Annotated in this window: 31 protein-coding genes; 2 read left to right on the forward strand and 29 right to left on the reverse strand. The window is 36.7% G+C overall.

What is annotated here, in order from left to right; translation table 11 throughout:
* Positions 1–102: 102 nt before the first annotated feature.
* The 6 genes from K7G79_RS12280 to K7G79_RS14815 all read right to left on the reverse strand — a co-directional run bounded on the left by K7G79_RS12280 (position 103) and on the right by K7G79_RS14815 (position 13,976).
* On the reverse strand, positions 103–3,060 hold the full coding sequence (locus K7G79_RS12280; protein WP_223551885.1) for a glycoside hydrolase domain-containing protein: 2,958 nt from the start codon (positions 3,058–3,060) through the stop codon (positions 103–105).
* 52 nt (positions 3,061–3,112) lie between these two features.
* Positions 3,113–4,705, reverse strand: coding sequence for a cellulase family glycosylhydrolase (locus K7G79_RS12285; RefSeq protein ID WP_223551886.1), 1,593 nt, complete (start codon positions 4,703–4,705; stop codon positions 3,113–3,115).
* 59 nt (positions 4,706–4,764) lie between these two features.
* Positions 4,765–7,311, reverse strand: a complete 2,547-nt coding sequence (locus tag K7G79_RS12290) for an alpha-N-acetylglucosaminidase (RefSeq protein WP_223551887.1) — start codon at positions 7,309–7,311, stop codon at positions 4,765–4,767.
* Positions 7,312–7,747: 436 nt separating this feature from the next.
* On the reverse strand, positions 7,748–9,277 hold the full coding sequence (locus K7G79_RS12295) for a RagB/SusD family nutrient uptake outer membrane protein (protein WP_223551888.1): 1,530 nt from the start codon (positions 9,275–9,277) through the stop codon (positions 7,748–7,750).
* Positions 9,278–9,290: 13 nt separating this feature from the next.
* Positions 9,291–12,650 carry a TonB-dependent receptor gene (locus K7G79_RS12300; RefSeq protein ID WP_223551889.1) on the reverse strand — a complete coding sequence of 1,120 codons (3,360 nt, stop codon included), beginning with the start codon at positions 12,648–12,650 and terminating at the stop codon, positions 9,291–9,293.
* Positions 12,651–12,824: 174 nt separating this feature from the next.
* Positions 12,825–13,976 (reverse strand): FecR domain-containing protein, encoded by a 1,152-nt coding sequence (locus K7G79_RS14815; protein WP_223551890.1) that lies wholly within the window; start codon positions 13,974–13,976, stop codon positions 12,825–12,827.
* 123 nt (positions 13,977–14,099) lie between these two features.
* Here K7G79_RS14815 and K7G79_RS12310 point away from each other — a divergent pair, with 123 nt between their 5' ends.
* Positions 14,100–14,684, forward strand: coding sequence for an RNA polymerase sigma factor (locus K7G79_RS12310; protein WP_223551891.1), 585 nt, complete (start codon positions 14,100–14,102; stop codon positions 14,682–14,684).
* Between the two features lie 68 nt (positions 14,685–14,752).
* On the opposite strand, the gene K7G79_RS12315 is transcribed toward K7G79_RS12310, so the two are convergent.
* The 8 genes from K7G79_RS12315 to K7G79_RS12350 all read right to left on the reverse strand — a co-directional run bounded on the left by K7G79_RS12315 (position 14,753) and on the right by K7G79_RS12350 (position 23,072).
* Positions 14,753–15,841 (reverse strand): acyltransferase family protein, encoded by a 1,089-nt coding sequence (locus tag K7G79_RS12315; protein ID WP_223551892.1) that lies wholly within the window; start codon positions 15,839–15,841, stop codon positions 14,753–14,755.
* Between the two features lie 73 nt (positions 15,842–15,914).
* Positions 15,915–17,324: a Gfo/Idh/MocA family protein gene (locus K7G79_RS12320; RefSeq protein ID WP_223551893.1), complete on the reverse strand. Its 1,410-nt coding sequence runs from the start codon at positions 17,322–17,324 to the stop codon at positions 15,915–15,917.
* Positions 17,325–17,350: 26 nt separating this feature from the next.
* Entirely contained in the window at positions 17,351–18,682 is a 1,332-nt protein-coding gene (locus K7G79_RS12325) for a sugar porter family MFS transporter (protein WP_223551894.1), read from the reverse strand.
* A 106-nt stretch (positions 18,683–18,788) separates the two neighbouring features.
* Positions 18,789–19,547, reverse strand: a complete 759-nt coding sequence (locus K7G79_RS12330) for a creatininase family protein (protein WP_223551895.1) — start codon at positions 19,545–19,547, stop codon at positions 18,789–18,791.
* Positions 19,548–19,559: 12 nt separating this feature from the next.
* Positions 19,560–20,435, reverse strand: coding sequence for a Rid family hydrolase (locus tag K7G79_RS12335; protein WP_223551896.1), 876 nt, complete (start codon positions 20,433–20,435; stop codon positions 19,560–19,562).
* Complete coding sequence (locus K7G79_RS12340) at positions 20,432–21,565, reverse strand: mandelate racemase/muconate lactonizing enzyme family protein (protein ID WP_223551897.1); 1,134 nt, start codon at positions 21,563–21,565, stop codon at positions 20,432–20,434. Before K7G79_RS12340 ends, K7G79_RS12335 begins: the two co-directional genes overlap by 4 nt.
* Before the next feature lie 6 nt (positions 21,566–21,571).
* Positions 21,572–22,360, reverse strand: coding sequence for an SDR family NAD(P)-dependent oxidoreductase (locus K7G79_RS12345; protein WP_223551898.1), 789 nt, complete (start codon positions 22,358–22,360; stop codon positions 21,572–21,574).
* 10 nt (positions 22,361–22,370) lie between these two features.
* Positions 22,371–23,072, reverse strand: coding sequence for an RraA family protein (locus K7G79_RS12350; protein WP_223551899.1), 702 nt, complete (start codon positions 23,070–23,072; stop codon positions 22,371–22,373).
* 122 nt (positions 23,073–23,194) lie between these two features.
* On the opposite strand from K7G79_RS12350, the gene K7G79_RS12355 reads away from it, so the two are divergent.
* Positions 23,195–24,067, forward strand: a complete 873-nt coding sequence (locus tag K7G79_RS12355) for an AraC family transcriptional regulator (protein ID WP_223551900.1) — start codon at positions 23,195–23,197, stop codon at positions 24,065–24,067.
* Between the two features lie 100 nt (positions 24,068–24,167).
* On the opposite strand, the gene K7G79_RS12360 is transcribed toward K7G79_RS12355, so the two are convergent.
* From K7G79_RS12360 to K7G79_RS12430, 15 genes are all read right to left on the reverse strand, one after another.
* A complete protein-coding gene (locus K7G79_RS12360) occupies positions 24,168–25,241 on the reverse strand; it encodes a mannonate dehydratase (protein ID WP_223551901.1) in 1,074 nt (357 codons plus the stop codon).
* A gap of 23 nt (positions 25,242–25,264) precedes the next feature.
* Positions 25,265–26,329, reverse strand: a complete 1,065-nt coding sequence (locus tag K7G79_RS12365) for a lactonase family protein (protein ID WP_223551903.1) — start codon at positions 26,327–26,329, stop codon at positions 25,265–25,267.
* A gap of 1 nt (position 26,330) precedes the next feature.
* Positions 26,331–27,131, reverse strand: a complete 801-nt coding sequence (locus tag K7G79_RS12370) for an SDR family NAD(P)-dependent oxidoreductase (protein WP_223551904.1) — start codon at positions 27,129–27,131, stop codon at positions 26,331–26,333.
* Entirely contained in the window at positions 27,131–27,541 is a 411-nt protein-coding gene (locus K7G79_RS12375; RefSeq protein ID WP_223551905.1) for a hypothetical protein, read from the reverse strand. Before K7G79_RS12375 ends, K7G79_RS12370 begins: the two co-directional genes overlap by 1 nt.
* 1 nt (position 27,542) lies before the next feature.
* The gene (locus K7G79_RS12380) at positions 27,543–28,886 is read right to left on the reverse strand and encodes a sugar porter family MFS transporter (RefSeq protein ID WP_223551906.1); all 1,344 of its coding nucleotides are present in this window, start codon (positions 28,884–28,886) and stop codon (positions 27,543–27,545) included.
* Positions 28,887–28,897: 11 nt separating this feature from the next.
* The gene (locus K7G79_RS12385; protein WP_223551907.1) at positions 28,898–32,509 is read right to left on the reverse strand and encodes a glycoside hydrolase family 38 C-terminal domain-containing protein; all 3,612 of its coding nucleotides are present in this window, start codon (positions 32,507–32,509) and stop codon (positions 28,898–28,900) included.
* 59 nt (positions 32,510–32,568) lie between these two features.
* The gene (locus K7G79_RS12390) at positions 32,569–33,585 is read right to left on the reverse strand and encodes a LacI family DNA-binding transcriptional regulator (RefSeq protein ID WP_223551908.1); all 1,017 of its coding nucleotides are present in this window, start codon (positions 33,583–33,585) and stop codon (positions 32,569–32,571) included.
* A gap of 393 nt (positions 33,586–33,978) precedes the next feature.
* A complete protein-coding gene (locus K7G79_RS12395) occupies positions 33,979–35,964 on the reverse strand; it encodes an alpha-L-fucosidase (RefSeq protein ID WP_370634224.1) in 1,986 nt (661 codons plus the stop codon).
* 123 nt (positions 35,965–36,087) lie between these two features.
* The gene (gene fucP, locus K7G79_RS12400; RefSeq protein ID WP_223551909.1) at positions 36,088–37,341 is read right to left on the reverse strand and encodes an L-fucose:H+ symporter permease; all 1,254 of its coding nucleotides are present in this window, start codon (positions 37,339–37,341) and stop codon (positions 36,088–36,090) included.
* A gap of 15 nt (positions 37,342–37,356) precedes the next feature.
* Positions 37,357–38,604, reverse strand: a complete 1,248-nt coding sequence (locus tag K7G79_RS12405) for a UxaA family hydrolase (RefSeq protein WP_223551910.1) — start codon at positions 38,602–38,604, stop codon at positions 37,357–37,359.
* Positions 38,570–38,860: a UxaA family hydrolase gene (locus tag K7G79_RS12410; RefSeq protein WP_223551912.1), complete on the reverse strand. Its 291-nt coding sequence runs from the start codon at positions 38,858–38,860 to the stop codon at positions 38,570–38,572. The genes K7G79_RS12405 and K7G79_RS12410 overlap by 35 nt, the downstream gene beginning before the upstream one ends.
* On the reverse strand, positions 38,847–39,503 hold the full coding sequence (locus tag K7G79_RS12415) for an RraA family protein (protein ID WP_223551913.1): 657 nt from the start codon (positions 39,501–39,503) through the stop codon (positions 38,847–38,849). The genes K7G79_RS12410 and K7G79_RS12415 overlap by 14 nt, the downstream gene beginning before the upstream one ends.
* A 10-nt stretch (positions 39,504–39,513) precedes the next feature.
* The gene (locus K7G79_RS12420) at positions 39,514–41,157 is read right to left on the reverse strand and encodes a beta-N-acetylhexosaminidase (RefSeq protein ID WP_223551914.1); all 1,644 of its coding nucleotides are present in this window, start codon (positions 41,155–41,157) and stop codon (positions 39,514–39,516) included.
* Positions 41,158–41,185: 28 nt separating this feature from the next.
* Positions 41,186–43,651, reverse strand: coding sequence for a DUF6259 domain-containing protein (locus K7G79_RS12425; RefSeq protein WP_223551915.1), 2,466 nt, complete (start codon positions 43,649–43,651; stop codon positions 41,186–41,188).
* 10 nt (positions 43,652–43,661) lie between these two features.
* Positions 43,662–45,953 (reverse strand): glycoside hydrolase family 95 protein, encoded by a 2,292-nt coding sequence (locus K7G79_RS12430; protein WP_223551916.1) that lies wholly within the window; start codon positions 45,951–45,953, stop codon positions 43,662–43,664.
* Positions 45,954–46,560 lie beyond the last annotated feature (607 nt).

Consider the following 46,560-nt stretch of genomic DNA (forward strand, 5'->3'; position numbering starts at 1 on the left):
GATAATTCCAGCAAACAATTAATTATGCCCCTATAAACAAAGGGACACAGAAACTTTATTGCCCGTTTTCAAAAACTTTTGGACGGCAGTGTTATTTTATCATTATTCAACAACTAGCAACCAGCCTTTGGTAGGATCTATTGTAAGATCGTCATCTACAGAAAACAGCTGTTCTGGTTGAAAATTTTCAATTTTAGGAGCTTTCATTTTTACTTTGTTCATATCTATACCTACAGCCTCCCAATCGAAATTTAATTTTACATTTACCGTTTCTTTTGCCCAACTTGCCACAGCTATTAACATTTTACCTTCTTTTACATAGGCTGTGGCCTTTACCGCTGGATTGCTAGTGCTTACCACAGGTTGTTTCTCCCAATAGCCAATCATTTTAGAATCGGCAATACCAAATGCATCCCAAACTTTCCAAATCTGTCTGGGATCGCAAGTAACCCCATCAGTAAACCAAGGATAACGAACAGTCATACCATACACCATGCCACGCCATGGGTTTCCTCCAGCGTGTAGCATATCTCCCATATGACCAAATGGAATCCCAGAAACCTCTACCAGCCAATTTTCGGCAGGCATCTCATCGTATCTAAAACTCTCCCCAAACCAGAGTTTATCAAGGTACGGAAAGAACTCTGTATATTGTGTTGCTGGTCCTTTTGAAAACCCTGTATTGGAATGTAAATCCATCATACACCCTGGCTTTGTTCTATCCAAAATTTTACGCATACGTTTTAATATACGTCTATCGTAAGAGACATCATCCAGATACAATCCGTCAATATCTATATGTTTAACCAACCAAGCCAATCCTTCTAAATAGTAATTATACCAACGTGAATCACCAGGTGCATTGACAATAGAGGCATCAATACCATTTTCAAGTGGTGAATACCACTGCCAACGGTAATCGTCCACTAAATGTTCTTGTAACCACGGATAACCCCCACCTTTTCCTGTTCCTAAAATTTCATTACCCAAACTACGTAATGCCCATATCTCGGTAGTGTAATTGGTAAGTTCCCTGATGGTGTAATAAATTTTCACCTTTAGGTCCTTAGCATGCATTTGGTCTACAAAGCTTTTCATTTCCTTTGTTGCTACAAAAGGATAATTAATATAAGGGTTATACTTGCTGGCATGATGCAGGTTTACAATCTTAACACCATCCGTAATTTCATCATCTTTGGGCATAGGGTCCAATCCGTTATGGTAGTATCTATTGTCGAATTGTGCTTTAGAATCTATCTGTCTCACAGGAGTAATCAAAAATGCTACCTCGAAAACAAGACTTTCTCCTTTTTTAAATTGTCGTTGTCCAGAATAGATCGTTGCGGTTGTTTCATTAGTACCTTTCTCTATTGAAAAACCTCCTTTACCCCCATTATGCCAACTTTCTGGAGGCTCAGGCTTATAAAGATTAAGTAATGGTCCGTGATAACTACCACCTCTTAACTCTACATGTAGTCCACCATATGTGTTCCCAACCCAAAAACTATCGTGAGGCCCTTTCCATTTAGCTTCATGATTTTCTGGAATCTTTGTTCCCGGTAAACCCATACCCATCATATATTCTGCTATGCTGGACTGAAAGGGTATTTCTAATTTAAAATTGTCCAGTTGGCCATCCTGTTTTGCTACAAGTTTTATTTTATAGTTCAAATGACCGTCAAACTCGATAGTATTTGTAGTTTGAATCTCAAAATTTTCCGATTGGGCCGAAACCGATCTTTCAAAAATACCAGAATTTAGATTTGTTTTATGAACACTTGAAGTCACTACAGTTTCTCCTTCTAAAACATATTGTATAGAATTATTTAAAATCTCAGTATCCCAAACATTTATAGCAGATGGTAAACCTTGCTCATTTAATGCAACCCGTTTACCATATAGGTCAAGTTTGTTTTCCTCGATTAATGTAATTGGCTTGTAGGGTTTTGTTGGTTCAGTATCCAATCCAATGGTTGAATTCAACCAACGTAAACGTGAATGCCTCCATGGTTCATTATCACCTCTATCTGCAATAGTGTCTTCTGAAACATGTAAAATAATTTCAATAGTTTTATCGGGTTGATTATCGGTCTTAATAGTAACGTATCCTTTATATGTTCCCGATTGGGTAGTTGCTAAGATATCAGTACCAATCCATAAAGGTTGTATTTTACCTTTATTAACGTTAACCTGTTTTGTAAATGGTGTTCCGTATGGATCCACACCATGGGTATTAAAACAGGTAAAAGCACTGGCCGGAATAACACTATTATTTGAGGATTTTAAATCGTGAAATTCCAATGATACATTTTCCAAATCTGTTTTAGCCGCATAAATGCCAATTTGAAAAGCGTAGTATTCGTTTTTTAGAGCCTTACCTTCAAATTGATGAGTTATACCGTCTTTAATCCACTTTAAAGGCAAATAATCGCGCATTTTAATGGGATACTTTCTGTCTTCTGCTATGGCAATATAGTCAGATGTCGTACTGTTTGTCAACTGCTCCTCTTCGGCTTGAGTGGCAATAACTTCCATAGGATAAAATGAATCGAAATCAGTTCTGGCTTGAATTTCAGTACAAATTGCCTTTGGTAGTTTTTTCAATTTTTTGGACTGCTCCAATTTGTTTGTATCGATCCAATGCTTACTTGGTGCATCTTCATTTTTAAGATATCCATAACGATAGAACCCCCATTCATTATCTGGTTTAAAGGGCAAATAATAAAAATAATAGCTTCCTTTTTCAACAGGACCAAAAACTAACTTGCAGGTTTCATTGTTTACAATTAACCTATGTATGTTTGATATGGTATCTCCTGTTTTTGCATTGACAATCAAAAGCCTTCGATCTGCAGGGTTTTTATCATGACGCCTCCAGTTAAAGTCAAGTTTTACGGCATCGGCGTTTTTAGGAACCTCAACAATGGCCCTATGATTACCAAAGTCAGCTTCCCAAGGGGTTTCTGCAACATTATATTTAAGTTCAGTTTGTGCTATTGTCTGTTGTGCAGTACACATTACCATAGAAAGGGCAATTAGCCGTGACATTAATTCTTTCATATTCTCTTCTTTTATTTTTTTGTTCTATTAGGTAAGTTTTTACCTTTTATAATCATTTGATTAAAGTAAATGTGAGTTTTCGTTCCAATTTTTTTCCACTCGCTGGAATAACCAAATGACCTGCTTTTGAATGTTCCATTTCCTCTATAGAAACCCCTTCAATTTCAGGGGTCAATTGCAGGGTATCTTTATTTAGCTTACTTATATCAGATACATAAATTCGTGTTGGCGCTGTAATTGCTTCATCTTCGTGCCAAGTGCAGTTAAAGGTTCCAGACTCATAATCAAAACTATAATTTTCCAAAACCCCCGAAGTTTCAACAGGGTATGGCTTCTTTAATACATCCAGAAAAGAAGCTTCCAGCAAAAATTCGCCATAAGCCCAAAAGGCATCACTAAAACCATGTTTATTAAACTGGTTGAGCAAAAAATGTGCTGTTGGAATCAAATCTGGTGATTTTCCATGTAATGCCCCCCACTCACCTATTAAAACCGGAACATCCAACCGTTGTCCTGTTTGAGCAATACGTTCAAAAATTAATTCTACACGATCATTGCTTCCTAAGGTAAGCGCATCGGTATCGACCACTAAATCGTAACCATGCGCGGCATAAGCCACTAAAGGGTCTTTTTGTCCATTTTCATCAACAATTTCTCCAAGTGCACCTACCAATCCCATGTTGGTGAAATAGCTGTGCTCGGTAAAAATAATATGGTGTTTATTAACCTTACGGATTTCATCTCTCGCTTTTTGGTAAAATGCAGTCAACGTTCCTCTTTCAAAAACTGAATTAACCTCATAGATAACGTCCAACCATTTTTTATAGGTTTCTTTATCGGATAACGACCCTAAAACCTCCATTTTATTAGTATTCCACAAATGCATCACTTCTTCCAATGAAGGTGGGGCTTCTCCTGTTTGTTCAGCCAACAATTTTGCATAGGACTCTAAAAGCAATGGTGTAATTTTATTGGCCTCTGACCCCATAAACGGTTCGTTCATCACATCAAAACCAATTACTCTTGTGTTGTCCTTGTAGCGTTCTGCCAAATACTTCCATAGGTTTAAATAATGATCTTGGATGCCTACACCATCAGGTGCAGGTGTATTAGCCCAAAAATTATCAAATGCTGTTTGTACGGCGGGGCTAATCAAATAAGCCTCACTCCAAACATCGCCTGTAAGATGTGGCTGATCATTGGTTATTGTAGCCCAAGAGGGCGCACCATCACTAAAATCAACACTAAACAAATCTTGGTGCATATCCAGAAAAACATACAAATCATTGTCGGTTGCCCATTGTATCATGTCATCTATCCCCTTAAGATACTCTTGGTTATAGACTCCTGGTTCTGGCTCTAAACCATCCCATATAATACCCAATCTAATAACATTAAACCCCCATTCTTTAAACATTTTAAATTCTTCGGGAGTAATATGTCCTAAATAGTTGGTTTTGGGGTCTTTGTTACACACGCTAATGCCATGTAGGGTTAAAGTCCTGCCTAAAGAATCAACGAAGTTTTGCCCTTTAATTGAAACGTGCTTATTATGTTGATTCATCACCAATGTATCCTTGGGCTTACACATTTGAAAAAATAATGTGGTGATAAATAACAAACTAAACAATTGTACTCTTGTCATTTGTATAGATTTATCCTTTTATGTGAATTTAATTATTCGTATGGTTTTCAAAATATGTTTTAATCTTTAAGTATTAAAACCACTTTTCCTCTTGCACTCTCTTTTTCATCTATGTTTGACATATAAACCTTTATGGATGCCCCATTGTTTGCCCTTACTTCTTTAGACAGGTTAAATGGGTATAATGCATAGGGTGTTCTTTTACCAATAATACTAACCTTTTCAGTATTACCAACAATTATACCATCTGCAAGCAATTGTACTTTTTCGATACTTACATTCGTTTTCCCTCCTTCATAAACAAACTTAACACCTTTTAATTTTGATATATCGTCTCTTTTTATTGGTAATTCTATGATCTTATTTTTCGATGACCAATCTCCAGCAATTATATCATCTGACTTTGAAATTTCAGGAATTGGTTTTTCTATGGCTTCTTTCACTAAAGCCTTAGCCGATTCTAAAGGATTTGAAAAAGGGGTTATTTTGCTAACACCCTTTTTTAATACCCAGGCATCTTCAAACGCTCTGTTATCATAGGGTTCGTTCTTTTTTAAACTTTCTAATTTTCCAGCCATTCTTTCTCGGTAGTAATCTCGAGTTAAGCCACCCCACATTCTAGCAGCGTAATCATTTACTCCAGATCTTATTTTGGGTGCTCCCCATACTGTTAGAATGCGCCTGGCATCGACTTCATACTTATCCTGCTGTTCTGGATTCGTACTTGATGCACGAGCAAAATCAATCCATCTCTGTAAATTTAAGGTAGGATGATTTTCCAATAATTTATCTGCATCAGAAAGTAATTGCAATGCCCATTCACCTGCTTTATCCCGCGTTTCAAAATCCAAGTTTTGATGTGCATTATAGGTGTACCCAAACCAATCCTCGGCTTTATGGCATAAAACCGTTGCTGCAAATTCAAGAGCATCTGCTTTATAAAGTTCAGAATCTTTTAATTGATCTGCACAGGAAAGAAATTTAGTGATGGCTTCAAAAATACGGGGGTCTTTATTTATTGTGCCTTTAAACCAAGAACCACTATTTCCTTGAAAACCAAAACGCGGATGATCGGTCATGGTCCCATAACTGGTTTGTCTTAATAGTTGCCATGCTTCAGCCATTGCTGGCGGACATGCACCATATCGCGCTTTTGAATAATTTATATACCAGGCATCTAAATCAATAGCTTCATGTTCCCAGGCCATATCAGAGACCAGTTCAAAAGTTACATCATTATTTTCAATACCCTCAGGCGCGAATCCAAAACCAGCATTATTCTTTTTATATGGAGAGTTTAAAAGCTCAATGGGGTTTGTTGCATAATAATCATGTACACCGGTATGTCCTGTCTTTCCACCACTATTAAGCATAAAACCATAAATCCAAGGTTTGTTGTTATAGCCTTCGAAAACCTCATAATTATATCCATTTTTATAAGCTATCCCATTGTATTCGTATGCATAATCAAGAATCATCATTTTATCATCTGGAATTCTACTGAATAGGGCATTGGTTGTTGTCTTGTTCCAAATATGCCTTTGATAAGTAAACATCCAGCCTTGTACCACCCACACAGCTTCAGGATTTCCAGATTTTAAAGATTCATATATAGCACTTCCATAATCAGCTAAAAGTTCTGTAACCGGTTGGTCTGTTTTAGGAAGATCCAATTCGTTAAAACTATCCGCTAAATAATATTTACACTCACCAAATTCTTTTTCCCATTCTTCAATAAATAACTTTCCTATCTTCTTAAACAATGGTGTTCTTGGACTTAATAAAAAGGCGTGATATTGTTCTGGAAGACCACCCCAACTCACTTCCAAAAGTTCATTTTCTGGACTAATTCTCGTAATGTCTTTAGGCACAAAACCAGCAAAAGCTGGAACAATAGGGTTCATACCTAAAGCTTTCATTCTGGCCAATATTTTATGCTGTAGTTTAATTTGCCCTTCATGCCATTCGCTTGTTAACAACTCGCCATCAAGATCATTGATATTTCCCATACGTTGCCATGGCAATAAAGATGGCGCCGTATAAAACTTATTAATTTCCTCTTCTGTTAAGCCTAACTTTTTCCAAACCCTAGTCGCAATAGCTTCATTCGCTACCAAAGCTAAAGGAAAGTTCATCCCATGAAGTGCCATCCAATCAATTTCCTGTTCCCATCTTTTCCAATCCCAATACGGTGTTGAATATCCAAATGCACATACATTTAGGTAATAGCGATTCTCATAAGGTGTTGTAACAGTTTTTTGATATTGAGGGAGTTTTTCTGGAATATTGATATGAGAACCAGACCAAGTTACCATTGAATTTGTAGCATTCCTTAAATAATCATAAGCGCCTCTTGTAAGTGCTATACTTGAGTTTCCTGTAATAAGTACTTTATTGCTCTTTACTTCTATTTTATAAGCATCGGTGGAATCATTTTCTTCTAGCCTAAAGCTAAATCGTGATGCATTTTTCTCCCCTAAAGTTCTAATTAAAACCTCGTGGGCTGTTATTTCTTCAAATAATTGGGCATTTATTGGTTTATTACATGCTGTTAACAAGATTAATAAAGCCCCTACTTTAGCTATACTTTTTTTTAATGATTTCATCTTTAACACTTCTTATGAAAATAACATGTTTTCATACGTTTAAATTTTATTAATTATCTGATAATAAAATAATTATATAATTAAGAACGCATGCAACCACTCGTTGCACTCGTTCTCTCATTAAAATATTTAAACATCACCTTTGGTAAAATAATCTTTAAATGTTTTAATGTTTGTTTCATATATGAATAATATATTTACAAATAAACAAAAATACAATAATTATTGGCTTAGACTAGTAATAAATTATATATATAAAATTGTTTATTTAGAGTTAGTTATATCTACTAAATCTTTAGAGATTGTGATATAAACCTTAACTTAATCCACAACACTAAAAATATTAAATAAAAAAGCCCCGTAATCAAAAAAACTAAATCAAACTAACTCTTTTGATACGAGGCTTTACAATTTATTTAATCAACAATACCTAAATCTAATAACCAGAATTTTGTGTTAAATTTGGATTATTAATCAATTCAAAGTCAGGTATTGGCCAAGTATAGTCCCTAGGTGCTGTAAACACACGGTTCTCTAAAGGCACTACGCCCACAGCTGGTTGGTTCATAGTTGATTCTAACCATCTCCATCTGTGGTAATCGTAATAAAGGATACCTTCAGCAGCCAATTCAATGATTCTTTCTCGTCTTATAATGTCCCTAAAGCTATCTTTTGTAAGACCAGCAAAGGCTATTGGTGGTACAGCAATATCTGCTCCGCCAACACCAGCGCCTAATCCACCTCTAGTTCTCAAATCATTTATCATGTCCAATAATTCTTGAGATGGGCCATTAACCTCATTCATAGCTTCAACATAATTAAGCATCACTTCGCCTAACCTAAACACAATCCAATCGTTATGGCTTCTTTGTTCTGCAGTTTCATCTGGATTAATCCATTTTCTGAAATTTAACCAAGTGCCATTATTAACAAACATGGATCCTTCATAATCTACATCTTCTTCCCAATTGAATATGGACTGGTTTAATCTTGGATCTCTATTATCGAAAGGATTATTTTCATCATAAACTAAACTTGTTGAAATATCCTCACCGTTAATGTCTGGGTATCTATCAACTAAAGCTCTTGTTGGTGTAAAAATAGACCATGAGGCATGAAAACTAATAGGGCCTAGCCATTGTCCCAAGGAATGATGCCTTCCTGGTAGATCGGCATTCACCCTTGCCAAAATAATCTCAGAATTGCCTTCTCCTTCTGGTCTAAACAGCTCGGTATAATTATCATGCAGGCCAAAACCACCACCCATAATTTGATTGGCTAAGCTTGCACTTTCGGTAAGCATACTATTGTCTGCTGCCAAAGTACCTTCATATAACAAAATTCGTGACTTTAAGGCCATAGCCGCCCATCTACTAACCCTTCCATATTCTGGTGTATATCCTGACAACTCTGTTATGGTCTGATCCAATTCAGACAACACAAAACTTAATACCGTAGCCCTAGAGCTTGGTTCTACCTGACCTTCATCAACGCCCAATACACGATCTACTAATGGTACATTGCCAAATTGGTATAACAGCTTGTAATGTGCCCAAGCCCTAAAGAAACGAACCTGTCCTTTATACTTTGCCACTGCTGATTCTGATAATTCAGCTTTGTCTACATTATCCAAAAACCAGTTGGCATCCCTAATAGTCGCATATTGTCCAGTCCATAAACTATTTACTAGACTAGCACCAGGGCCAATACCCCCTGTAGAAATCTGAATAGAAGCTCCACTTTGGCTGAACATAATTTCAGTCAAGGCATCCCATTCAATCTGTCCCACATTATCTAAAGAAAAATAAAGGGCATTAGCTGCCTGACTAACTTCTTCTTCACTGGTCCAGAATGCATCTTCTGACAATGCTGTCACGGGAAGCTTGGTAATATCTTCTTCTGAACAACTTAGAAACATGCCAAGAGCAAAAATTACTAAGTATATTGTTTTTATATATCTTTTCATAATAATTATCTTTTTAGAAATTAATGTTTACACCCAATGCCACCGTCTTTAATGGAGGAACTATCAAACCATTAGCTTCTGGATCGAACCCAGTCCTAAAATCAGTAATAGTAAATAAATTAGTTCCTGTTAAATACAGTCTCGCTTTATTGATGTATTTGTTTTCACTAATTGGGAGCGTATACCCTATTTGTAAGTTCTTCAATCTTAAATAAGATGATTTAAAGGTCCAATAACTGGATGTTGTATAAAAGTTTTGGAAATAGGTTTGTTGTGCAAACAACAATAATCTTGGATAATTTCCATCTGGGTTACTAGTACTCCATGCATCATTAGCCTCTTGAGGAATCCATCCATAGTTTCCAAACAGGTCATTAAACCTATGTTCTTTAGACTTTGCAGTCCCTTGGAAAAATGCTTGAAAATCGAAATTTTTCCATTCGGCATTTAAGTTAATACCATAGGTGATTTTAGGTAAGGTCTCTGCAATGGCCACATTATCCTCAAAATTTAAAACACCATCACCATTTTGGTCCACATATCTAATATCTCCCAAAGTTGTATTAGGGCTTATTCCTGACGTTATTTCAGAGGTATATTCTGTTAGGTCAGCTTGTGTTTTAATAATACCTTCAGATTCATAACCATAAACAGTACCCAAGGCATCCCCTACACGGTAAGAGGTACTAAACTCTGAAAACGCATCGGTCAATTCTGTTATCTTATTGGTATTATACGTTCCATTAATTGAGATACCATATTTAAAATCTTCAGATATACTATTCTCATGATTTAAAACCAATTCAAATCCCTTGTTTTCAACACTACCGGCATTAATAGGCGGTCCACTCCTTCCTGTACCTACAGTTCCCGGTACAGGACTACCTAATAGAATATCTTTAGTATCTTTAATGTAATAATCCAATGATCCTGAAATAAAGCCATTATTTAATGAAAAATCAACCCCAAAGTTCGTTGTATTGGTAGTTTCCCATTTTAGGTCTCTAAAAGGCACGCCTCCTTCAGCAGCTGTCGACACAACCATATCTCCCATACCAAAAATATAAGTACCAAAAGAAATATTAGAAAAATAACTTCCAGACACCCTGTTATTACCTGTTGTACCATAAGAAGCTCTAAATTTAAGACGGTCTATAGCTGAAGAGTTAAAAAAGTCCTCTTTACTAATTACCCAGCCTAATGAAGCCGATGGGAAAAATCCGTATCTGTTTTCAGGCGCAAAAATAGAAGAGCCATCATAACGACCAACTAACTCCACAAAGTACTTCTCATCGTAGTTATAATTGATTCTACCAACCGCAGATTGCAATGCATTCTCACCAGTATTACTACTTAAACCAGTGATATCATCGTTATCTCCTGAGTTAGGTGCACTAAATTCGGTTAACAAATTATCAAATTGGAAATTTCTACGTCCAGCACTGATAAACGAATCCTTATTAAATTGTACATCCCAACCTGCCAAAACACCTATATTGTGTTTATCAATAGTCTTGTCGTAACTTAAAAAAGTTTGTGCATTGTACTGGTTATTATCACGCCATGTTTGTCCCATACTATTTACATCTGAAAACCATGGTGGTCCACCAGTAGTAGAACGCTTATAAATACTTGAAACCGACTTACTAGAACCTGAAATTAAAGAGTAACGTCCAATTAACTTAAGACCTTCTATAATCTCCCAGGTTAAATTGGTATTCGCTGTAAACGATTTGCTTTTCGTATTGGACGTACCAGCTTCCAATTCCCACATCACGTTCCAGAAGCCTCTACCATAAGCACCAGCCTGGTTAAAAAACTCGAATTCGCCATCGGCATTACGTACCGGTAAAAATGGCGCCGTAGAGTTCATATGCAAATAAATATTATCCAATCCAGCATTAACATTAGGTGCCGTATTATTGTTAAGTGTATAATTTAAGTTAACATCTAACTCAATATTATCCCTTAATTTGGTCTTTAAATTAGACCTTAAGGTATATTGTTTTCTGTCTATGCCCGATTTAACAATACCATCGGCATTTCTATAACCTAAAGACACATAATATGATGAGTTTTCATTACCACCATTTGCACTTAAAAAATAACGTTGGGTTACTTCTGTTTTTAAGAACTCTTTTTTCCAATCTGTATCTGGGTAAGCCGGATCGTTACCAGACTCAAACTTTGCTATATCTTCAGCTGTGAATAAGGGTTGACCACCTGAATTCACAGAGGCTTCGTTCATAATATTGGCCGATTGAATTGAATTGGCCGCCTTTTGGGTTGTGGTTAAATCTCCAAAACTTACAAAGCTTTCAAAATTAAAACTGGCTTTTTTGTTCTTTCCAGATTTAGTGGTCACGATAATTACACCCGCTGCCGCTCTAGATCCATAAATAGCAGAAGCTGCACCATCCTTTAAAACAGAAATCGCCTCAATATCATTAGGATCGATGGTAAACAAATCCTGAGGAACACCATCTACGATAAATAAAGGTGAATTATTACCAATGGTTGTAGCACCCCTTACCAATACAGATAAGCCTTGGTTATACCCACCATCTCTAATATACAAACCAGGTGCACGTCCTTGTAAGGCAGCTGTTATGTTTGGAGTAGTAATGTTACCTAATTCTTCAACATCAACAGGTGTAACAGCTGAAGTTACACTGGTAATTTTTTGGGTACCATAACCCACCAATATGATTTCATCAAGAGCACTAGCTTCCTCAACCAGTTGTATGCTGATATCCGTTTGATCTCCAACAGCAATTTCCTGTGTGGCAAAACCTACATAAGAAATAACCAATACGGCATCGCTAGAAGCGACATCAATGGAGAACTTTCCATCAAAATCGGTTTGTGTTCCGTTGGTTGTCCCTTTTTCTAAAATGGTAGCACCAGGTAGCGGTTGACCGTTGGCATCTTGAATGGTACCACTAACTTGAATTTGCTGAAGCTCTACCATAGAATTAGCTCCATTGACATCCTCAATTACAGCCTGAGATTCATTTCTTTTTATAATAACTTGCTGCTCTAAGTAAACAATGTTTACATTGAAGTCTTTAAATAAATTGTCTAATATTTTAGACAATTTTTCTTTTTTTGCATTTATACTAACAATTTTTTCTGTTTCAAAAACATTCTTTTCATACAGAAATTTGTAGTCAGTTTTTTGCTCAATTTCGTTTAACGCTGTCTTTATTGTTACTTCATTCAATGTTAAAGATACTTTAGTGTTTTGGCTGTAAGTATCTGTAGCATGAATCTGAAACAAAGAAAAAACAAGTAATAGTGTAGTTAGTTTCATCTTTAAACTAAGATTAGGGGTAGCCTTAGGCATACCTATCCTTTTAATGATTTTTTTCATACTTTTGTTGTTTGGTTTTAATAAAATTGTACATTTTTAAAATCACACCATGGACTGGGGAATGTTGCAGCATTTTCCAGTTTTTTTTATCATTAAATTCAATAAAAAAGGTAATTAGTAGTGATTTAATTCTGGTCGTAGAGTGTTAGTTTATGTCATACGCTAAAGTTTAATTTAATGGTTAATTAATATTTGTTTATTATTTATAGTGTAAGTAAAGGTCGCTGCCTCACTTAAGCTTCTCATCACCTGATGGATATCTTCAATATCAAACCTTGCTGTGAATTCTCGACTTTCTAAAGCTGTGTAGGCATTAGAAAAAGTGACATCATATTGTCTTTCCAGCTTTTTTAAAATATCATTAAATGGAACTTCATCCAATATAAGCCTCCCCTCACGCCAAGCCACATGTTGTTCGATATCTGTTTTACTAACAGTAATTTGTTTGTTTGTTTTGCTCCAACTCCCTAGTTGTTCAGGCTTTAAAACCTGAGGTTCATTACCATCATTTTCTTGAGTATCAAAAATACTCACAGAACCTTCAACCAATACCGTATTTATATGTTTATCCTCCGGATATGAAGAAATATTGAACTGGGTTCCCAAAACACGAATATCAAGCTCATCGGCATTAACAATAAAAGGATGTTTTTTATCTTTTACCACATCAAAATAAGCCTCTCCATTTATAAAAACCTTTCTGTCTAAACCGTTAATAAACTTCACCGGATATTTTAAAGACGTACCAGCATTTAAATGCACATTTGTACCATCGGAAAGCACTAAATTAAACCGTTTTCCAAATGGCACCGTTAATGTATTGTACACCAATTTATCTACACTAACACTATTGTCATAAGATAGTTGTTTCCCCGTTTGCAAGCCCATCACCTGGCCGTTTGCCCCTAAAATTTCAGTAGTTTGGTTTTCGTCTATAATTTTTACAGTACCATCTTCTAACTGTAAGGTAATCTTTTTCTCAGGCTTTAGGGTATCCATTTGTGGTTTATCTCCGTCCAATTGCATAAAATAACCCACCGCAATAAACAAAACAGCGACAGCGGCATATTTAAAGCCTTTAACAAACCTATTCCTACGCATTCTATTTTTTTCCGTTCTTATTTCATCAAGAACTTTTCTAGTGACTTCTTTGGCATCTGGATCGTTAATGCTAAACATAATGGCGTAATGGTCTTTTAAATAATCTTTAAACAACAATTTGTTGTTTGGGTTCTCAATCCACTTTATAAGTTTATCCAAATCTTTGGATGTCGCTGACTTTGAAACATATTTAACAATATACTTTTCTATTTTTTCAGGAATCACTGCAATCTTTTTATTTAATACTTATTACAAAGCCATTTTACAATACCCTAGGTTTTTGGTGTGTTTTTTAAATTATTTATAATTTTGTGCTACATTTACGAATAAATTAATGTTACCGTTAGTATGTTTAAAGATAACGCTTTTTTAATTGATAATCTTAAAAAAGGAAACGAAAAAGCATATACTTATTTAATAAATACTTACTATAAAAAATTATTTGTTTACGCCTTAAGCCTTACCCATGACTATGCTATGTCTCAAGACATCGTTCAAAATGTGTTTTTAAGAACCTGGGAATTTCGTTCTAATTTAAAAAGTGATTTTCCTATTAAGAACTTTTTATACAAATCTATTTATAACGAATTTGTTAATCAATACCATAGAAACCAATCTATTTCTGTTTTGGAAAAAGTATTTGTTGAAGCTTTGAGCGAAGTGGAAAATGAGGACTACCAAGAATTATTAGCTGAAAAAACAGCCTTGATCTCACGGGAAATTGAAAACTTACCCAAAAAGTGCAAACGTACTTTTTTATTGAGCAAACAAGAAGGCCTTACCAATATAGAAATAGCCGACTATTTAAATATATCGGTTAAAACCGTAGAGTATCACATAGCCAAAGCCTACAGCATCATAAGGGAAGGCATTGGAAAAAAGGCCCGTAAAGTGTTGTTTTTGCTTTTTGAAAATAGTTTAAAAACTCGATAAGCCTTAATTTTCTAATCGATGGTTTTACTCCTTTAATAATTCTTTAAATCTATTGTATAGCGTTTTGCTTAGACTTTAAAAAATATTTTTTGGCGGTATAAAAAATATAACAGGCCCAATTGGAGCATAATTACACCAATAATTAATACCACCGAACCATAACTTCCCGACACCTGCATTAATCCATGTAACAAAAACTCGGAAGTAAACCTAAAGTCAACCATACGATATGCCAGGTATATAAAAATAGGATTGAGTCCTATTAATACCAAAGGGAACGCCCATCTTGACTTTTTCTTCACATCTATGATGAAATAAAAGAATGCTAAAAATACAAGTGATAATCCAATGGTTAATACATTAAAGGAGCTGGACCATATTTCCTTATTTATAGGGTAAACTTTATGCCATAGTAGTGCCACTAGTATGAGCAGCACTCCTGAAACCAGCATAATGCCAACATTCTTAACAGATGCCCCTTTTGTCTTTTTAAGAACTCCCCCCATAATAGCTCCTGATATGGTAATAACTGCTGCAGACACCATTAAAAGTAAGCCTTGTGGGTCGTAATGCTCCCGAAACATGGTTCCTGGTAATAATAACCTGTCTATATAACCCGAAAAATTACCTTCTGGAGTCAATACGCCTGCCCCAATACCAGGTACGGGAATCAAGACCATTAGCCCCCAAAAACCCAATAAAATTCCTATGCTCCATAACCACTGCCCTTTAGTGCCAGTATATAAATATATTGATACCGCTATTAGGTAAGCCACCCCTATCTGGCCTAAAACACTGGCATATCTCAAATTTGGAAAATCGAAAGATAGTTTATTGTTATATAATACTCCTAGAAGTATTAAAACGACGGCTCTTTTTAAGGCTTTTTTCCACAGAACTTTTCGGCCAACACCCTGTTCTAAGTTACGACCTATAGAATAAGGTATCGCGACACCTGAAATGAACATAAACATAGGAAATATGAGATCCAAAAAATGAAAACCATTCCATTCTACATGGATCAATTGTTGTGACATCCACTGAATTATAGGCAGGCTTGTAGCTGCTGATAAAGCATGTATTAAGGCATCGCCCCCTATAATCCAAAACATGGTAAAGCCTCTAATGGCATCTAAAGATACTAATCGGGATTTCATTTAATTTTTAATTATCAAATTGAGTTCTTTTATTGATAGTATCAGATTTTCAGTTCATATAATATGTAAAAAATTACACATTTAAATTCACATCAAAAACCTTTCCGCCTTTAAGGCGACTTTTTTCGGCTTGAAACCCTATTAAATGGCTTTCCATTGAGGCTTCTATAGTAGATGTTAACTGTGTGGGGTCTTGTAATTTTACGGCCCTCACAAAGTCCCTAGCCAAACGCATATCACCACCACCATGGCCATGACCGGCATAGATACCGTCATTAATATCTTTAGCGGTCCAATGCTTTTGTTCCCTGGTTCTAAAATCAAAGACAGTCATACTATCCATATCACCAACAATATCACCCATAGTCCCCATAATGCGTGTACGTCTGCCACCATAACTGGTAAGGCCTTCCATAGAGAACGAAGCCGTGATATCGTCTTCAAACTGCATATTGACTACCTGATGGTCTACTACATCATTATCGCAATGGTACACACAACGTCCATAAGGCCCTGTCTTAAGGTTTTCCATAATGGAGTCTGTATCATGTTTTTCAAGTTTTAGGTGATGTAAGAATATTTTTCGTTCGGCATAAATCTTTATGGCCGAAAAAGGGCATTCCCGCTCCACGGCACAACCATCGGTACAACGCTTAGTACTGCCTTGGGGTGCACTTTGAGACCTAAACAACTTTAAAGACCCAAATGAAGATACTTTTTTACAGGGTTTCCCTACCAACCAGCGTATAATATCCGTGTCATGACAGGATTTTGAAAGTATCATAGGGGTTGACTTTTTTGAGTTCCCCCAATTGCCTCGCACAAACGAATGCGACATGTGGATATGTTCAACAGGTTCGAAGTGTTGCACACTAACCACCTCCCCTATTTTACCAGAATCGATAATTTCCTTCATCTTAACAAAATAAGGCGCGTAGCGAAGCACATGGCAAATCGCCACAATTTTTCCATATTTACGTTGTTGCTTTAATATATCGTAACATTCATCCCATGTTTGTGCAATTGCCTTTTCCAACAAAACATCATAGCCCATTTCAATGGCTTTCATCGCAGGACCATAATGCAGGGCATCGGGTGTAGTTATAATAACAGCATCTGCAAACTTAGGCCGTTCAAAAACATGTTCCCAGGTTATAAATTGATTGCTTTCAGAAATATTGTGGGACTTGGAAAAGTTATCCCTTCTGTATTTAATGGGTTCTGCTACACCTATTATGTTCAACTCTTTTGGGTTGTCTAGTGCATACCCTGCATATAAATTACCACGCCCACCTGCGCCAAGCACTATCGCGGTAATGGGTTGTTCAAAATTTATAGGTTGCACTTTTTTATCTTCAATATATTGTGTATCAACCAAATCTTTGGAACTCGCATTCACCATACCAATTCCTCCAACGGTAACTGCTGCCGATCCTAATCCTATACGTTTTAATGCTTCCCGTCTACTGAAATTACTTTTCATCTTATTATATTATTTAAAATTAGTATCTACTTATTCTCAAACTCAATTTCTTCCAAGGTTTTGTTTGTGGTCTCAAATAAAAATGTTCTAAAGAAAAAGAACCCTAAAAGCGTCATTATGGAAAAAAACGCAAAACTATATCCAATGCCTTTACCATCGCTAAATGCGCCCACAACTATTGGGAATAGAAAAGTAATGGACCCATTTACTATCCAATTGGAAAAAGACCCTAAGGCCATCCCTCTAGATCGTATGTTATTTGGAAATATCTCTGCCAATAATACAAATACCACAGCCCCCATAGATGAGGCAAAAAATGCCACATAGCAAATTAAGATACCCAATAATAACCAGCCTTCAGTATTAGCGGTATAGAACGCCCATGAAAAAACACCCAAAGAAATGGCCATTCCAATGGTGCCAACATACAATAGCTTTTTTCTTCCTATTTTATCAATTAAACTCATAGCCAATATGGTAAAAATTAAATTCGTGGCTCCTAAAATAACGGTTTGTCCTATTGCGGAATCCGTTGAAAAACCGGCGGCCCTAAATATATCGGTAGCATAGTAAAAAACAATGGCCACTCCAGTAAACTGACTGAATAATCCAATACAAATCCCTATGAGTGTAAACTTTAAGTTGGGCTTCTTAAACAGCTTTTCTTGCTTACCTTCCTGCTCCAACTTAATAGATGTTTCAATTTCTAAAATAATACTTTGTATATCGGCATTCGGATTTACATCTTTAATCGTCTCTCTGGCCGCTTCCTGATGTCCTGTTTGCATTAACCAACGTGGACTCTTTCGAACCTTATAAAGCAAAATCAAAAATGCCAATGCTGGTATCGCTTCTGAAATAAACATGTAACGCCAGTTATTTTTTCCAGTATCAATGAGTAAGTAATCCACAAAAAAGGCAACCAATATCCCTACAACCAAAGCCAGTTGAAAAGTAATAATTAGCCTTCCCCGATGTGTCGCTGGCGCTATTTCTGAAATGTAAATGGGCGACAGTACAGAGGCTGCCCCAACGGCCAAACCTCCAACAAACCTAAACAGAATAAAACTATTGATTTCTGGTGCCAGTCCCGTACCAACAGCTGAAACCAAAAACAACAAAGCAGAAAGCTTAAGCATTTCCCGTCTTCCATATATATCGCCCGGTTTACCTATACCTATGGCACCAATGATACACCCCAACAAAGCAGAGCTTACGGCCCAACCGGTCATGACATCATTCAATTGGAAATGCGATTTAAAAAAAGGTAATGCACCATTAATTACTGCCGTGTCAAAACCGTAAAGCAGCCCGCCTATGGCAGCTACCAGGGTATATAATATTAGTTTTCCTTTCATCTGTTTATGTTTATTGTTTTATAGAGGTTAAATGTAACTTTCCAAAACTATTTTTACGGTGTATCTAAATTTTAGTTATGAATGTTTAATGTATCTTTCATTAATCTTATTTAATATTTAAAAGGTCATTAATGATATTTTTTAAATCATCAACAACCAATTTCGAAATTTGTTTTCCTTTTTCTAAAGTTCCGTATTCTGGATCTCCAAAAACACCATTAGTAGTCATTTCCTTAGTTGATCTGTAGTAAGATGCCTTGGGTCCCCGCAACATATCACCCTCACTCCAAGAAAAGGTATCGGTATGTTTCCCTTTTTCAATTTTATCCAGATGTACTAAGTGTGGGGCAATATTTAACATTAATGACGTTTCAAACTCCCCGGCATGCCCAACACCGCCTTTACCACTTTCATTTAAAGCAAATAACGCCTCGGATGCTAGTTTCCACCACGTCACCATAATGATATTTACCATGGGATTTTCATAGCCCAACTTTTCTACCAATACTTGACCAACAGCCTGATTCCCACCATGGCTATTTAAAAGGATAATATTTTTAAATCCATGCTGTATCACCGATTTAACTATATCCTCAACCTGCCTTATGAATGTGTCATGACTAATGGTAAGTGTTCCGGAAAAATCCATATGATGTGAAGAACATCCTATACTAATAGAAGGCAGCACTAGTACCTTATCGGGGATAGCCTTATGCAGCTCATTAGCAAAATGTTCTCCTATAAGTCTATCGGTTGCGAGTGGCAAATGCTTTCCATGTTGTTCTGTTGCTGCCATGGTAAGAACAACTGGGGTGTTTTTGGCTACCTTACTTAATTCTACTGTTGTTAATTGATCCCAAATCATGATTCCTTATTTTTATTTTTTAGCGGCCCACATTTCGATTTCAACCACCAGATTCATCAACAATCCTGTTTGTACTGCTGTACGAACAGGTTTTGGATCTTTAAAATAATTTTTATAAACAGCATTAAATCTTGGCCAATCGGCTAAATCTTTTATAAACACATTTACTTTGAATACATCGTTAAGGGTACATCCGGCAGAGGCCAACTGAATACTGCAATTATCCATCATATAGACCGTTTGTTCCTCTATGGTATCCCCTATAACATTTCCTTGTTTATCTATGGCAGCTTGCCCGGAAATAACAACCAGTTTACTCGGATTCACTTCTAAAACCGGAGAATAAGGCCCTGCGGTAACATGCTGACTTGCATTTGCTGGCATCTGTTTTGCTGCTTGTAGATTAGCTTTGGAATTGACACTGAAAAATGGCAAATAGCCTGTAAATCCAACCATTTTCCATTGGCCGTTTATTTTTCTGCACCTGTATAATGTCTGCCAATTGGTTTCTACATAACTCCCATCCGCTTTTTTTATGTCTCCTACAAACTTTTTGTGCAACAATGCGGCATCACCTATAATTTCTATGTCTTGTAATATGGTTACTCTATGCAGTGCTTCGGTTACATCTTCACCCCATGAGGTTTCATGGAACTCCTTAGCCTGTTGCAGCCATGAGATCTTATAACTTTCTAAATTTGGAAAGCTTAATTTCCATTGGTCAATACTTTGGGATTTTCCCCCGTCAATTCCCATAAAACCTTCTTCATGAAAATCATCTTCTACCATTTTCCAGTCTTGGTTTACAAAAGCCTCGATGTCTCTTTTGACCACCATGTCCCAAATGTCTTCTTTGTTTTTATCTATACCAGTAAATGGGTTGTTCATAATGTATATGCTTTTTGTTTTGTTTGGTAATGTTTAACAGCGTCCATATCTACCTCTATACCTAAGCCTAATCCTTGTGGTAAATGAGCATAGGGCGCCTCAATCTTTAAAGGTGACTTTAACAAGTCGTGTTCACGTATTAATCGGCCAAAAATATCGCTTGGCCAGTTGCAGGATGCCGCAGCAGCTGCAGAATGTATGTACATGGCTTCTAAAATGCCAAGGTCTATTTCGGAACCATGCCAACAGTTTAATTCTGCCGCCGACGCTATATGGTCCAGTCTCTGGAAATCTGCCAATCCGCAATTAAAGTTAAACCCATCTACTGCACTTAGTTGAATCGCCTGAATACTATCTTTAATTCTTTGTCCGTGTATGATGTAGGGTAATGACACATGAAGTACTATGGGTACAGATGAATAGTTCCTTAATTGATGATACTCATTTAATTGCCAACGAGGAAGTGGATCTTCGAGACATAAAATATTACCTATTTCCTGTAAGCCGTCAATGCGTTTTTTAGCCTCAAAAGCATGTAACCAACGCTCGTTAGGATCTAAAATAACCTGCATTTCTGGCACGGTTTCAGCAATTGTTCTGCACCACCCTATAACGTCATCCTCTAAATCGCTTTTAAACTTCATACAGGTATAACCCATATTATGAAACTTTAAAGCTAAATCAGCAATATCTTCTTGACTGCGATGGCTGGACCACGCCCCCACTTTAACTTTATCCTTTAAAGGGCCTCCTAGCAAATCTACTACCCGTACGCCTTTCAGTTTGGCATAAGCATCCCAAATGGCACACTCAAAACCGTCGTATTCCCTAGAAAAGGCAAAAGGTAATTTCTGTAATGTTAATTTTTCAATATCCTGTCCAAGCAATAATTCGGATATAGCATCTACAGTTGTCCAATTATGGCTTCTGTACAACTCTCCCCATCCAATGATACCATTTTTTAGTTCAAGTTGTACTATTAGTTTGGAAACCTCATCAAATTGAACGCTCCAACCTGCTTTGGCTCCCAAGGGCAATTTATGCAATCCTTTATTGAAACCCTTACTTTCAATAGCTCCGGGGTGAGCAGGCACTATAACCTCAAAGCAAGTAATTCTATTAATTGTCATTTGTTTTTATTTTTCAATAAATGAATTGTTATACAACATAGAGGTTGTTCCATTATCAACATAAATTACCTGACCGGTAATGGCCCTGCTAAAATCTGAGGCTAAAAAGCCAACCACATTTCCACAATCTTCAGCCTGTATTTCAAACGGTAAACTTTGATAGTCTTTGGTATGATTTTCCACCCAAAGTTCGGGATCATCAGCAAAAGTTTTAATTAACTCAAAATTCTGTTCTGCATGCACATAACCAGGTGCTACTGCATTTACCCTAATATTGTGTTTCCCAAGTTCTACTGCCATGCCCATGGTTAACCCTTCTACTGCACTTTTTGCACTGGCATAAACGGCGTACTTAGAAATGGTTGCCGAAGCATGTACCGACGAGATATTAATAATACTACCCGCTGTATTGTTTTCAATAAGTTGATTCGCAAATAATTTTGAAAGTTTCCATACAGCTCGTACATCAATATTGTATAGATTATCAAACTCCTGATCGGTTACTTTATGTGCTTCTTTACTTAGTCCAATACCAGCATTATTTACTAAACCATGTATTACTCCTACTTGTTTGGCTATGGTTGAAAACATGGCTTCCACTTGGTCATCATTGGTTATATCGGCAGCTACTGCTATAGCATTGGGCAAGGTATTAGCGACAGCTTGCGCTTTTTCTAACGTTCTGGCATTTATAATAACCCGGGCACCCATTTTTGATAATGCAATTGCAACCCCATTACCCACTCCAAAACCAGCGGCCCCGGTAACTAAAATATTTTTATTAAATAGATCCATTGTTAAATAATTACATAATTCCAAATTTTTCAAAGGCATCCACAGTACTCATCCCTTCCTCCAAAGCTTTTTGTACTAATTTCTCACCTCTCGCTTTTTCAATGGCTCCAGTAAATGCTTCTTTTTCTATTTCTTGAGGAATAATTAACACACCATCCCTATCGCCATAAACAATATCACCAGGGTTTATACGAACACCGTTAAATTCAATAGGCACCCTGTAATCGATAACCTTTCCTCTTGGTCCTTGGTCTTGGGCATAGGTTCCCAATGAGAATGTCGGAAAATTTAGTTTTTCTATTTCATTGGTATCTCTTGAATAACCATCAACTACAGCTCCTGCGGCTTTTAGTTTTAAAGCTCTTGTACTCATTAAACCTCCCCATAAGGCATATCGTGGTGAAGCTCCTGCACATATATAGACTTCATTTTCTTTTAAACTGTCAAGTGCTTCAAACATAATCCCAAAGGGTTTCTTCATCAAAGGATTATTTGTTTGTCTTGAAGACTCTTCAAAAGTATCGGCTTCCAGCACGGTCATTGCTCTTCCTATGGTAACCATATCCTTTCTTAAAGGCTTTATGTTTGGTGAGAGAAATTGATGTAAATACCCCATCTTATCCAATACATCACCCACTAGGGCAACGAACAACTCTTCTTTTGCAATTTTGAAAAGCTCTTGGTCGTTTTCCCATTTTATTACTGTATTCATAAGTATATTAAATTAAATAAACTCTTTAAACCTAATTTCTTTATCTTAAGTTATAGAATACCAAAGAAAACCAAAAATTGAAAAAATATTATTAATTTTAGTACGATAATACTATTTCAAATATGCAGGAACTTGATAAGACCTCGACCGATGAACGTCAAATTATTGATTTTGAAGCCTTAGGGTTTGAATGTATAAAAGTTTTGGGAACTTATAATTACAGGCAAATGAACAAAAGCCTAGAAATGCACACCCATGACAATATGATTGAAATATGCTTTTTGGAGAAAGGCTCACAATATTATCATATTCAGGGAGAGGATTATAGAATCAATGGTGGGGACCTTTTACTCACCTTTCCCGGGGAAGAACATGGCACCAAAAGTTTTCCTGAGGAACGCGGCCGTTTGTTTTGGTTGATTATTGAAGTTCCCCATAAAAACCAGAGGCTTTTAAATTTATCGAAAAAGGATACTAAATTATTTGTAGAAAATTTTTTAAGCTTAAAATCGAACAGGAAATTTAAAGGTTCTGACCGGTTAAAGCATGATCTTAATGCTATTTACAAAATTTGTGAGCATCCAATTAGTGGCTTGGACAAAATTAAAATATCAAATTTACTGCTACATTTTCTATTGAACGTCTTAGAGTTTGGGAACAAACATTCCAATCAAATTATAAGTAGGGAAATAGCCGATATTTGTACTTATATTAACAACAATCTTAGAGAGACACTTCCCTTGGAACAGTTGGCCCAATTGTGCAACCTGTCGTTATCGCATTTTAAATACAAGTTTAAAAAGGACATGGGATATTCTCCTTCTGATTATATTTTAAGGCAAAAAATTGAAAAAGCTAAGGAGCTTTTAATGGATACGTCGAATAGTATTCAGGATGTGGCCTATAATTTAGCCTTTAGTTCGTCTTCATACTTCGCCACAGTTTTTAAACGTTATACCGGTATATCGCCAACTCAATATTCAGGTATAAACTAACTTTTAAATATTCCTTAATATTTAAATATTATAGTTTTTTGATGAGATATAATCTAAAAATAATCATTTCTGTTGGTATCAACTTATTGTTATGGCTTATTTACTCACTATTAACACTGTTTAAAGCCGCTTTCATATAGCCCATAGCATAGGCCATACCTGCATACCAAGGCCCTTCGCAAGTCATTTGTGGTGTATGGTCGGGTATCAACACCCCTGAAAAATTGTTCTTCTTTAATATCCTAAGGATTCTTAACATATCGATATCGCCCTCATCTACAAACACTTCTTTGTAATGCGGCACTTTACCAATAACATTTCTAAAGTGGACGTAGGCTATCTTATCTTGTTTGCTGTAGAACCCCGTAGCCTCGTGCACGTCACCTTCGGTCATTTCTGCTATGGAGCCCAGGCAAAACTCCAATTGATTGCTGGTACTGGGTTTCATGTCGATTAATTTTTGATACATGTCTGGCTGATATACCAATCTGGGCGTGTTTCTTATATAAGGCATTGGTGGATCATCGGGATGTGCGGCCATGACCACTCCTGCTGCTTCAGCAACGGGAATGATTTGGTCTAAAAAGTATTGCAAGCGCTTCCATAGCTCATCATGATCAATACTGGGCAGTGTTCCCTTTGGAGCATGTCTATCATAAACCATGTTCCATACCATGCCATTTGGTATTGGCGTTTTATCTGGCTCACCTTCCATACCTACAGATTGGGCATTCCCTCTAGCATATGGGCCAATGGTTCTACTTGAAACTCCCGCTAGAGAAAAGTTATATCCAAAAACAGGTATCCCTGCTTTGCCCACAATACGTATCTGTTCTTTTACCAGTTCCATTTGCTTTTCCTTTTTCGGGCCATCCAAAAGAATATCGTGCCATATGGAAGGATCAAAATTTTCAATGGCCTCCAATTCCAAACCATGTGCATTGATCTCTTTTTTTAATTTCAGTAACATTTCCAAAGACCATAATTTACCATCTCCTGCATTACCCCAGCCACCGCTTTCCCCTATGGGCTGATTGGCTTGGGTTTTGTTGTTTTTTTCGTGGCCAAAATAGTCTACCAAGTGGATTACCAAGTGGGTTGCACCACATTGCTTAGCGAATTTATAATGCGCGTCGTTGAGCATATGGCGATATAGTCCAAAACCTAATTTCATTCGTGTTTTTCTTTAAAATTTCATTAATTTAAAAATGCTACGCATACTGGTGTTTTCATGGCTTTGGTTGCAAATTTTTGGGTAAGCGTACCATCTTTTTCTATTAAGTAAACTATGGTATCATGTGAGTCTTGATGGCATGCAATAAGCCATTTCCCGTTGGGGGTTATGTTAAATTCCCTAAGTTCCTTTCCTCCAGTAACTGTATGGTCTATGAGTTGTAATTGTTCCCCTTCAACTTTAAAAATGGTAATGGCATCCCACTTTCTGTTAGCTACATACAGGTACTTGTTATTGTGGTGCATTCTTATGGCCGATGCACTTGGGATGTCTTGGTAATGGTCTGGAAGTGAATTCATCGTGCCCACCTGTTGGAGTACACCATCGCATGCTTTTAGGATGGAAACTTCTCCTGTTAGTTCGTTGACCGCATAAGCGAATTCCCCATTTTTGCTAAAGACCATATGTCTTGGTCCACCTCCTTTTTTAACTGCTATATCAAGCTCGGTTTTGGGCTTTAAGTAGTCATTCTCAAAAACATAACCGTTGATGATATCTGTTCCCAAATCACAGGCATAAATTTCTTGTGTTTTGGGCCGAATGGCAACTTGGTGCACATGTGGTCCTTCTTGACGTTCTTTATTGACACTGGATCCCGAATGCTTATGATTTGTCACACAATCTGAGAGGCAACCCCTTTTATCCAACGTAAATTGAAGTAGGTTACCGGTTTCGTAACAGGATACTAAAATATGGTTTTCTATTTTTTCTATATGGCAGGGAAATCCACCTTTTATTGGCAACTCATTACACAATTCCAATGAAAAATCGTTCTTAATCCTATAGGCTTTTACTTTGGGAGCTTCTTTTGATATGACTTCGGTATTACAATACAAAAACTTGTTATGTTTGTCCACAACTAAATAACTGGGGTTGACCGTAGATTCTACATGCAACAGTTTAAGCTCTCCTGTTTCATTGTTCAATTCAACAGTATAAATACCCTCACCCTTACCTACGATTTCCGGTGAAATTGTTTTTGTATAGCTGCCTATGTAGAACACTATTAAATCCATTTGCGTATGCATTTTATTCTGTTTTTCGGGTTAGTCTTGGGTCATACTGAATGGTGGATTGCATATAGCCACCGTCTATATATATTTCGGTGCCAGTTATATAACTTGCTAGGTCTGAACACAAAAAGGCTACTGTTGGCGAAACATCCTTAACGGTTCCAATTCTTCCCTGTGGAATCCAATTATTAAATTTCTCTACACCAAAATTGGCAATTTCCTTACGGTTCATCTCGGTTTCAATGGCCCCAGGAGCAACAGATAATACTCTAATATTTTGCTCTGCCAGTTCTAAAGCCAGGCTTTTGGTAAACATCTTTAACCCGCTTTTGGCAACACAATAATGGGTGAATCCTTTTCGGGGAACAGTGTCGTGTATGGAGGTAATATTAATAATAACACCTCCACCTTTTTTCTCCATCCGCCTACCGGCCTGTTGTGCACACAGAAAAGCGCCTTTTAAATTGACATCGTTTACCCTGTCCCATTCTTCTTCATCTAAATCCAGTATATGGTGGCAGGTCTCTGTACCAGCATTGTTTATTAAAATATCTATACTTCCCAGGTGCTCGTCCATAAATTGGAACATCTCTTGGACCTCTTTAGCATTTGCAACGTCTGCTTTACCACTAAAGACTTTTACCTGATATTGGTCTTTAATTTGTAAAGCCAATTGCTCGGCTTTCTCCTTATTGTTGTTGTAGTTTATAAAGATATCTGCTCCGCATGAGGCCAATTCTCTACAGATTTCAGCTCCTATTCCTTGTGAACCTCCTGTAATTAAGGCTTTTTTTCCTTTTAAATTTATAACACTCATTATAATTCCTTTAGTTTATCTATTTCATATCTCAAATCGGATATCTGTTTTTTAGTCAAATAAAAATATTCAACATCATTTAAATGGGTATTTGACTTTTCAACAATCAACACCTTACTTCCTTTTTCCATGGCAATATTATGCCATAACCCTTTTGGTATGTTATAAGTTACTTGAGGAAGCATTATATGAGCTGAAAAACTTAATTTATCATCTTTATTTAATACAATAAGTGTTGCTTTGCCTTCCAACAAGATAAATACTTCATCGGTTTGTTGATGCACTTCTACTTTATCAATTTTATCAATATGCTGGGTAGCTATATAATTGAGCTGTGCTACTTGCCACCCATCATCAACCAGAAATGGGGTAAATCCTTTTTCACAAATGTTATACGATTCCAAACCCATTTTATTCTATATCTGTCTTAAATAATTCTTTTTCAATTTGCTCTAAGGACTTTCCCTTGGTTTCTATAAGATACTTTTTATAAAAGAAATAACTTATTAAAGTAGCAACGGTGTAAAATGCAAAAATATACCCAGCTCCAGTACTACCAGAAAACGCACCTACAATTATTGGGAATAAAAACGAGGTTAACCCATTAAAAAACCAATGCGAAAAAGTTCCTATCGCCACGCCCCTAGATCTAATGTTATTGGGAAACATTTCGGAAAACAAAACCCATATAACGGCACCTTGTGAAGCTGCAAAAAAGGCCACAAATCCTATGAGGCATACCACCAGAACAACACTCATTTCAGCTTTTAAAAAGAAAAAAGTAAAAATTCCCAAGAACAAGGTCATCCCTATGGAACCTATAAGTAAAAGTCTTTTTCTTCCTATCCTGTCAATGAGCTGCATGGCAATAAGGGTAAAAATCAAATTGGTTAGGCCTATTAATACGGTCTGACCAATAGCAGACTCTGTTGAAAAACCAGCCATCCTAAATATATCGGTGGCATAATACATAACAATGTTTATACCCGTAAACTGATTAAACATACCTACAAGAATTCCAATAACGACCAACTTAAAGTAAGGTTTTCTCCAAAGGGTTTTACTTGCATCAATAGCATCTGCCTTAATAGACTCCTTTATTTCATTATAGGTTATTTGTACATCCCCTTCATTGCCCACACTTTTCAATACAAGTAAGGCTTCATCATGTCTCTCCTTTGCAATTAACCAGCGTGGGCTTCTTGATACAAAGAACAGCAGAATTAAAAAAAGTAATGCTGGAATACTTTCTGAGGCAAACATCCATCGCCAGTTGTTCTTACCTATATCCAACAGTAAATAATCTGCAAAAAAAGCAACCAAAATACCTAGGACTATCGATAATTGAAAGGTTATAGTCAATCTTCCCCTATATTTTGGCGGTGCTATTTCGGTAATATACATAGGAGACAGCACAGAGGCACCTCCAATGGCAATGCCCCCAAGCAATCTATAAATTACAAAGGCGTTTAGATTATTGGCCAATCCAGAACCCAATGCAGAAACCAAAAAGAACAGGGCCATGATACGAAGCATATTTCGCCTTCCAAACTGATCCCCCAGTTTCCCAATAAAAAAGGCTCCTAAAATACAGCCTATTAATGCCGAACTGACTGCCCATCCTTGCATAGAGGGGGTTAATTGAAAGTATTCGGTGAAAAATGGTAATGCACCATTAATTACTGCAGTATCATACCCAAATAACAATCCGCCCAATGCGGCTACAAACGTGTAAAAAAAGATTTTTATCTTCATATTTTGTTGATTTATTGATTTTTAGCTTCAAAACTAAACGTTTCAATACCATATTTTGGAACTTCAAACCCAGATACCGGTACGGGATGTTCTTCAATAATATTAGTATGTTTATAGTTTCCAATATTAAAAAACGATTTTAATCCTACTGATGTTTCTTCTCCTTGCGCATCGTACATTCTAATGACAAGTTCGTCTATATCTTCTGCTTTTTTAATGGTTGTGACAATAACATTATCCGCATCGATGTTAAAGAAACTTAGGTGTTCTGGGAGTGTGGCATGAACCGATTTATCTGGATTGATTACAATACGTATGGGGTCGTTATATTGTTTGGCAATGCGCTCTCCGGTATTTTCTCCTGCTTTGTTGGAGGTTAATATGTTCTGGAAGGTATGGTTTCCTTCTTGTGAATATTCATTTCCTTCCCAGTGGCAAGAGGTTCTACTGGCCAGCAAAACGTGTTGTAGCAGTATATCAGGGTTGTTTTCGGTTGTTGGGTCTATCCAATCTATTGCTGCTACAGAAGAACTTAATGTTACGGTCATTTCATCATCCGAAGCCGAGAACCAATCCATTATGGCTCTTGGATGCACATCTTTACAGAGCGCTGTATAACGATCGCCCGCCGTATGGATTTCATCTTTTCCTACTTTAACAGTCCCAAAAGGAACTTCATGGGCCACCTGGGCCTTATCAATTGCTACGGGAAAGGCTGTTCTAAACTCTCTATACAGTACGCCTTCCCAGTTTAACAACTTGGTTTTAAAACGTATTCTTTTTAAGGTATGGTAAACGGTTACTTCTTGTTGCACCTTAGCATACAAAATAGGTTGTTCCAGCTTGTATGTAGTATACACATCTCCATCTTCAATAATGCCCCATTGTGGGTTGTGGGCACTTACTTTATCAAAATCCTGCATAAAAGGTTGCTGGATATCTCCAAATTCACCTGCTCCATTTCCGTTGGAATACAACGTAAATACCTCACCGCCCTTTAATCCATCTGTTCTTAAAAGGTTTCGGTTTAACTCTTTATCATAAATTTGGGAAATGCCTCCAGATCCAAAGGTAATTTTATAGGTATTGTTTTCGTATACCGATTTAAAATCTTGGTTCTGTTTTGCTTTCAGCGGTTGTTGCAACGGTTCCACATAATAGGTTTTATAGCCTATGGATGGGATATCTTTAGCTATAAAAGTGACATCGGCACTTTTAAGGCTTTTGTCATCATAATACTCGATATTGGATAACTGAGAGGGGACGATTTCCTTATTAGCCGTCATGATATTCAGCCCTTTGGCTTTTCCTTTCTGAAAGTTCAAATTCACCTTTACGGGATCGGTACGCTGCCATGACAGGCTATTGAACAATACTATGGGCATCCCTAACTTTTCTTTGGTCTTTATGCGCCCTGCAATAAAATCGATCCCTGTATTTAATAGTTGTGTGCCCAGTTCCTCAGATTTTACCAATTGTGCCTTAAATAAGTTATCGGTTATATCGCCATCATGTCCGCCCCAACCATGATCTGGATATATTTTAGCTTGCCATGCCTCATCGAGTGTCTTAAATGGGTAGGGTACTTTTTGGGGATCCATGGTATTGGCTATAGCTAGAAACTTTTCCGCGGCCGGTAGAATTTTGGAGGCTTTCCTGCTCGCAGAAATGGCTTCGTGGTGTGCAGGGCCATGAATGTAGACCCACACATTGGGACGTTCTCCTTTAATGGTGTTGATATCCGTTGCATTTGCTTTGGATAAGGGCATGAATTCATCGGAGGTCATTAAATCCATTTTCGGAAAATAAACCGACTTTTCTTTTCTATTTTCGTCTTTTATGCTTTCGGTGCTATTCCATGCGTCAATAAAATCGGTATAATCTATGGCCGGAATCATGTCGTAACTGGACAATAATGGGGTAATGGTTTTGGTTTTCAGGTAATATTGGCTCCAATAGGCCACTTGCTCTGCGCCATATTTAATCTTATTGCTCAGATCTTTTGAGAGTTGTACGTAATCATCGCCATAATGCCCTGGAGAATACGTGAATACTGAACTCCCATCGGGGCTCTCCCAATTAAACAGCCCTTTGGCATGTCGGCTAATAACCATATAATCGACACCAGCTTTCTTTAATATTTGTGGGAATTGTAACGTTTTACCAGGCACATCAACATTCCAATATACCTTTGAATCATAACCCCCAAAAGTCTTTTTTACCCAACGTTTACCCAAATAAAATTGACGCACTAAGTCTTCTGCATCGTACATATCCTCATAGGGACAATTATAGGATGCACCTACCGATAAAAGCTTTTTATTTAACAAGGCCGTTATCTTATCTTTTGAATCTGGATGCCTTGAAATGTACTCTCTAAGCATTAAGCCATCTTCTATATCAAACCCATAATCACCTCTAACAAAAGCATCCCTTATAACAGGTGTTAGCAATAGGGTGTCCCTAAGGATAATACAGACTTCAGGTCTATCCATCCAAGCTATGTCCTGATGACTGGAGTTCATTAGGGATACAGTCCCATTCTCATACTTTTGATCAAAAAAATTGGAATAGGACGCGAACATTGATGGCTTATAAAGCTTGACTATACTGAGATTGAAATTTTCGGTATTTTGAATGTTATAGTGGTAAAAATATTTGCCCACAACATCCGATAATACAAATGGTTCCTTTTTACCCTTTAATGCTATTGTAAAACTCTCATTACCATAGAACAACTTAAAGTTTTCTTTAGGCCCTTTAATATTTATGGTAGCTTTTGCCAGACCACCTTGTTCCTTGAATGCTATTTTGTCACTTTCTCTACCATCACAATCCACAGAGACCAATTTATCTACAAAATGTGCTGGTGCGTCAATATGGAAAACACCATTATTTTCTTTAATACTAAAAGCCACTTCATTTAGAGCAGATATTTTTAGTTGTTCAACCACATCTTTCACTTTAAAAATCATAAACCAGGACCGACTTCCCTTTCTGTGACCATTAATTTTAATCCGTGTTTCCTTTCCCCTACCTACCAATGTTGTTGGCACAGTCAATCTAAATGCACCAACCCCATCGTTATTTGCATCTCTCTTCATTAAAATATATTCTGGTCCTACATTTAAGGGATTGCTTAATATCTTAAGGGTACCGTCTTCATTGGCAATAAATGTTACAGCTAACTCATCGTTTATAAATAGGTCGAAAGGCTCTCTAATGTTCAAATCGATGTTAGAGTAAAAGAGATATGAGACTGTATCACTATGGTAATCTTCCGGTATTTTATTTGTCATTATTTCAAAGAATAACTTCCCATCTGAAGCTCTCGATATTAAAGCTTTGGTCACATCTTCCCGAATCGACTGATAGGTATAATCCCTACCATAAACCTTTTCTTTGTAACCTTCTATATCATTTTTAGTGGTAGCATAGAGTTTAAATCTTTCGTTGATTTCTTGTATGTGATTATGACCCCCGCCACCATGGAATAGTTCTATTTTTACCGGGACATCCAAAATGCTAGGTGTTTTTTCAATTGCACTAGACAAAGCACAAACAAGTTGTAGCATCAAAAACCCTATTGATTTAAAATAAAATCGTAATCTTAATATTGACATAGTTTATCCATTTTTATATTTATAGTTTCCAAAATACAGTTTAACACTAATTAAAATAATTAATTCGATCCACAAGATTTTCTTATAATCATTTCTGTTTCCAGAACATTTACTTTTTGTTCCATGATCAATTTGTTTTCAATACTATTTATCAAAACCTCAGCAGCTTGTTTCGCCATTTGCTTAACCGGTTGGATTATTGACGTAATTGGAGGGTCTAGTAAATCAAAAGCACTCATTTCATCAAAACTTACAACAGCTATATCTTTAGGAATATTGATTTTTTTCTTTTTTAACTCTCTTAGTCCCAAAGCAGTAAGATAATGTGTTGAAAAAATAAGGGCATCTACTTTGTTTGTGCCATTTATCAAATCATGAATAGCTCCCTCCATTTCTTGATTGTATCTAATTTGATCCAATTCCTTAACCATACTAAACTCCATATTATTTTGTTTTAAGGTGTCCTGATATCCCTTCTTTCTAAGTCTCAGGACTTCTAATTTAGAGTCCAGTGTAACGAAGCCAATTTTATGTCTTCCCAATTCAATCAAATGTCTAGTTGCCTTTTTTACTCCCCCAAAATTATCAGAAATAATACTATATGTATCAATTTCAGGATAATGCCGGTCTATTAAAACGAAGGGAAAATTATTTTTTTTTAACAGTTCAATGTCATTATGATTTTGTTGGGTCGATGCTATAATTAGGCCATCAACTTGCCTATTTAACATAGTGCGTATAAGCTTACCTTCATCTTTAGGATTTTCGTTCGAACTACTAAACACCACTGTATAGCCCATTTCCTTTGTTCTCTCTTCTATTTGCTGCGCAATAACTGCATAATGTGAATCAGCAATATTAGGAACAATTAAACCGAGCGTCTCTGTTTTACCCCTACTTAAACCTCGAGCTAAATGGTTCGGACTATAATTGTTTCTTTTAGCGTATTCAAAAATCTTTTTTTGGGTAATTGTACTGATCTTTGCCTCATCTCCCTTATTGTTCAAGACAAGGGAAACGGTTGTTTTCGACAGCCCTAAGTGTTTTGCAATATCTTTTAAAAAAATTGTTTTCAAAATAATTACCTAAACCGGTTTAGTTATTTGGTAACACAAGTTACAATAAATTTATGTTTAAAATATAAAAAATGTTGCAATATCAAATACAGCTAAAATGTTTCTAACAATTACTATCTAACGCTTTAAGCGAAACAAATTACCAATTATTGATTTTTAAGTCTTAGAATTTACAATGTATAAAGGTTTTGGGAACCTATAACTACAGACTAATGAACAAAAGTTTGGAAATGTAAATTCATGGCAGCATGATTGAAAATATGTCTTTTGAAAAAGCTTACAATATTAGCCCATTAAAGACTATACAATAAATGGCAGGAATAATTTACAAACCTTTGTTGAAAAAGGCATACATATACACCATAGAATATCTACTCAAAACAGTGGAAAAAATTAATCAACCATTACCCCTAACTCAGCTAATATTGCATAATTAGCATCAAAGACCTTAACAGCTTTAAACTTAATAAACTTCGCTTTTATAATAGTATCTAGACTCACAACTTGTTCTATAGGGTTGTTTATTATATTTGAGAACTCTCCAGCTTTTGCCAATTTCCATTTTTCACCATCTAAACTCGTATAAAACTCATAATGTGTTATGATACCATTCTTCATTTCGGTTTGGCGCGGTAAAACACTAAAACCTTTTAAATTTAAAATCTTTCCAAAGTCAATTACTATATCCTTATTTTTATCTTGTTCAAGGGATTGCCAAAACGTTTGTTTATTATCATCAATAAGTTTAGTGGCTTCTCTATTTTTTTCTGAAGAACTAGCCTCCATAATTTTCCATAAGTTTTTACTATGAGTAAAGGTTGAAGTCGCTATTTCGCTACTTTCCCCTTTATAAAAAACCTTAGATTTTATAGTCCCACCTTTTTCAAAAGGTATTTCATTCTCATAAATAGCCGATTGTTCAGTTGGGTCACTACCATCCAATGTAAATCTAATGAGTCCGTTACTTGTTATTTTAATATTTCCAGAAGCTGTTCTATGTATTATTGGAGGCGCTAATTGTACGGGTTCTAAATGCACCGATATTTCTGTTAATGTTGGGCAAACAGGAGCTTCAGTAATTCTAATCCTTATTTTATTGGTGATTTGCAGCCCACCTTTCCATAGCCTTCTGTTACCAATAGATTCTCCTTTAGCAAATTCTTTCCAAGAATTATCCTCCCATTTATCTATAGCCCACCCCCAAATACGCTGACCTAATGGAATGTATTCGCGTAAATTAATCACGTTGAATTCTGTTTCCTTAGGAAATTCTACTATGAGATTCGATACCGTAATATCATCATCTGTAGTCCAATATGTTTGTTGATTTTTATCCAACAGATTATCTGTACTATATCGCGATGAATTTCCACGAACATTACTTGCTTGAATAGAAGCTCCTTGAGCTAAATCCTTTGAAAAAGTAGCATCAATTATTTCTTTAAACTTAGTCAATGAAACTATGTCATTTTCATGTATCAAGCCTCTTCTATCTGGTGGTAAATTCAATATTAAATTAGTACCATGGCCTATACTTTCATAATATAATTTCACCAATCGTTCTGGAGATTTCACCTTATCATCTTCATGTTTATGGTAAAACCATCCTGGGCGAATTGAAGTATTAGTCTCAGCAGGTATCCAAAAGTCACCCTCCCTATGTCCATTCAATGCTTCTAAATACATGGTTTCCCCTATTCCAGGTTTATTTCCATTTCTTCCATGGGGTGTATAGCGATGCCAGCATGGATCTCCTGAATATCCAGCTTCGGTACCAACCCATCTTACCCCTGGTCCTAAATCAGAAAAGATAACTGCGTTAGGCTGCAATTCATGAACGAGTTTAAAGGTGTTCTCCCAATCGTAATACGATAATCTATCTATTTTACGTTCCTCGTTAGCTCCTCCATAATATCCAGAACCTCCATTAGCCCCATCAAACCACACTTCAAAAACATCACCGTAGTTTGTTAGTAATTCTGTTAATTGCGCTCTAAATATTTTTATATACTCTTGAGTTCCATAGGTTGCTGTATTCCTATCCCAGGGTGATAAATACATTCCTACTTTTAGCCCATGTTTTCTACACGCATCAACAATTTCCTTAACAATATCTCCTTTCCCATCCTTGTATGGTGACTTTGTAATATTATGTTCAGTTGTTTTGGTAGGCCACAGGCAAAATCCATCATGATGCTTTGCTGTTAAAATCAACCCTTTCATACCTGCATTTTTACTCGAAAGCACTATTTGCTCTGCATCGAACGCCGTAGGATTAAATAATTCGGGAGATTCATCCCCAAAGCCCCATTCCTTATCTGTGAAAGTATTAATGGTTAAATGTATAAATGCATAAAACTCAATATCGTGCCATGCAATTGGCTTTCAGTTGGTAGTGGTCCAAAAGGTACTGGAGGTTCAACTATTTCTGTTTTGCAACTAAGTAGTATTATTAGCCCTATTGTAACTAATCCTTTTATTTTCATTGTTTTTACTAATATTTTAGTTTACATTTTTCCTTAAAAGAATTAATCCGTAAAATAGAATAAAGGAGAAAGATATTAATGGAACAAAATAAGAATAACTAATGCTTTGCAACCCATCCGAAACCAATCCCTGAAGAGGTGTTAGAACAGCTCCTCCTACTATGGCCATAACCAAACCAGAACTTGCTATTTTGGTATCATCCTTCAGACCATTGATAGCTAAACCAAAAATGGTTGGATACATTAACGACATACATGCAGAAATTAAGACCAATGAATATACACCTATAGTGCCCTTTATAAAAATAACACTTGCTGTGGCTATCATCGCCACAAAAGCTAGTATCACCAACAATTTTTTTGGTTGTATAAATTGCATCAGCCAAGTGCATATAAATCTTGAAAACATAAATAATACAATGGACGCTAAATAATAGTTAGAAGCGTCTTGCTCGTTTAAATTAAACTCTTGCATAACATACCTAATGGTAAAAGACCATACTCCAATTTGTGCTCCGCAATAAAAAAATTGAGCAACAATACCCATCAGGTAATTTTTATTTTTTAATAATCTTTTTACTTTAGGAAGTACATTAAAATCCTGAGCGTCATCTGATGCAACTGGCATCTTTACAAAGTAAATAATTACCCATAAAGTAACTAAAAGCAATGCTACAATAACGTAAGGTCCCATAACCGCATTTAATTCTTCAAGTTGTATGGCCTCCAAATCAACCTTGTTCATTTGCTCACGTTCAGCTGCAGTAGCCATATTCAAGTGAGACAGAATAAATAGTTTCCCTATAATTATTCCTAATATAGACCCAATAGGATTAAAGGATTGGGCCAAATTTAAACGCCTTGTAGCTGTTTCTTCCGGTCCCATGGCAATAATATACGGATTGGCAGTAGTTTCTAAAATAGCCAATCCGCCTGCCAAAACAAACAATGCTATCAGAAAATGGGCATATTGCATGCTTATACTTGCTGGATAAAACAACATGGCCCCTCCAATAAACAACCCTAAACCCAATAAAACACCAGACTTATAAGTAAATCTTTTTATATATAACGCTGCTGGGATGGCCAAACAAAAGTAAGACCCGTAGAATGCCGTTTGTATCCAAGAGGTTTGAAAATCGGTCATACTCATAATCCGCTTAAATGCAGCCAAAAGTGTATCGGTCATGTTATTGAACAAGCCCCATACCAAGAATAAGCTCGTGATTAAAATGAAAGGGAGTCTAGAAAATTTTCTGGTTGTATGCATATTATAAGGTTATATTTAGCCTACTAGGCAATTAGGTCCAATGGGTTCAAATGTTTTATAGGTGATTACTGATTCTTGATGACCCAATCGTTCAGAAGCAGTTGGTATGCCTGAAGCAGTTTGTAAAACTTTGCTGTAAATTTCCTGAGCAACTTCCTCTAACGTAGCATTAGAAGAAATAACTTTCCCTGCATTAATATCCATATCATCAGACATGCGCTCATAGGTGTCTGGGTTACCGCATATTTTTACTACTGGAGAAATAGCAGACCCTACAACAGAGCCTCGCCCAGTTGTAAATAGAATGATATGACACCCCGAAGCAATGAGTTCGGTAATTTCTGAATTATCATTTATGTTCGGAAAACCAAATCTAGGTTCACCATCAGGAACAATATCCATCAAAAAAAGCCCAGGCTTATTTGGCAAGTCACCAGGTTTTATCAATCCAGAAATTAAAGCACTTCCACATTTGGCATAGGCACCCAACGACTTTTCTTCAATGGTAGTGAGCCCGCCATCGGCATTTCCAGGAGCAAAACTGCCATAGCCCATAATGGTATAATACCTTGCAGCTTTATCCAGTGCTTTTTGTAATTCTTTTGCCAATAAAGGGGTTTCGGCACGCTTTACAATATCTTCAAAACAGCCAATCATTTCACCTGTTTCCTCAAAAATAACCGTACTGTTATTTTTTACCAACTTATCAAAAGTTAAGCCTACCGATGGATTAGCGGCAATACCACTGGTTGCATCCGATCCTCCACAAATTGTTCCTATTATTAAGTCTTCAACCGATAGGTTTACCTGTTTTGTTTCTTTTAAGGATATAACCGTTTCCTTAATCCATTCCTGTCCTTTTGCAATGGTTTTAGAGGTACCTCCATTATTTTGAATAACTAATGTTTCAACGGGTCTTCCAGATTCATCAATTGCCTCAGAAAGTTTATTTCTATTAAAACTTTCACAGCCTAAGGACACCAATAACACACCGCCCACATTTGGGTGCGTACAGAGTTGTTTCATTACTTTTGCGGCATAGGCATTTGGGTAACATCCACCAAATCCAATCACCTGAACATGATCATCCCTAAAAGGTCTTGCTATTTCTGATGCTACATGGTGCGCGCACTCTACCAAATACGCTACCAATATAACGTTTCGTATGCCCTTTCTCCCATCCTTCCGTTGGTATCCTTTTAATTCCATTTCTTTACTGTTATTATCATCAACTTTCCCTGGTATGCGTATCGATAAAATCACTTTTCATATTATGAAGGTGCACATGTTCTCCCATCTTAATATCTTGGGTCGCACTTCCAATAGACATGTTGAACTTTATTATTTTTTCACCTTCATTAATGTCCTTTGCAGCTATTTTATGCCCTAAGGCAATTGCTCCTTCAACTTTATAATCCGTTCCAGCAAAAGTAAAAACATCGTCTACGTCTAAATCTACTGTAAGTACCAATACATTGTCGTTATTGGAAAGCTTTATAAACTGATTAGAATTTCCCATATTTCAAATAGGCTTCTTGTGGGTCTACACCTTCCATAATTGCTTTTCTAACCAAACTTTCTGTTCTTAGGACTTCCTCGGTTTTAAGTACAACTTCTTCCACTATGTCTTGTGGTATCACTACTACACCATCCCGATCTGCCATTACATAGTCCCCTGTTTGTATTTGCACTTCTCCTATTTTAATAGGCTCACCATAACCATAGGCTTTCCATCTGCCTACCACATCAACAGGGGTATAATATTTGCAGAACACCTTAAATCCTATGTTTTTTATGAATGCGGAATCCCTACAGCCACCATCTACAATATAACCGCGCACACCCCTAAGTTGCAGCGTTTCGGATGACAACTCCCCCATGTGCGATAATGTATCGTCATTAGGCTGACAAATTACCACGCTACCTGTAGGTGCTTTAGATAGTAACCCGGTCCAATTCAATAGTGTTTCATGCGGATCGAAAGTCGCATCATATTGTCCACTTACGGTATATATGGGACCTGCCAGTTTTTTATCTACATCCAACGGACGAATCGTATTTGGTAAGGTTTGGTTAGGGTAGCCTATGGCTCTTAATACATCGTAAACTGCACCAGAGTAGCATTTTTCCAGCCTGTTTGACAAATCATCATTTATGTTCATATATCGCTTTTTAAAAATTATTTAAATAAAATTCATCGTTTGCCAACTCTTTTGGCTCTCTAAAATTAATGTCTTTTCTTTCCAAGATCTGTAGATTCCTTTTAAGCCTAGATTTAAAATCATTCCAGTCTCTATTATCCATTTGGGTCCAGCCCGCTTCAGATAAGGCCATGGCCCGTGGAAAGGTCATATAAAACGCCCTATTGATATCTTTTACATATTCGCCCCAAATAGTGGCTTCAACCCCAATGATGTGGGCCTGCTTTTCCTGTGGCAAACCGTACCCTGGATCGAGTTTGTATACCTGCTCCAATGGCAAATACGCCATCCAATCGCAGGTTTCCTCTCCCTTGGCCTGCGGGTAATCAAAATAGGCATGTTCTCCAGGCGAGCAAATAAGTTTATACCCCATTTCCCTAGATTTTTCAATAGTTTTTGGGGTTAAACCACCGCGCCAAGTATACATGGTACTGGTCTCTGGATAAAATGGCACATCCAACTCATACCAAATTTGTGGGGTCTTGCCATGTTTGGCTAGCGTATCACTTATTCGTTCAAAAAAATAACTCATAAGATGTTGAGGACTTTCTAAGTTATTATCCTTAATCCTCTTTTGACATTTGGGACAAGTTTTCCAATGATCCAATGGTGCCTCATCTCCACCAATATGGAACTTCTCTGCAGTAAAAATAGGTGCCAATTCTCTATAGACGTTGCCATAAAATTCAAACACTTTGTCGTTACCCGCACAAAGCAGGTTTTTAGACACCCCTGGTGTAGTTCGTACTTCAAAATCATCGGGAAAACAAGTGAGTTCCGGATAAGCTACAAGCATGGCTTGGCTATGCCCCGGAACATCCAGTTCTGGAATGACCTCTATAAAGCGTTCTTTGGCATAGGCTACAATATCTTTTAGCTCGTCCTGCGTATAATACCCACCATGTGGCACACCATCGCCATCGGTCTCTTTTCTTACTGTGGCCAACTCCATAAGTTTGGGATATTTTTTAATTTCTACTCGCCAGCCTTGATCGTCTGAAAGGTGCAGGTGCAGGGTATTAAATTTATACATAGCAATGGCGTCAATATATTTTTTTACATCCTTAGCTGGTAGAAAATGTCTTGCAGGATCAAGCATCATTCCCCTATAAGGGAGTCTCGGTTTATCATCAATCTCCAGACAAGTAATTTTTATAGTATCCTTTTCGTTTTCTAGGGGTATAAGTTGCCTAAACGTTTGTATAGCATAAAATAAACCTTTAACCGTGGTAGCTAAAAATAAAACCTTCTTTGTATTTATTTCTATTTTATATGACTCATCTGTTGTCAGGGATTCATTATCTTCTAATGGACTTATTATTATCCCTTTTTGAGGAATCTTATCATAAGATTCTAATGGTAATTTCAAACCTGTTTGGTTAAAAATCACTTCATTAACTACATCTGCTTGTTTTTTTAATTCTTGATTAGATTCAGGATAATAAATAACGGTGCTCTCATCCATTACAAACTTTTCTGCGTAAGTTTTAATAGCATTTGGTTGAGGAATTAAATTAAGCTTAACATCGTTAGTGGTAAGTGAGGTCTCCTTTTCTACACAAGCAAACAAAATACAACCCGCAACAACCAAAAGGATTTTTTTAAAAAATTTCATATTATTTTTCATTTATATATAATCATTGTTACTTTACAACTTCAAACCATCTTTTCACTTTCATACAATCACCTAAAACACTATAGTGATAATTTCCTTTTGGAATTGTATCACCTTTATGGATAATAAATGTTTTAACTTTGTCGACCACCTTATTGCTTACCTCAAACCCGGGCGCATTCAAATAAATATTATCTAAATTATAGCTTGTTTTTTCATTGTTCCATGGGGCAAAAAGAGAAACTTCAATTACTAAACTCTCGTTTCCTTTATCAATTTCACCTTTTTGCACAATAATAGGTAAGGGTTCACAACTTTCAAAAGGGAATAAAACTGCAGAAACAGCAGATTGTAAAGAGATATAAACCTCTTCATCCTTTCTTAAGATGGGCACTTCTCTCATTTCTAATGTCTCAACGTTGAATTCATAGGCGTTATTAATCGCCTCTGGTAATTCAGGTAATTTTACCCTTACCTCAGCGGTGGGTAATGGCGTAGCATCAATATGTCCACCTGTTAACACCCAATAATCTTTAGATTTCCATACATGCCCCATCCATTTTGGGTCATTTTCGGCTATGGGATCCCATTCAGTCACATCGCCATAGGTTACAGCTTCTGAAAATGTTGGGTGTAATTCGTGCCATCTTAAGTTAACTACAAAATCTTCGTTATAATCATCTGGTTTTTCTACACCTACATTTCCCCATGCCCAATTGTTCCGTCTGCTTTCTGTTTTACTCATAATCGCTCCAGTGATAGCTGCCTCAGACGAACTGGCATGATAAGATAACGGTACATAGTTGGGCATAGCCACTTTCATGGCATCAATCTCATTTCCTGGGCAGTCCATAATCAATGCTCCGTTAGTACTTTCATTAAAATAGTCCATATAAAACTCTGTAGAAAGAAAAAGTTCTGGGTTTATCTTATCGGTGGCTTCGCGAATACGTTTTAAACATTCACGCATCCATGTGTTGGCATTAAAGGGACTTTTGTGTTCATGTGCTTCATTAAAACAAGGCCGAAACGGAAAACCAAATTCATCTAACCTAATTTCATCTACCCCAGCTTCTGCCAGCATAGTACAAATTCTAATTAAATTATCCTGCCAGGGCTTATAACCTGGACAGTTGAATGCGCCGTATATTTCTTTACCTTTTCTATAATCCATCACCGGTTTACCATTTCTGTTCTTAATGGCAAATTGTTCCCAATTCCCTTCAAAAATAGGACTAGTCGTTCTTGCACCGTAGGCAGCTACATACATACCTACCCTTCGGCCATATGCATGGCATATCTCAACACCCTTTTTAAAGGCTTCCTCTCCTCCTAAATCACTTCTATAATCTATAAAACCAGAAGACATCCATGGCCCATAGGTATCAGGCCAAATATTTACTCCTTCATTCCACATGGCAATTTCCATACAGTCGTTTATGTCGTTTCCAAAAATGGGATTACTGAACAAACTGTGTAATTGTTGAAATGATGTAAATGAATTTGAATTAAAATCCTGTTTGTTTTCTGCAACAGTTTCTTTTGTTGGAAACCATGTACTTGAGCGTGTTGAGATCTCTTCTTTATACCATTCTGGTATATTTCGTGTCTGCACATTGTTATCAAACCAATTATTATAAGCTTTTGCCGCTGTTCTCCAGTTGCCGTTATATACTAAAAACCGGGCAGATGGCCACGCATTTGTTTTGCTTGGCTCAATAACCTTTTGATCAAAATACAAAGATGACATCCCACCTTCTGGAAATGTAGATAAGACTTTATTACTAAAATCTTTATCCATAGTTATAAAAGCAAGGCCTTGCTTTCCTTCAGTTTCATAAACCGTTTGCCATTGCATGGATACATCTTTCCCATAGACACCTCCCAAAGGCCTTTCCCATGCTTTAGCTCCTGGATATCCCCTATCCCACATATTAACTGCCAAATTTGCGCTCTTGTCTTCACCTATGCATATTCCCGTAAGGTATGGAAAGGCAAGGTAGCCTGAGAATGACTCTTTGCCTGCATTTGTAACTGCAATATGGGCATCAAAATTATTAGCATCATTAAAAAGCTCTAACTGAAGCTTAATTTGAACATTTAGATTTTCGAATAGGTAATTTAAAACAAGTACATTGGATACTTCCTTTTTAATTATTTCAAAAGTATCAAGTTTACAGGTACTGGGATCTATAATAACACCTCCATAATCATTATGCTGCGATCCCGCTTTTAACCTAGGCATTGCTTTGGCATTCACAAAAAACCTAAAAATATTACCCCCATTTGGTGTTTTAATATAGTTGTCGTTTGTGTTCTTATTAGTCACGGACACCAACTGTCCGCTTTGTTTATTGAAAACTACAGACAACGATTTATTCTGTAAGCCAATAAAATTTTCATTATCAATAACGGCTTCATTTGAATACAAATTAGAACAAGCCATTAAGAAAAAGACTATTAATGGTAAGATGACTATTTTAGCTCTGCTCAATGTAAAACAACTATTTATCAAGTACTAAATGTATTTTCTGGTTTTCTGAAGTGCTTACTTTAATAATGTCATCTTCAAGCTCATATTCGGCATCAATGCTAAACTTAGAATCTCCAAATGGATTCTTTATTTTAAGATCTTCTCCTTTATCTGAAACTATCTGCACTTGGGTTATTTGGCCATTCTCTTTTTTAGCCGAGACTAAGAATGCCCCTTGTGTTCGTAACGTTTCAAAGCTAACATTATCCCAACCATTAGGAATGGCAGGAAATAGTTGTATAGTACCCGAATGACTTTGAATTAACATGTCTTGAACCGCCGAAGCGAACGCAAAGTTCCCTTCTAAAGTAAACGGACGGTATTTAAACGTAGAATACCCTTTGTTATATTGCTCTCCATTGACGTGAAAGGAGTTTGGGAGGCAAAAATTTTCGGCAAATATTCTTAGGGTATTGGCTGCTGCTTCTCCATCAAAAGCACGAGCCTGTAAATTGGCCAACCAACTAAAAGAATACCCAGTCCAATAATCCGAGCCCGTTTCGGTTAAATGGTTAATGGTATTATCCACTATGGTTTTATGATCTTCACCATTTGAATAATCTATTAAACCATAAGGGTGAAAGGCCATTAGGTGTGAAAAATGACGATGGGATTCTTCATAACGATGCTCTGGTGCCAACATTAAGCCCTCTGTTTCATGAATGGCGAAAGAAGGCCATTCTTGCAATAAATCGTTCCATCTTTTCGCATCTTCTTCCTTTCCAAGTTCCAAAGCCAATTCAGCCGCTTTTTCATAAGTCCAACGTATTGCTGCCAAATCAAAATTAGTCATTTCCCCAAACCAAGCCTCTCTGTTGTTATTGTAAATTTCCGGACTGGCGCTAATGGGCAGTTTTCGTAAACCATTTTCACCTTTTACTGAAATGTCCTCAAAGAATATGGCCACCTCACTAAGCCATGGGTAAGCCTTGTTCTTTAAAAAGTCCCTGTCCATACTGTAACGCCAATGTAAATAAAAATGCTGGCTTAACCACCCTGAAACTGTAGGTCCAAAAGCATATTGAATCCAACCCCCCATAGGTTCACCCGTTAGAGTACTAACACCGGGGACCGCCAAACCTTCGGCTTCATAATAATCTTTGGTATAGGTCTTAAAGGTTTCCCTGTGTTTAAGCATCCACTCCAGATAGCCTATCTCTAAATCCAGATGGTTTCCAGAATATGCCGGCCAATAACTTAGCTGTGTGTTTAAATCGTGATGGTAATCACCTTTCCATGGTGGCAATTTGCCGTTATCGGCAGTCCAAACGGCCTGTAACGATATGGGTGGTGCGCCATTACGTGCTGCCGATCCAAATTTATATTGTTCCAAATGCCACTGCTTTTCTATAACGGGGTCTGGAATGGTGATGGCTGATTTTGACCAAAACTGTGTCCACCAAGCTTTGTGCGTGTTAAAGTCTGTAGTATACCCCCTTTGTAAAGCCTGCGCTACAAGGTCTTTAGATGTTGACCCGTTCTCCCACTCTGGATAGTGCGCCGATATGCTCCAACAGCCTTCCAAATCGTTACCATTATGTTGCCATGTAACAGTAACATTATAGTTAAAACCTCCCCAACCTTCTTGGGTATAATTGATCTCATTATCTTGTTCCACAACTAGGCCTTCCGGATAGCCCAACCGCCGTAAATCCTGACCTGTAACGGGTGAATCTTCCTTACTTTCACCTGCTATGGTATAGGCCGGTGGTACAAGTACGGGTTTAAATCCTTCGGGAACATTTTTGAACATGAACCAGCCTATTTGCTCGGAAGCATGCACAAATGCTTCAAATGCTGTTCCATTAGCCCAGTTTACCTTAGTAACAGCATCGGTAATCGATAGCCGTGTTGAGTCAACTTTTCCTAATGCTTCAATATTAAATTCGAGTCCTGCTCCGGGGATTTTTGAAGGTGCCGGTGATCTGTCGTAAGGCACATCAAACATATCCTGTACGGCTTTATAAGTATTATTTTTCCATTGTTCGTAAACCCAGGCATATTTATACTCTGGGGTATTTAAATTTTCCATAGGGCGTAAATCCCATAGGTTTACATGGTCCAACGACATTCTTAAACGCCCCTCTTTTTCCCAAATTAGTGCACCTATAACACCATTACCCAACGGGATGCCCTCATCCCAGCTCTTGGCCAATGTGGTAGAGACTAAATCATGGTCGCCAAATGTAATGGATAACTCATTCTTTTTTTGGGTACAAGACACCACTAAAAACAAGACCCATATACATGCTAAATATTTCATTATTTTTTATTTATAGTTAAGCTTCAAAATAAAATATTTTGTAACTGAAACCCCTCTAAAATATTTGTAGTTAACGATACTTTTTTTGCTTGATAAGTATTTATTTTTTAGAAATACAAATATTTTATTATATAAAACAATTAATTTTTACTAATAACTATTGGGGTATTATTGTTAATGGCAAAGATGTAGCTCGATTTATTACTTATATTTATTTTTTTAATATGCCTAACTTCACCTACAGAATAAATTCCACTTTCATAAGGCATTAAAGTTTTAAAATTACCCTCACCGTCGCCTTGCATATATAGGCCATATGAAGCATCATTCCTTGGTGTTTCTACTTCGGCATTATACAAATTACCAGCCGCAATAATATCTAGGTTACCATCACCATTAAAATCTTATAATTTTTCACTACCTCTTCAAACATTAACAATTTGAAAGTATATTTTCTCTTCTAAATAAACAACCTCAATAGCATTAGCTCTTTTGATTTGTATTACTATAATTTAGTAGAGGTCAGCATTTAGTTACCTACCAATTTTGATTGATTTATAGCTTTAGCCTCAACCATTCTACATATGAGATTATTGAAGATGGTGTC

It is taken from the genome of Aestuariivivens sp. NBU2969 (genome assembly GCF_019931125.1).
In the GTDB taxonomy this organism is placed as follows: domain Bacteria; phylum Bacteroidota; class Bacteroidia; order Flavobacteriales; family Flavobacteriaceae; genus Aestuariivivens; species Aestuariivivens marinum.

Bases quoted from the DNA above. Each gene is read 5' to 3' on its own strand.
- K7G79_RS12335 (WP_223551896.1), bottom strand. From the start codon at position 20,435: ATGAACAACCCATTTACTGGTATAGATAAAAACAAAGAAGACATTTGG.
- K7G79_RS12280 (WP_223551885.1), bottom strand. From the start codon at position 3,060: ATGAAAGAATTAATGTCACGGCTAATTGCCCTTTCTATGGTAATGTGT.
- K7G79_RS12315 (WP_223551892.1), bottom strand. From the start codon at position 15,841: ATGAAATCCCGATTAGTATCTTTAGATGCCATTAGAGGCTTTACCATG.
- K7G79_RS12300 (WP_223551889.1), bottom strand. From the start codon at position 12,650: ATGAAAAAAATCATTAAAAGGATAGGTATGCCTAAGGCTACCCCTAAT.
- K7G79_RS12355 (WP_223551900.1), top strand. From the start codon at position 23,195: ATGCAGGAACTTGATAAGACCTCGACCGATGAACGTCAAATTATTGAT.
- fucP (WP_223551909.1), bottom strand. From the start codon at position 37,341: ATGCATACAACCAGAAAATTTTCTAGACTCCCTTTCATTTTAATCACG.
- K7G79_RS12375 (WP_223551905.1), bottom strand. From the start codon at position 27,541: ATGGGTTTGGAATCGTATAACATTTGTGAAAAAGGATTTACCCCATTT.
- K7G79_RS12420 (WP_223551914.1), bottom strand. From the start codon at position 41,157: ATGAAATTTTTTAAAAAAATCCTTTTGGTTGTTGCGGGTTGTATTTTG.
- K7G79_RS12370 (WP_223551904.1), bottom strand. From the start codon at position 27,131: ATGAGTGTTATAAATTTAAAAGGAAAAAAAGCCTTAATTACAGGAGGT.
- K7G79_RS12365 (WP_223551903.1), bottom strand. From the start codon at position 26,329: ATGCATACGCAAATGGATTTAATAGTGTTCTACATAGGCAGCTATACA.
- K7G79_RS12350 (WP_223551899.1), bottom strand. From the start codon at position 23,072: ATGAATACAGTAATAAAATGGGAAAACGACCAAGAGCTTTTCAAAATT.
- K7G79_RS12430 (WP_223551916.1), bottom strand. From the start codon at position 45,953: ATGAAATATTTAGCATGTATATGGGTCTTGTTTTTAGTGGTGTCTTGT.
- K7G79_RS12415 (WP_223551913.1), bottom strand. From the start codon at position 39,503: ATGAACATAAATGATGATTTGTCAAACAGGCTGGAAAAATGCTACTCT.
- K7G79_RS12345 (WP_223551898.1), bottom strand. From the start codon at position 22,360: ATGGATCTATTTAATAAAAATATTTTAGTTACCGGGGCCGCTGGTTTT.
- K7G79_RS12320 (WP_223551893.1), bottom strand. From the start codon at position 17,324: ATGAAAAGTAATTTCAGTAGACGGGAAGCATTAAAACGTATAGGATTA.
- K7G79_RS12325 (WP_223551894.1), bottom strand. From the start codon at position 18,682: ATGAAAGGAAAACTAATATTATATACCCTGGTAGCTGCCATAGGCGGG.
- K7G79_RS12285 (WP_223551886.1), bottom strand. From the start codon at position 4,705: ATGACAAGAGTACAATTGTTTAGTTTGTTATTTATCACCACATTATTT.
- K7G79_RS12360 (WP_223551901.1), bottom strand. From the start codon at position 25,241: ATGAAATTAGGTTTTGGACTATATCGCCATATGCTCAACGACGCGCAT.
- K7G79_RS12295 (WP_223551888.1), bottom strand. From the start codon at position 9,277: ATGAAAAGATATATAAAAACAATATACTTAGTAATTTTTGCTCTTGGC.
- K7G79_RS12290 (WP_223551887.1), bottom strand. From the start codon at position 7,311: ATGAAATCATTAAAAAAAAGTATAGCTAAAGTAGGGGCTTTATTAATC.
- K7G79_RS12380 (WP_223551906.1), bottom strand. From the start codon at position 28,886: ATGAAGATAAAAATCTTTTTTTACACGTTTGTAGCCGCATTGGGCGGA.
- K7G79_RS12410 (WP_223551912.1), bottom strand. From the start codon at position 38,860: ATGGGAAATTCTAATCAGTTTATAAAGCTTTCCAATAACGACAATGTA.
- K7G79_RS12385 (WP_223551907.1), bottom strand. From the start codon at position 32,509: ATGTCAATATTAAGATTACGATTTTATTTTAAATCAATAGGGTTTTTG.
- K7G79_RS12340 (WP_223551897.1), bottom strand. From the start codon at position 21,565: ATGACAATTAATAGAATTACTTGCTTTGAGGTTATAGTGCCTGCTCAC.
- K7G79_RS12310 (WP_223551891.1), top strand. From the start codon at position 14,100: ATGTTTAAAGATAACGCTTTTTTAATTGATAATCTTAAAAAAGGAAAC.
- K7G79_RS12330 (WP_223551895.1), bottom strand. From the start codon at position 19,547: ATGATTTGGGATCAATTAACAACAGTAGAATTAAGTAAGGTAGCCAAA.